Origin of the sequence: Thiohalocapsa marina (assembly GCF_008632335.1) — a bacterium.
In the GTDB taxonomy this organism is placed as follows: domain Bacteria; phylum Pseudomonadota; class Gammaproteobacteria; order Chromatiales; family Chromatiaceae; genus Thiohalocapsa; species Thiohalocapsa marina.
The window spans coordinates 1-55306 of the sequence record NZ_VWXX01000024.1 but is presented as its reverse complement, the minus strand read 5'-3'; the positions used below and the strand labels follow the sequence as shown (position 1 = coordinate 55306).

Below are 55306 nucleotides of genomic sequence, written 5' to 3'. Positions count from 1 at the left end.
AGAACCCCATCACACCGTCGACGTATAGACGGTAGGGTGGACAAGCGCAGCGCCGTCCACCACGCCACCCAAGAACCACATCACACCATCAAACCGTCAACGTATAGACGGTAGGGTGGACAAGCGCAGCGCCGTCCACCACGCCACCCAAGAACCCCATCAAACCGTGGATCTATAAACGGTAGGGTGGACAAGCGCAGCGCCGTCCACCACGCCACCCAAGAACCCCATCATGCCGTTGACATGTAAACGGTAGGGTGGACAAGCGAAGCGCCGTCCACCACGCCCACGCCCATGCCGGACCTGGAGGCCCCGCTACTCCGTGTGGTAGCGCTGGATGCGCTCTACCTCGTTGCGCGAGCCGAGGATGACGGGGACGCGCTGGTGCAGCGATTCTGGCTGCAGGTCCATGATGCGTTCCGCGCCGGTGATGGAGCCGCCGCCGGCCTGCTCGACGATGAAGGACATGGGGTTGGCCTCGTACAGCAGGCGCAGCTTGCCGCCCTGCCCCTTGTCCTTCATCTTGGAATCCAGCGGGTACAGGAACACGCCGCCGCGGGTGAGGATGCGATGCACCTCGGCCACCATGGAGGCGATCCAGCGCATGTTGAAGTCCTCGCCGCGCGGGCCTTCCTTGCCGGCCAGGCACTCGTCGACATAACGCTTAACGGGCGACTCCCAGAAGCGCATGTTGGAGGCGTTGATGGCGAACTCCCGGGTGTCTGCCGGGATGCTCATGGACGGATGGGTGATGATGAACTCGCCGATGTTCTGGTCCAGCGTGAAGCCGTTGACGCCGTTGCCGGTGGTCAGCACCAGCATGGTGGACGGGCCGTACAGGGCATAGCCGGCGGCCACTTGCTGTGTGCCCGCCTGCAGGAAGTCGCGCACGCCGGGCTGCTCGGCGCCACCCGGGCAGCGCAGGATGGAGAAGATGGTGCCCACGGACACGTTCACGTCGATGTTGGACGAGCCGTCCAGCGGGTCGAAGGTGATCAGGTATTTGCCCCGGGGATACTCCGACGGGATCTGGTACACGTCGTCCATCTCTTCCGAGGCCATGGCCGCCAGGTGGCCGGCCCACTCGTTGCACTGGATGAAGATCTCGTTCGACAGCACATCCAGCTTCTTTTGCGTCTCGCCTTGCACGTTCTCGCTGCCGGCGCTGCCCAGGGCGCCGACCAGGGCGCCATGGTTGACCTGGTTGGAGATCATCTTGCAGGCGGTGACGATGTCGTTGAGCAGGGCGGTGAATTCGCCGGTGGCGCCCGCAGACCGACGCTGCTCCTCGCTGATGAATTGCGTGATCGTGGTACCGTGTTCCATAGATGTGTCCTCTAGAGTTTTTTATTTCCCGCCAATGAACCGACCAGCGTTTCGAGCGGGTCAGGGCGCTGACGCCATGATACCAAAAGTGCACTCATATTCGGCGTTACCAGCGCGGCCACACATCGGCCAGGCGCTGGGCATCGACACCCAGGTGACCGGCCACGGCCAGCACCGGCCCCGGATCCGGGGTCAGGCCCAGGAGCACGTACACCAGCGCCATCAGGCTCAGGGACGCGGGCCACGCGCGCAGGCTCAAGGGCTTGAGCGCGGTGCCGAAGGAGCGTTTGACCCGCCGGCCGAACAGGTCGACGCTGGCCGCCTCGTCGAGCACCAGATGGGTGACATAGCCCAGCAGCGTGAAGCCGCCCGCCAGCCAGGCCAGTCGGGCATCGGCGCCCAGCAGCGTATCCGCCAGCACCACCGCCAGCAGGGCCAGCACCAGGGCCATCAGCAGCGTATGCCAGATGCCCCGGTGCACGGTCAGCCGGGCGAAGGCAAGGCGCAGGGGCCAGCGCGTCAGCGCCCAGACACTGAACCAGAGCAGCAGCAGGTCGATGACCTTGAGTCGGCCGGCAAAGGCAAAGGCGACCAGGAAGCCCAGCACGATGCCGCCCAGGTCGAACACCGCCCGGATCGGCTTCGAGTCGTCGGCGTCGATATCCGGCAACAGGCTGCTCGCCACCCCCAGGACGAACAGCCCCAGGGTCTCGCTACTGTCGGTGAGCCCCTGGTCGAAGCAGCCCAGGGACAGGGTGCTGGAGGCGATCGCACCGCCGATGAGGTGCGCCTGGAAATTCGCCATGCCGGATCGATGCGGGGCCGTGGTGAATGGACGTTCATTGTACACCGAAAGAGGTGACAGGCGGCCGCCAGCCGCCAGCTTACAGTCTCCAGTCAACAGCCATCACCGCCAACACGGAGAGCTTTGCCGATGCAAGCCACCCTCATCGATCTGATCCGCCATGGCGAGCCGGTCGGCGGCCAGATGATTCGCGGCAACGGCTGCGATCATGCCCTGAGCCCGCTGGGCTGGACGCAGATGCGCCAGGCCCTTGGCGACAACGGCCCCTGGGACCAGATCGTCTCCTCGCCCATGGCCCGGTGCCGGGAGTTCGCCCTTGCGCTGGCGCAGCGACATGGTCTGCCGCTGGCGGTGGAACCGGCCCTGCGCGAGATCGGCATGGGCGCCTGGGAAGGCCGACGGCGCAGCGAACTGGCGCGGCTGGATGCAGCCCGCTACCAGGCCTTCGTGCGCGACCCGCTGAAGCATCGTCCGCCGGGGGGCGAGGGCCTGCTGGCACTGCAGGCGCGGGTGGCGGCGGTGTATGAGCGTCATGCGGCGCTCTGGCCCGGCCGCCATCTGCTATTCGTCTGCCACGCCGGCGTGTCCCGCGCCCTCATCGGCCATGTGCTGCAGGCGCCCCCGAAGCGCTGGTACCGCATTCGCATCGACTACGCCGGCATCTCGCGCATCCGTCACGGCTACCCGACGCCGAACATCGAGTGCGTGAACGCCCCCCGGTTGCCGGCGCCGGACTGACACAACTGTTCCGAGACAGGGTGCGCATGTGCCGGCGCACTGGGGTACCATCGGGCGGTCGGCCCCTGCAGACCCGCCTTCCGGAGGACTCATCATGATGTTTGCCTTCATCATCGGCCTGTTGCTGTATGTGATCTTCAAGGTCTTTGTTCGCGCCTTCTACGTGGTCAAGCCCAACGAGCGAGCGGTGATCACATCGTTCGGCCGCGCCCAGCGCATCAGCGAGGATGCGGTACAGGACCCCAACCTCAACGCGGACGAACAGCAGCGCTACCGCTATCCGCTGCTGCGCACCATCGGCCCCGGCGGCCCCTACTTCAAATGGCCCTGGCAAGAGGTGCACAAGGTAGACATCGCCACCCAGTCCATCGACCTGACCTGGGACCCCACCAAGCACCAGAAGACCATCGAGGCGGTGACCAAGGACAACCTCACCACCGGCGTCGACGGCCAGATCCGCTACCGGGTGTCCGCCAGTCACCTGTATGCCTACTGCTTCGGCGTCGACAGCCCGCTGGAGCACGTCATGGGCTACTTCATCTCGGTGCTGCGCGAGCGGGTGGCGAACTTCGTCGACCCCAAGGGCCAGAGCCTGGTGGACGGCACCGAACTGGCGGAGCAAGGCGGCAGCGCCGCGGCTGAACTCTCCGAGGGGGTCTCCATCAATGACCTGCGCAAGAACCTGCCGCTGCTGAATGACTACATGGAGCAGCAATGCCGCTCCACCGGCGCCCGCTACGGCATCGAGCTGGACGCGGCCCTGATCACCCAGATCGATCCGCCGCCGGCGGTGGACCGGGCGCTGTCGGCCATCAACAGCACCCGCAACCAGGTGGCGGCAGACATCAGCACCGCCCGCGCCGATGCCGAGCAGCAGATCACCATGAGCAAGCGCGCCGTGGACATCGCCAGCAACAACGCCCAGGCGGAGGTGGCGCCGCTGCTGGAGCTGGCCGGAACCCTGGCAGAGATCAAGGCCAGCGGCGGCCCGCAGGCGCTGGCCGCCTATGTGCGCAACATGCGCATTCCGCTGCTGGGGCGCGCCCGGCGCATCGTGCAGAGCGCCGTCACCGGCACTCGCCCGGCCGCCGTTGCGGATCATTAAGGAGGGACACGCCATGCCATTCGATGCCATCGCACCCCTCGTCGCCTTCGTCTTCGGCCTGCTGTTCATCCCGCTGTTGCTCAACCTGGCCCGCACCTTCGGCCTGTATGCGGTCGTGCGCGAACGCGAGGCCCAGGTGTTCACGCTGTTCGGCAAGGTGGTGGGCACCCTGGACGAGCCGGGGCTGCGCTTTCCGCTGCTGCATTTCGGCCCGAAGGCGCTGCTGCTGCCGTTCTTCGGCAAGCGCCATATGGTCAGCACCATGCTGCGCCAGCGCTATCTGCGCGACCAGATGGTCAATTCCGAGGAGGGCACGCCCATGGGCGTGGGCATCTGGTACGAGATGCAGGTCAGCGACCCGGTGGCCTACCTGTTCAACAACGCCGATCCGGAGGGCTCGCTGCAGGCCAACGTGGCCAGCGCCACCATCTCCACCCTGAGCAACCTGGAGATGGACAAGCTGCTGGAAGACCGCCACCAGCTCAGCCATCGGGTCCGTGCCACGGTGTCGCCGCAATCGGAAAAGTGGGGCTACCAGCTGGGCTCGGTCTACATCCGCAAGGTCTCCTTCACCGACCGGCAGATGGTGGACAACATCACCGACAAGGTGGTGAAGCGGCTGGTGCAGGTGACCAGCGCCATGAAGCAGGACGGCGAGAACCGCGTCGGCCTGATCAAGAGCCAGACCGCCTACAAGGTATCGCAGCAGATGGCGGAGGCCGCCGCCACCCGCCCGTCGGTGGTGGGCGAGGCCCTGAACACCATCGCCGGCAAGGACCCGGAGGTGCTGAACGCCGTCATGGAGGTGATGGAGGCAGAGCAGCTGATCGCCTCCGGGGCCGAGGTGGACGTGCTGGCCAGCAACGCCCAGGTGCTGGTGTCGCTGGGCGGCGCCGAGCCGCCAGCCAGCGGCCGCGGCGCTGCCGACACGGGCCGGCTGTCGCTCGACCCTGGCGTGCTGTCCTAGCGGCCGCCACCGCTGCGCTCCGCGCCTGAAACGCCAGGCGTGGAGCGCGACGCATCGCGTACCACTGTTCCGCCATTCTCAGAACCAAGGCCTTGAACCCGCTCAGACGCCTCGCCTCGCAGACCGCCGTCTACGGTGTCAGCAGCATCGTCGGTCGCTTTCTGAACTATCTGCTCGTACCGCTGTACACCTATACCTTCGTACCGGCGGACTACGGCGTGGTGGCGGAGTTCTACGCCTACATGGGCTTCCTGGCGGTGCTGATGGTGTTCGGCCTGGAGACCGGCTACTTCCGCTTCCGCAACGACGACGACCGACCGGCCAACCTGGTCTTCGCCACGGCCCTGCGCTTCCTGCTGCTGATCAACGGCGGCATGCTGCTGGCAGCGGTGCTGCTGCAACAACCCATCGCCGACCTGCTGCGCCACGGCGACCACCCCCAGTACATCTGGTGGACCGTGGCCATCCTGGCGATGGACTCGGTGGGCGCCATCGCCTTCGCCCGGTTGCGGGCGGAGAACCGGGCGCTGCATTTCGCCGGTATCAAGCTGATCGAGATCGGCGCCAACATCGGCCTGAATCTGTTCTTCATCGTGCTCTGCCGCCAGGCCTGGGAGGCGGATCCAGACTCGGCCCTGGGCCGGCTGTGGAACCCGGCGATCGGCATCGGCTATGTGTTCCTGGCCAACCTGGCCGCCAGCGGGCTGAAGCTGGCGCTGCTGTCACCGCTGCTGCGCGACGGCCTGACGGGGCTGGGGGCGGTGTTCGACGGCGCGCTGTTCCGGCGCATGATCCGCTACTCGCTGCCGATGGTGCTGATCGGTCTGGCGGGCATCGTCAACGAGATGCTCGATCGCGCCGCGCTGAAGTTCCTGCTGCCCCATGACGACGCCACCAACATGGCCCAGCTGGGCATCTACAGCGCCAGCTACAAGCTGTCGATCCTGATGATGCTGTTCATCCAGGCCTTTCGCTATGCCGGCGAACCGTTCTTCTTTGCCTATGCCCGGGAGCGCGACGCCCGGCAGATCTATGCCCTGGTGCTGAACTGGTTCGTGATCTGCTGCGTGTTCATCTTCCTGCTGGTGACCCTGTATCTGGATCTGTTCCAGTACTTTGTCGGCGCGGCCTACCGCGAGGGCCTCGGCGTGGTGCCGATCCTGCTGCTGGCCAATCTGCTGCTGGGGGTCTATGTGAACCTGTCGGTCTGGTACAAGCTCACGGACCGCACATTGATGGGGGCCTGGGTGGCGCTGACCGGCGCCGCGGTGACCGTGGCCATGCTCTGGCTGCTGGTGCCGCGCTACGGCTATCAGGGTGCGGCCTGGGCGCACCTGGTCTGCTATTCGGTGATGGTGGTGCTGTCCTACCTGCTGGGACGGCGCTACTACCCGGTGCCCTACGATCTGCGGCGGGTGGCGGCCTACATCCTGCTCGGCCTCGGGCTCTACGCCGCCGGCCGCTGGCTCACGGATGCCGCCGACTGGAACGGACTGGCCGCCGGCACCCTGTTGCTGCTGCTGTACCTGGCCGTGGTCGCCCTCACCGACGGGCGACGGCTGATGCGGCAGACAGCGGGGGCCAGGCTCGAGACCTGAGGCTCGAACCTGGCCCATCGGTCACAGAGCCTCAGCCAGCGCTATGGGCATACCCCGCCGCGGACAGGGCCTGGCCGATCTCATCCAGGATGGCCGGATCATCGATGGTGGCCGGCATCCGGTACTCCTTGCCGTCGGCGATGGCCTTCATGGTGCCGCGCAGGATCTTGCCGGACCGGGTCTTGGGCAGCCGATCGACCACCAGCACCGTCTTGAATGCGGCCACCGGGCCGATCTCCTCGCGCACCAGCCGCACCAGATCAGCGCACAGCTCCGCCGTTGGCCGTGTCACGCCGGCCTTCAGCACCACCAGCCCCAGCGGCAGTTCGCCCTTGAGCTGGTCGGCAACACCGATGACGGCGCACTCGGCCACGTCCGGATGGCCTGCCAGCGCTGCCTCCATGCCGCCGGTAGACAGGCGGTGGCCGGCAACGTTGATGATATCGTCGATGCGGCTCATGACGAACAGGTAGCCGTCCTCGTCCAGGTAGCCGGCATCGCCGGTCAGGTAATAGCCCGGCTGGGTGGCCAGGTAGGACTGGACGAACCGCTGGTCGTTGCCCCACAGGGTGGTCATGCACCCCGGCGGCAGCGGCAGCTTGATCATGATGCGGCCGATGTCGCCGGCAGCCACCGGCTCGCCGGCGTCGTCGAGCACCTGCACGTCGTACCCAGGCACCGCTCGGGTGGGTGAGCCGGCCTTGATGGGCAGTTGTTCGATGCCGAGGCAGTTGGCGGCGATGGCCCAGCCGGTCTCGGTCTGCCACCAGTGGTCCACCACGGGCACACCAAGGATGTCGCCGGCCCATTGCAGGGTGTCCGGGTCGCAGCGCTCACCGGCCAGGAACAGCGCCCGCAGGCCACTGGTGTCATAGTGCTGCAGATGCTCCGCCCTGGGGTCGTCGCGCTTGATGGCACGGAACGCCGTCGGCGCCGTGAACAGCACCGAGACGCCGTGCTCCTGGATGACCCGCCAGAAGGCACCGGCGTCCGGCGTGCCCACCGGCTTGCCTTCGTAGATGATGGTGGTGCAGCCGTACAGCAGGGGCGCATAGACGATGTACGAGTGCCCCACCACCCAGCCCACGTCGGACGCGGCCCAGAACACCTCGCCCGGGCGCATGGCATAGATGTGCTTCATGCTCCAGGTCAGCGCCACCGCATGGCCGCCGTTGTCGCGCACCACGCCCTTGGGCTGCCCTGTGGTGCCGGAGGTGTACAGGATGTAGAGCGGATCGGTGGCCTCCAGCGGCACGCAGTCCGCCGGGGTGGCGGCCGCCTCGGCCTGGGCCCAGTCCAGGTCGCGCCCCGGGATCAGTTCTGCCAGGCCCTGCTCGCGCTGCAGGATGACGCAGCGCTCGGGCTTGTGGGCGGCGCTGTCGATGGCCGCGTCCAGCAGCGGCTTGTACAGCACGGTGCGGTTGGGCTCGATGCCGCAGGAGCCGGCGATCATCACCTTGGGCTTGGCGTCGTCGATGCGCGTGGCCAGCTCATGGGCGGAGAAACCGCCGAACACCACCGAGTGCACGGCGCCGATGCGCGCACAGGCCAGCATGGCAATCGCCGCCTCGGGCACCATGGGCATGTAGACGATGACGCGGTCGCCCCTGGCCACGCCCAGATCGCGCAACACACCGGCAAAGCGCGCCACGCGCTGCTTGAGCTCCGCATAGGTGAGAACGGTCTTGGTGCCTGTGACCGGGCTGTCGTGGATGATGGCGGGCTGATCGCCCCGGCCGGTTTCCACATGCCGGTCGACGGCGTTGTAACAGGTGTTGATGCGCCCGCCCTCGAACCAGCGGTAGAAGCTGCCGCCGTGGCGGCTCTCGGCCTCGCCGAGCACGCGCTCCCAGCGTTGCTCCCAGTGCAGGGCCTCGGCGGCCTCGGCCCAGAAACCGTCCGGATCCCGCATCGAACGCTCGTACATTGCCTGATAGCTGCCGCCTTGCTGTTGCTCGCCCATGCTGTCGCCTCTGCTCATGGTAGGCCCGGCGATCGGGGAAGGCGCCGCCGGTGATATCGTTGACTTATGTCGTTGTCTCGCGGCCGAACGTTAGCGCAACCGCAACGGACGGACAAATGCCCCGCCCCTATGCTCACCATTGGGTTGGTGGCGGTGGCGGCGGGGCCGGCGGATGCGCGCGGATCCCCATGGCGTCACGCACATAGTGCGGGAAGTCCGGGTTGACCCAGCCGTCTGCCGCCAGCTTTTCCGCCGGCGGACGCAGCCGCGCGGTGTAGTCGAGCACCGCGGACTGCTGTGCGGGCGTGAAGCCCTGGATCTGCTCCACCATCTCCGGATCGGAGTTCCTGCGCCGGCCGTCGCGGATGTCGTCGAACTGGCGCATGAGGTAGGCGTAGTGCTGACCGGCGATGGCGGGGATGTGCTTGTCGGTATCGCCCTCGCCGGCGGCACCGTGGCAGTCGACGCAGTTTTCCTCGTAGAGCCGGCGCCCCAGATCCAGGTCGGCGCCCGGGCCGATACCATTGTGCGGCGTCATGGGCAGCTGCGCCACATAGGCGGCGACGTCGGCCATCTCCTGCGGGCCGCCGAGGATGCCCGGCACCGAGAACGGATACATCAGCGGATTGGCCCGATTGCCGGCGCGGAAATCCGCCAGTTGCTTGATGATGACCGTGCGCAACTGCCCGGCGATCTGCGGGTAGGAGCCGTCCACGGAGCCCCAGCCCTCAGGCAGGTGGCACACGGCGCAGGTAAGATAGGCCCGGCGGCCATTTTCCAGGTTTGGCTGCCTGGACATCACCTCGTCGTACTCCGCCTGTGCTTGCTCCGCCGGTGTCGCAGCCGGTGTCGCAGCCGGCGCGGCAGAGGCGCCAACGGCGGCGGCCAGCGCCAGCAGCATGCTCGCGGAAGCGGTCTTGGTCTTCATGGGCGTCCTCCGGCCTCCATCGATTCAGCGTGTTGTCTGGTTGTTGCAGGCGCCCGACCGTGGCGGGCCACCGGTCCGAAGTATCGCAAACCCATCGCGCCCTGTCTCGCACGTCCGACACCATCCTGACACCGCCCTTCCACCCCTTGCCGAGGCTCGATCCCGATGCAGGCCGGCGCCATCGGTCCGCGTCCGTCGAGGCCGCGCGGGACGCGGGCCGGGCCCCTTCATGCACAAGTTATCAACAGGGTTCGCACCGACTTCGAACAGGCTTAACCACAACATCTAGTGGTTGACAGCCTCGCCACAGCGTATATATTGAGCCTCCCCAATCGTCGACCCGGATGTCCACGCAGCCTTGTGGACAGCTTCCTCGGGTATCGCACAACCAGACAATTCCAGAGGAGTGACTCATGGCCGCCGCCACATCGCCGGACTCTGCACGCGACCCCGAAACCACCGCATCGGAGCTCCGGGAACAGGTACCGGCCACCGCGGGCCTGCGTACAACGCCCCCGGCGGCCCCGCGCGAGGCGCCGGACGCGGACATCCACGCCCACACCCCCGGCACGGTCCAGGTCATTCGCCGCAACGGCAAGGTCACCCACTTCGACGCCAACAAGATCAAGGTGGCCATGACCAAGGCCTTCCTCGCCGTCGAGGGGGGCAATGCCGCCGCCTCCAGCCGCGTGCACCACACCGTGGAGCAGCTCACCGAGCAGGTGGTTGCGGCGCTGACGCGGCGGGTTCCAGGTGGCGGAACCGTACACATCGAAGACATCCAGGATCAGGTGGAACTGGTGCTGATGCGTGCCGGCGAGCACCGGGTCGCCCGCGACTATGTGCTCTACCGGGATGCCCGTGCCCGAGAGCGCGCCGAGAAGGCCGCGGCCGCCACCCCCGCCGAGGCCGAATCGCACGGCCTCCAGGTCACCCTGGCCGACGGCAGTCGCCGGCCGCTGGACCGCGAGCGCCTGGCCCGGCTGGTGGACGAGGCCGCCCGCGGACTCGAGGGCGTCGATGCCGAGGCCATCCTGAAGGACACCCTGCGCAACCTGTTCGACGGCGTGAAGGAGACCGACGTCAGCCAGGCGCTGGTGATGTCGGCCCGCGCCATGATCGAGCGCGAGCCCGCCTACGGCCGCGCCGCCGCCCGACTGCTGCTGGACATCCTGCGACGCGAGGCGCTGGGCTTCCTGGACATGGCCGTCGGCGTCGAGACCCAGGTGGACATGGGCGAGCGCTACGCCGACTACTTCAGCGCCTACATCCAGCGCGCCGCTGACCTGGAGCTGCTTGACCGGCAACTGGCCCGGTTCGACCTGGACCGCCTCGGCGCCGCGCTGCGACCGGAACGCGACCTGCAGTTCAACTACCTGGGCCTGCAGACCCTGTACGACCGCTATTTTGTGCATACCAGCGGCGGCATCCGCTTCGAGCTGCCGCAGGCGTTCTTCATGCGCGTGGCCATGGGCCTGGCGATCAACGAGATCGACCGCGAAGAGCGCGCCATCGAGTTCTACGAGCTGCTGTCCAGCTTCGACTTCATGAGCAGCACGCCGACGCTGTTCAACTCCGGCACCCTGCGGCCCCAGCTCAGCTCCTGCTACCTGACCACGGTGCCCGACGACCTGGACGGCATCTACGGTGCCATCAAGGACAACGCCCTGCTCAGCAAGTTTGCCGGCGGCCTGGGCAACGACTGGACCCGCGTGCGCGGCATGGGCGCCCACATCAAGGGCACCAACGGCAAGAGCCAGGGCGTGGTGCCCTTCCTCAAGGTGGCCAACGACACCGCCGTGGCCGTGAATCAGGGCGGGAAAAGAAAGGGGGCTGTCTGCGCCTACCTCGAGACCTGGCACATCGACATCGAGGAGTTCCTGGACCTGCGCAAGAACACCGGTGACGACCGCCGTCGCACCCACGACATGAACACCGCCAACTGGGTGCCGGACCTGTTCATGAAGCGGGTGGCCGAAGACCAGCACTGGACGCTGTTCTCGCCGGACGAGACGCCGGACCTGCACGACCTGACCGGCAGCGCCTTCGAGCAGGCCTATCTGGCCTACGAGGAACGCGCCGAACGCGGCGACCTGCGGGTGAGCAAACGGCTCAAGGCCGTGGACCTGTGGCGCAAGATGCTGGCCATGCTGTTCGAGACCGGGCATCCGTGGATCGCCTTCAAGGACCCCTGCAACCTGCGCTACACCAACCAGCACGTCGGCACCGTGCACAGCAGCAATCTGTGCACCGAGATCACCCTGCACACCAATGACCAGGAGATCGCGGTGTGCAACCTCGGCTCGGTGAACCTGGCCAACCACGTGGGCGAACAGGGGCTGGACACCGCCAAGCTGCAGCGCACCGTCGGCACCGCCATGCGCATGCTCGACAACGTCATCGACTACAACTTCTACAACGTGCCCCAGGCGCGCAAGTCCAATCTGCGCCATCGCCCGGTGGGCCTGGGCCTGATGGGCTTCCAGGACGCCCTGTACAAGCTGCGTATCCCCTACGCCAGCCCGCAGGCGGTGCAGTTTGCCGACCAGAGCATGGAACTGCTCAGCTACTACGCCATCGGCGCCAGCACCGACCTGGCGGAGGAGCGCGGCCGCTACCAGAGCTTCGACGGCAGCCTGTGGAGCCAGGGCATCCTGCCCATCGACAGCATCCAGCGGCTGGCCGAGGGCCGCGGCGGCTATCTGGAGATGGATACCGCCACCAGCCTGGACTGGGAGCGCCTGCGCAAGCGCGTGACCAGCGTCGGCATGCGCAATTCCAACTGCATGGCCATCGCCCCCACCGCCACCATCAGCAACATCGCCGGGGTCAGCCAGTCCATCGAGCCCACGTACCAGAACCTGTTCGTCAAGTCGAACCTGTCCGGCGAGTTCACCGTGGTCAACCCCTACCTGGTGCAAGACCTCAAGGCCCAGGGGCTGTGGGACAGCGTCATGGTCAATGACCTGAAGTACTACGACGGCAGCGTGCAGCAGATCGAGCGCGTGCCGGACGACCTGAAGCAGCTCTACGCCACCGCCTTCGAGATCGACCCCCGCTGGCTGGTGGAGGCCGGCAGCCGCCGGCAGAAGTGGCTGGACCAGGCCCAAAGCCTGAACCTGTACATGAGCGAGCCCTCGGGCAAGAAGCTGGACAACCTCTACAAGCTGGCCTGGGTGCGCGGCCTGAAGACCACCTATTACCTGCGCTCCATGGGCGCCACCCATGTAGAGAAGTCCACCATGGACGACGCCAGCAAGGCCAACCGGCTCAGCGCCGTCGGCGGCAACTATCTCAGCATGGACAAGGCCCGCTCCAACGGCAGCGGCAAGGCGCCGCAGGCCTGCTCCATCCTCGACCCGGAGTGCGAAAGCTGCCAATGACCCGGCACGGGCAGCGCAGGCCCCATCGCGCGGCGGCCGCTGCCCCTTCGCCCCATACGCCAACACAACCAGAAGAGATCGCATCATGCTGAACTGGGACGACCCGCTCGCCAACGCCACCCCGCACACCGCAAGCGGCAGCCGGCATCTGCCGCCCACCTCGCCGGACAGCGACCGCGACGACGCCGAGGTGCGCCCCACCGCTGACCCGACTCCAGGCCATCGAGCCGACCCGGCACCGAGCCAGGGTCTGCGGCTGCGCGCCCACGAGACCGTCGACCACGTCCGCCCGGGACAGGGCCTGGTCGGCAACGCGGCGCTGATGTCCACCGCCGGCGCGGCACCGGTGGTCAATCCCAATCCGGTGCCGGCGCAGCCGACCCTGCTCGACGATGGTGCACCGGTCCCCGCATCCGGGCACAACCACACCGAGCAACATACCGGCGGTGCCACCGGGCTGGAATCCCTCGAGGTGGGTGCCGGGCGCGTGCGCGTGGATGACAAGCGGATCATCAACTGCCATGCCGACCTGAACCAGCTGGTGCCATTCAAGTACGAATGGGCCTGGCAGAAATATCTCGACGGCTGCGCCAACCACTGGATGCCGCAAGAGATCAACATGAACGCGGATATCGCCCTGTGGAAGGATCCCAACGGCCTCACCGACGACGAGCGCACCATCATCAAGCGCAACCTGGGCTTCTTCTCCACCGCCGACTCGCTGGTGGCCAACAACCTGGTGCTGGCGGTCTACCGCCATATCACCAATCCGGAATGCCGCCAGTACCTGCTGCGCCAGGCCTTCGAAGAGGCCCTGCACACCCACGCCTACCAGTACGTGGTGGAGAGCCTGGGACTGGATGAGGGCGAGATCTTCAACATGTACCGCGAGGTGCCGTCGGTGGCGCGCAAGGCGGAATGGGCCCTGCCCTACACCCAGTACCTGGCTGATCCGCACTTCCACACCGGCACACCCGAGAACGACCGCAAGCTGCTGCGCGAGCTGGTGGCCTTCTACGTCATCTTCGAGGGCATCTTCTTCTATGTCGGCTTCGTGCAGGTGCTGAGCATGGGCCGGCGCAACAAGATGACTGGTACCGCGGAGCAGTTCCAGTACATCCTGCGCGATGAGTCCATGCACATGAACTTCGGCATCGACGTCATCAACCAGATCAAGATCGAGAACCCGCACCTGTGGAGTGAGGCGTTCAAGCAGGAGCTGATCGAGATGATCCGCGATGCCGTGGAGCTGGAGTCCCAGTACGCCCACGACACCATGCCGCGCGGCGTGCTCGGCCTCAACGCCCCCATGTTCGAGGACTATCTGCGCTTCATCGCCAACCGCCGCTGCGCCCAGATCGGCCTGCCGGAGCAGTACCCCGGCGCCACCAACCCCTTCCCCTGGATGTCCGAGGTGCTCGATCTCAAGAAGGAAAAGAACTTCTTCGAGACCCGCGTCACCGAATATCAGACCGGCGGCAGCCTGAGCTGGGACTGAGCCGGGACCGAGCCGCTGTCGAACCGAGCTTGAGCGGGTTGGCTGTCGGCAGTCTGGGGTCTCGATCGCAGGGATGCGATCGTGAAGCCCACAAGGATGTGTTTACAGCGACCCCAGAATGCCGATACCCAACCCGCGAAACCGGTAAGCCGGTGCGAGCGTTCAGCAGCACAGCAATTCCAAATTCAAACCGCAGAGGCGCGGAGAACGCAGAGGCCAACCAGCGTTTTCATAAGGCTTCTCTGCGTGCGCTTTGCGTTCTCTGCGACTCTGTGGTTAATCGATCCGCGGCAAAGCCGCAAATTTGAAATTGCTGGCAGCAGCACCTCAATCGAGTGCGTCCTGCGCTTTCAAGTAGTCTGCAACCACGAGCGCCTTGCTCCAGGCAAGCGTCCCGCCCATGCTGATGGCGACGGCGCAGGTCTCGAGGATCTCTTCCACAGACGCGCCAAGCTCCAGCGCCTTGGCGGTTTGGGAGATCATGCAATCCTTGCATCCCGCCTGCACGGCCACAGCCAGCGACATCAGCCGTTTGGTCTTGAGATCGATCGCACCATCTCGATAGACTGCTGCTTTGACCGACCCATAGTACGCGTCGGCAAGATCAGGCATGGCCTTCTTGGTGGCCTCGGTCAACTGCCACATCCGCTCTTCGTAACTCAGAATCGAATCAGTCATTTCATCCTCCACCTCAGCAGGAGGCTTCACCGCAAGTCTGATTCCTGATGATGGCACCGCGATCCTTCGACGATCAAGACCAAATTCATGTCGGGCACAAAAAAACCGCTCGAAAGCGGCTTGTGCGTCTTTGATCTTGGAAGACTGATGAATGGTGGCTACGGCTAGATTCGAACTAGCGACATCGGCATTATGAGAACGATCAAAGAGGTTTGCCCAGGTCGCTGATCTGACTAGCAATTTCCACCTAAACGACTGTTCTGGCTTGGATTTCCCGCTTCTTACCTGCTATCATTCAGTTGCAGGCAATCTCAAGAAGTTGCGCCCGGCCACGCTCGACGGCTACCAGCGGGCCATCAACCGCGATCTGGAGGCATGGAAGCACAAGCCGCTGAAGGACATCTCCGGCGCCATGGCCGTCACCCGTCATGCCGAGCTGTGCAAGAGCGCATCACCGACCGTTGCCATGCGGGCCATGCAGGTACTACGCGCAACGCACCGCTTCGCCACCGAGTTCTACGGCACCGACGACGCTGAATTGCCGTTCGGCAGATGCCCCGTGGACAAGATCAACAAGATTCAGCGCAAGTGGTCCCAAAGCAAGCCGCGCACCGGACGCCTAGCGGTCGATGAGCTGGCACCCTGGCTTACCGCTGTGCGCAACCTGCCCTCGCACCAGAAACGCTCAGACGGCGATTGGAAGCGCGTAGCGGCCTACCTGGAGCTAATCCTGCTGACCGGACTTCGGCGCCGAGAGGCTGGCTTCTTGCGCTGGGAGGACGTTGATCTGAGGCGCAGCACCTTCACCGTGCGCGCCACCAAGAACGGCGACGATCACACCCTGCCCATCAGCGCGCGCGTTCGCGAGCTGTTCGAGCTGCGCCGGGAAGCGGGCAAGGCATTGCAGGAGATCGCCCAGCGCCACCCGACCGAGCGCAACATCAAGGCGGCCTTGAACCACAAGACCACTGGCGACGTGACCGGCTTGCACTACGCCCAGGTGACGACCGAGGACTTGCTCTCGACACTTCCCAGGCCATCACGATCCGAAGGGTAAGGCCGCCAGCATAGCCGCGACAATCCGAAACCAAAGGCAAAAAGCGAAAGCCCTATAGCCACCGAGACGCCCAGACGAGGTTCCAGAATGACCGAGCTACACCCGCAATTCCTGACCGATCCGGACGGCGAGCGGCTATCTGTCGTGCTGCCGATCGCTGAATATGAATCCCTGATGGAGCGTCTTGAAGATTTGCAAGACCTGGAGGATGCCCGCGATGCGCTGGCCCAGATCGAGCGCGGCGAAGAGGACATCATCCCGTGGGAAGCCGTGAAGGCCGAACATGGCTTATAACGTCGTTTTCACCAAGGCGGCCAAGCGCCAATTCGACAGGCTATCCAGATCGGTGAAGCTCCAACTGAGCGATGCCATTGAGGCGCTTTCCGACGATCCGCGCCCCGCTGGTGTCGTCAAACTGCCTGGAGAGGATCGCCTATACCGCATCCGCAGCGGTGACTATCGTGCCATCTACCAGATTCAGGATCAGCGTCTACTGATTCTTGTGGTCAAGGTCGGCCATCGGAGCAAGGTCTACCGCAAGCGCTGACGCCAGAATCAGGAAGGCGCGACAGCGGCGCAAGCTGCAATCGCCCCAACCGATACCACACCAAGCCGCCGCACTGGCGGCTTTTTTTATGCCCGCGAAAAAGCGAATCAATGCGAATCTATTGATTCGCTAATTGCGTCGGTTTCATTCGCTCAGGAGTGTAGTGTCAACTAGCGCTATCGCATCAGGCATGCATTGCTAGCACCCGCTGGCACTGATGCGGAGGTATAGAAATATGACACCGACACCCAGGCCGACATCCGATAGTGTCGAGCATTTTTGTGCCCGTCACCGCATATCCGAGGCCACCTTCTATCGGCGCCGCGATCTGATGCCGCGTGCAATCAAGATCGCTGGGCAACTGCGGATCTTGGACACTGACGAGCAGGCATGGATCGAGCGCCAGCAGGCCCAGTCCGATGCGCGGCGGGCGGCCTAATGGACCCCGCAATTGACTGCGCCCTGACCGGGAGCGATCCGGGCAGGGCGCGGGGACAGGACATCGACGTGACCACTAGAGCGGGTGATCGACATGGATATTAACTCATCAGCACGCCCCGGCGCCACGGGGCACCACCGCACGACCTATACCACTGAGCGCGCATTTTTGGCGGGCATCTTTGCTGAGCCAGCGTGCATCGGCCAATACGCGGACGCGCTCGACCCGCATGACATTAGCGACCCTTACTTGTCGGAAACCTGGTCCGCGATGATTGCCTGCCATCGCGCCAGGGAGCTGCCCGAGTTCGCCGCCGTCATCGGGCGCCTCCGCGATCCGCAGCATGACCTGCTGGCAGAACTCGCCACCGAGGGCGCCACCGCAGCCAATTGCGGGCGATATGCCGAGGCGATCCGCGCAGCCGCCCGTGCGGCTCGTCTCCGCGCCCTGGGGCAGCGTCTGACCGAGGTGCTGGGCATCGGCAGCGAGCAGGCCGGAGGAGTCATCGTGGAGCTGCTGGGCACCGGCGCCCTGCTCAAGGCCCGACGTGGATCTGGCGTGGCGTACAGTCGCCCCCCGGAGGCGGCCCATGCCTGAGATCATCCTGCGCGACTATCAGGCCGGGATGCTCCACGAGGTCCGTCGCGCCTATGCCAAGGGCCACCGCGCGCCGCTGCTGGTGGCGCCCACCGGGTCCGGCAAGACCATCACTTTCTGCTTCATCGCTGCTAACGCCAGCGCCAAGGGCAACCGCACGCTGATCCTGGTCCACCGCCGTGAGCTGCTGAGCCAGACCAGCGCAACGCTGGACGCCTTTGGGGTGCCGCACGGGCGCATTGCCGCCGGGGAGCCAGAGACGGACGCCCTGGTGCAGGTGGCAAGCGTGCAGACCCTTGTGCGCCGCCTTGAGCGCATGAGCTGGGCGCCGGATCTGATCGTTGTGGACGAGGCGCATCATGCGGTTTCCACCACCGGGCACGGGCGGGTTCTCGCCGCCTTCCCGTCGGCCCGCGTGCTGGGTGTCACCGCCACACCGCAACGGCTGGACGGGCGGGGGCTGGGTGTCAACGCCGGCGGATTCTTTGACGCCATGATCCTCGGCCCCAGCGTGGCGGAACTGATCGAGCTTTGCTATTTGTCGCGCCCCACCACCTTCGCGCCAAGGATTGCGCTGGATCTGTCCGGCATCCGCACCGTTGGCGGGGACTACGCGAAAGTCAGCGTCGCCCATGCCGAGCACGTGGCCGAGACATTCCGCCGCGCCGGGTATCAGGCCGCCAGTATCGACGGCACGCTCGATCCCGAATCCCGCGCCGCACGCATTGCCGACCTGGGCGCCGGCAAGCTGAATGTGCTTACGAGCTGCGAGATCATCTCAGAAGGGACGGACATCCCCATCGTTGGCGCCGCGATCCTGCTCAGGCCGACGCAAAGCCTGGCCCTGTATCTCCAGCAGGGCGGGCGAGCACTGCGCCCATTTCCCGGCAAGGAGCGCACCATCATCCTGGATCACGTCGGCAACAGCGCCCGGCACGGATTGCTTGAGACTCCGCGCGATTGGGCGCTCGACGCACCGAAGCGCACCCGGCAGACCGAGGGGGAGCCTGCTGCGCCCGTTCGCCAGTGTGACCAGTGCGGTGCGGTGCATAGTCCAGCGCCGGAGTGCCCGGAGTGCGGATTCATCTACCCGGTGCAGCGCCGAGAAATCGAGGAGGTGGCGGGAAGGCGCCCGCATGGACGCCAAGCAGGTTCTCGCTGCCGCTGAACTGGAGCACACCGCTGCACGAGAGGCATATAGCCTCGCCCAGCGTCGGTGGGATGGTGAGAGCGCACGCACGGTGCAGGCCGGAATGCAGTCCGCGGCGAACATACTCGAACGCTCCCTGTCCGCCACCGCCGATGTCATGCACGCGCACGGCAGTCGCCGCTACGAGCCGCAAGACAGGGGCTTTGTCGAGCATCTGTTCGCCGTGCAATATGCGTCCCGCGCCGCTTAGAGGTAGACCGTCATGAAAAGCCGCCGTCCCGCCACCCAACCGAAGGCGCAGCCAGCCCAGCAGAACAAGCGCCCGAAGCTCCCGCCGACTCCGCGAATTGATACCGCAACCTTCCGCCCCGTGAAGCCGCCGCGCCGAGTCCTGTTGGGCTAACTGCCGCCACCCCACCCCGGTCGCAAGGCCGGGGGATATCCTTCACCTGAAAGTCCGTCATAAGGCCGTATGGTGACAAGAGAGGACGTGCTGCACATCGTGCGCACCCACTACCGCGATTCGGCTTTCGCCACCCACGACATAGCGCACATGCTCGCGGTGCCAGAGCGATGCGTTCGCCCAGCTATCGGCATTGCCGTCGCTGCTGGCGACCTGGAGCGAGCCGGCAAGGAGACGCGATCCGGCCCTGTGCACAGATACACTGCGTCCATCTACCGCTGGACAGGTCAAGCGGGACTTGAGCGCGTGCCGCAAGACCCCGCCGCCCGCGCGCGTGCCCTTCACCGACACCAGCAGGCCGCGCCTCAGTCGGCCTCAAGCTGGCTGGCGGTGAGGTGGTGAGGGCCGAATCCTAACGCCGGTCCCGGAAGTAGAACTCCGTGACGCGCTCGATGTCATCGCCCCGGACCTCGTAAAGGGCGCTGGTACGCAGGTCGCCCCCGGCCTGACCTGCCTCTGCTCCGTTACCCCGTAACGCACCATCGTAGTATTTCGGCTGGTCCCGGTGCGGCAGGGCATCGACCACTGCCCGCTCGGCTTCACCGATGATCCGCTCCAGCGCCGCCCGTTGCGTGATCCCCCAATAGACCGCCATCCGTTTGAGCCGCGCCTTGGTGGAGACATCCACCACGGCGTTCAGTTTCACCTGTGGCGTGTCGTCCGTGTCGATCTCGCGCATCCGTTCCCGATACCGGCGCTGCCGTTCAGCGTTGCTCAAGGCCATGGTGCCCGCCCTCATTCGTTACTGGGTAACGACAAGGATAGACCGTTATCCAGTAACGGGGAAGGTGGCGAGCCTGGCCCTGACCGAAAAATCTGCTGACCGTGAGCTGACCGCAAGAGCGCGACGCGCAAGCACGCCATTCAGGCATAAAAAAAGCCGCTGATAAGCGGCTGTTTTGTCTGCTTTTTTTGGTGGCTACGGCTAGATTCGAACTAGCGACATCGGCATTATGAGTGCCGCGCTCTAACCAACTGAGCTACGTAGCCAAACAAGATCGAGAATGGTACCCTCGCACCGCGGTGGCGTCAAGCACCAACGACACATCGGGAGTCTGCCAGTGGTCCTACGGGGCGCGGTTCGCGCGGAGGCAATGTTCATGAACGACCTGCCGGTTACAGGCCTGTGGCGGTTGCTCCGCCCGCTGCTGTTCCAGCTGGATGCAGAGACGGCCCATCGCCTGACCCTGGGGCTGGCCCGGCGTTGGTCAGCGGTGGCATCGGGGCGGCTCGGTGCGCAGGATATCGCCCGCGATTCCATCTACCGCAAGACCCTGAGGCCGATCGGACTCGAATTCCCCAACCCCATCGGGCTCGCGGCAGGGCTGGACAAGGACGCCGAGGCGGTACCCCTGTGGCAGCGCCTTGGCTTCGGCTTCGTTGAGATCGGCACGGTCACCGCGCTGCCGCAGCCGGGCAACCCCAGGCCACGCCTGTTCCGGCTGCCAGCAGACGCCGCGCTGATCAACCGCATGGGTTTCAACAACAGCGGCGCGGATGTGGTGGCACAGCGTCTGCAGCGGTTGCGCGAACGGGACGTGCTGCAGATCCCGCTTGGGGTCAACATCGGCAAGTCCAAGGTCACGCCCCCGGAACAGGCGGCGGATGACTATCGCCGCAGTTTCCAGCGGCTTGCGCCCTTCGCGGACTATGTGGTCGTCAACATCTCCAGCCCCAACACCCCCGGCCTGCGAGACCTGCAGACGGTAGAGCAGGTGAAGGCCCTGATGGACGCCGTGCAGGAACCCAACCAGCGGCTGCCCAGACCCAGGCCCGTGCTGCTGAAACTGGCACCGGATCTTAACGAATCGGATGCCGTGGAGTGCGCCCTGGCGGCGCTGGACGCCGGCGCCGATGGTCTGGTCCTGACCAATACCAGCACCTGTTTCGACGGTCTGCAAAGCGACACCACCGGCATGAGCGGCGGCCTGTCCGGCCAGCCGATATTCGAACGCAGCACAGAGATGTTGCGCCTGATTCGCAACGCCATCGGGCCCAGCCCGGTGCTGGTCGGCGTCGGCGGCGTCATGGACCCGGCGGGCGCCGTGGCGAAGCTCGAGTCTGGGGCCGATCTGGTGCAGGTCTACACCGGCCTGATCTACGGCGGCCCGGGCCTGGTAAGGCGGTTGTTGCGGGAGATCCCCCATGACCTGCTGCCGGCGACTCTGGAATAGCACATCCGCGTCATGCCCCTTGCAAACAGGGGGTTGGTTTTGGCGAATTTAAGCCGGCGCTGTTCTACTTACGATCCCCAGCTCAGCCAAAACAGGGCTAACACATATACCGTCCCCGTATGAGTCGGGCTAGTCATCCACGGGCTGGTCGACTACTCTTTTCATGGTGTCGACATGCAGTCGGGCCCGATGCGATCTAGAGGTTATCAAGGTAGAGGACATGACCGTGGCAAAGTTCAAGACACTGGCGTTGACCGTACTGATCACCATCGGCCTGGCGGGCTGCGTGACCACGGGCGACTCGAAGCAGGCCACCGGCACGGCGGTGGGGGCAACGGCCGGCGCTGCGCTGGGTGCGCTGATCGCGGACAACTCGGGACAGAATGCCTGGGTGGGGGCGCTGATTGGCGGCATGGCCGGCGGCCTGATCGGCAACGCCATCGGGGCCGCGCTGGATGAGCAGGAGCGCAAGGCCATGGCGGCCGCGACCAAGCGGGCGCTGGAGGCGGAGCCGAACAAGAAGGTTGCCTGGAAGGCGCCGGCAAAACCGGCCAAGACAACGACCTCGGGCAGCACAACCAAGGCCGAGCCCACCACCGGCTACGTGGTGGCCGGCGAGGTCTTCACCAACGCCTCCGGGCAGCAGTGTCGTAACGTGGATCAGGTCGCCAACAAGGACGGCCAGCGTTACCAGGGGCAGGTCACCGCGTGCAAAACGTCCTCCGGCTGGAGCGAGGCGGTCTGATCGCGGCGCGACGCCGGGCATAGACGCTCACTTGTTGTCGATTGAAACCGGCCGGGCATCCGCGACGCCCGGCCCAGGGAGCAGTGCAGATGCGGATGATGCTTACCGCGGCCAGCATCGGCCTGGCGGCCTTGATCATCGCGCCGGCCGGTAGCCGGTGGACAAGCGCAGCGCCGTCCACCAAACCCCGTGCTGGCGCTGGTGGACGGCGCTGCGCTTGTCCACCCTACGTGTTATATGCTCCGCTTCGGGAGGTGGCACGGAACGATGATCAAGACCGGCCTGGCCAGGCTAACGGTCGTTGGATGCGTCACGACGGACTCAAAACCGACGCACGACAAGGGGCTAAATGCTGAACAGATCAGCATTTCCCGTGCGGGGCAGGAAGCCCCGCCATTTTTAGCGGCGCAAGCCGCTGAAAATGAAGCGATTCGGAAACCGCGTTTTCGAATCGCGTGCTGATTTTGGTCAGGATGGCCAATAAATCAGCGCCTCCCTAGGAAACGTCGTCAGAAGTCGCTGATCTGCTGAAAGGCCTCGGATTGCGGCGCGCTGCCGCCGCGCAGCACGGCGACGGCCTGCGGGTTGATGGCCTGGAGCTTGTCGAGCGTGCTGTCGTCCCGGGCAATGTGGCGCAGGCGTTCGGGTGTCGCGGATGCCAGCGCGGCGGGCGGACCCTGGTTGAACTGCGCGATGAGGTCGGCGGGGTCGGCGGTGCTATGGAAGGAGACGCGCACCACGCCGCGCTCCACCGAATCCAGGCGAAATGCCTCATCGCCGAACTTGGCATTCAGCGGCTTGATGATGACGCTATTGACCAGCTGCGCAAAGTTGTTGTCATCGCCGGCAAAGTCCACCTCGTAGATCGAGATGCCGTTGGTGGTGTAGCTGCGGAAATCCACCTGCAGCACCGGCCGCAGGCCGATGAGTTCCTTCTTGAACAGCACGCCGATGTCGTAGCTGGGCAGACCGGCCACATGCAGCGCGTAGATCTTGCTGGGACGCATCAGGTGCTGCTCGAAAAAGTCCTTGGAGAATTCCGAGCCGATCAGCCGACCGATGTCCTGCAGCGCCTCGTCCTCGGTGGCCCAGCTGTTGCGGCGGGGCACCTTGTTGTTGAAGTAGATCTCCTCGCCGGTGTGGTTGTCGACGCACTTGACGGTCCAGGAGGTGATGACATGTTTCTTCACGGTGATGCCCGAGGCCCGCAGTGTGACGCTGCGCACATCGAACTTGACCCGCCCCTGGATGGAGAAATCCGACGACTTGAGGTGGGACACCGAGACCGTGGTCTCGACGCGATTGTCCAGGGTGGATGACTCCATCATCTCCGACTTGAGCGTCTCGGTGGTCTCTTCGGACCATACGCGGTAGCCGAAGTCGGAAATATGCTGCTTGAGGATGTTCTCGGCGATCTCGGAGCGACTCTCCCAGCTGCCGCGTTCCGCATCCTGCGCGAAGACCGCCACCGAGATCTTGGGATCGCCGTACTCCCGGATATAGCCGATGCGCGAGGAACGCGACATCTCCCGCAGGGCGTCCTCGACACCGGTGATGTACACCTCGGCACGCATCAGCATGTGCATGAAGCCGTCCTCGCCGAGCCAGGGGCTGCTCTCCTTGATCACGCGCTTGATCAGGCCGGAGGAGCGGCTGAAGACCCGGTCTTCGAGCAGGACATAGTTCTCCACCAGGGTGTCGCTCTCGACGAAGGCGCCCACCGCCTTTTCCAGCACCTGGCGCCGCGCATCCGCCCGCAGATCGTCGATCAGCAGGCCCTTGTCGCGCTGGTAGGTCTCGGCGTTGGGATCCGCCAGCCCCTCGGCGGTCACCGTCATGGTCTCGGCGGCGCCGGCGCTGAGGCTGCAGAGCCCCAGCGCCAGAACGACGCAGCGCAGCAGGCGGTTGGCGGCGGTTGTACCCATGGTCCTCACCCTCGAAACTGGATCTTCCAAGCCGGCGACGACGCGGTCATCCCTGACCGGTCGGGTCGGCATCGTTTTGATCAATGCAGGTCGGCGCCGCCACCTGGCGGGACTTCCGCCGGACGGACTCCCATCGGGGGCATGCCCACGGGCACATCGATGACACCCTCGCGGATGGCCGCGCGACCCTTGAACTCGCCGGCGCCGAAGCCTTCCACGGGTGCATTGAAGTCGTCGATCTGGGCGCCGACGCCCTCCACCTCGATGACCTCGTTGTCATACAGGATCCGCTGCTTGAGCACGTCCTGCACGGCGCCGAAGCGCAGACGCATGTTCACGTAAGCGTTACCGTCTTCGTCCCAGCGGTAGCCGACGAGTTCCGCGCCATAGATGGCCGCCATCATGCGCGCCCGGACGGAATCGGACTCCAGGATGTAATCACGCACCGAACTGCGGCTGTCCAGCTTGAAGCCGACGACGATCTTCGCCAGCTGCTTGTAGGCGTCCAGTTCCGCCGCCCGCAGTGCCTGCAGCGGCCCCGCCATGGCCGGCGTGGAGGTGGCGAAGCCGACCCGGCGGATGGTCTGGCCGCCGAAGTCGATGTTCCTGCCGACGATGTTGCTGACGCGCCCGAGCCTGATGGAGGCCTCCGCCTGGGCGATGTCCTTTTCCGGATCGTAGATGATGTCGGTGAACTCGATGCCCTTGATGGATGCGGCCGTCTTGGCATCCACCGACACCCCCTCGGCCACCAGATTGTCCACCTGCTCGCGGCTGCGGACCTTGATGCCGATGACGCTCTCGACGATGGCCCGCTCGGCCACCAGCTTGGCGGCATTGACGGTCATGAGTTTCTTGTTGCCAGCGACGGCGGTCTGGGAAGCAAGCAGCATGGCCAACGCGACCAGGCCTGCCAGACGGACGTATCGGTGATTCATGGTGTTCTCCTCTCGGTTGTTGCCTCTGCGTTGCCTCTGCATTGCCCCGGGCTACCAGAACAGCAGCGCCGCGCCACCGCCGGGGGCGATGGCACCGGCCTTGGGGATTTGCCGGATCTCCTCCGGGGTCAGTTCGATCAGTTGCAGGTCCGGGTGGGCATCGAACAGGACCTGCAGACGCCGCTGCTCGCCGACGCTGTCAGGAATGGGCAGGGCTGCGGCTCTCACGCCACGACCCGTGCCGTTGTGGAAGGCACCGCTGCTGTAGTCCGGGATCGGGCCATAACGGACGGTGGCACCGCCGGAAGGCGCCGACGATGAGACAGGGACAGCCGCAGAGGCTGGGTCTGGGTCCGGGTCCAGGACCGGAGCGGCTGGCGCGAGCGCTGGTGAGGAAGTCGGCACGGGCGTTGGCACAGGCGCTGGGGCAAGCGTTGGCGCAGGGATTGGCGAAAGGATTGGCTCGGCAGCAACGTCGCTGCGCTCCAGGCGCTCCACCCGGATCACCCGCTCGCCTTCACGCTCGACCACCCGGGCCAGCAGCCGATACTGCCCGTCCTGATCTCCCACCTGGAGTTGCTCCAGGACGGCCTCGTTGATTTCGATCAACGCCTGAGCATTGGCCTCCATCAGCGCCTTGTTGCCGCTCAGCACGGCGGCGGGTGTTGCCGCCAGCAGCGTGCCGAGCAGGAGCCCGAAGGGCAAGGTGCGCATGCCGCTCACCACTCGTCTGGGGTCAGCGCCCGTCCGCCGCCGGTGAATTCCGACGCCTTCTCATACTTGGGCTTCGGCTTGCTGCTGGCCCCGGAGCCGCCGCAGATCTCCCGTTGGGCCCGACGCAGGCCGTCCTTGGCATCCAGCAGGTTCGGATCCAGGGCCAGGGCCTTGCGGAACATCTTCACGCTGGGTTGGCACTTGCCCTGCATGCGGTAGATCTCGCCCAGGTAGTAGAACGGCAGCGGATCGGCCGGGGCATGGGTGGTGGCCCTCAGCAGATGGGTTTCCGCCGGCCCGTACTGGCGCTGTCTGAAGTAGATGATGCCGGCCCTGGCCTGAGCCTCGCCATGGCTGGGCTGAATACGGATGGCGCTCAGATAGGCACTGAGTGCCTGCCGATCTTGGTTGGTGGCCTCATAGGCCTGACCAAGCCCGAAATAGGCGTCGGCGAACCGTGGGTCCAGTCGCGTGGCCTGCTGGAACTCGGCGATGGCCTGGCTGTAGTTGCCGGCGGTGTAGGCGCTGCGGCCGCGTTCGTAGTAATCCGTCGCAGTGCCGCCGCCCGCGGGCATGGTCTGACAACCGGCCAACACCAGGCCGGCAAAGAGCGCGATCAGTAACAGTCGGATTCTCATTGTGTTTGCTCCTGTGTCGTGTGCACGGTTGGCCGATGCGATGGCAGGGCGGCATGGGTCATCGCAGCACGGCGATGGGGAAGTCCGAAACGGTCTGGGGCTTGGTGGTGGTGGGTGTCTGCTTGTTGCCGGTCAGCTCCTTGACCCGTTCGCTCAGGTAGAGGTCCAGCTGGTTGATGGTGATCTTGCCGTCATGAGTATAGTCCGCCTTGCCGTTGATGCCCTCCACCAGGGCCTTGGTAAAGGCGCCATTCCCCCACTCCGGGTTCTCTAGCGAATACTGATTGCCTGTGGAGCTGGCAAACACCACCACGCCGTTCTCCGCCGAGGCCAGGTCATTGATGATCGGCGTGATGTTGGCCACGCTGCGCCGGGCGCCCATGATGTTGCCGGAATGGCAGGTATCGATGAAGGCGAGCACCTTGCCCGGCAACGCGGACAGGGTCTGCTGGACATGGAAATAGGGGACGGCGGTCCGGCTCAGGCGCTCCGTGTCCGCCTCCTGCGTCAGGTAGTAGTAGTTGCCGTCCGGGTCGTTCACCCCGTGACCGGAGATGAACAGCACCGCCACGTCATGGCTGGTGACCTCGTCACGCAACCAGTCGAGGCCGTCCAGCAGGCCGTCGCTGTCCGGGTTCTCGAGCACGCGGACCACCACATCGCGGTACAGACCACCAGACTGGGCCTTCAAGGCGGTGGCGAAATCCTCGGCATCCTTGTAGGCGAACTGCAGATCCAGCGCGTCGTTGCGGTAATCGGAGACGCCGGCGACCAGGGCATAGAGCTTGGGCTGAATGACGAATCCCTCCGTCTGGCCCCCCTCCCAGCGCAGATTGACCGTGTCCGGCGGCGAGGCGCCGAAGCGATTTTCCGCCACCAATGTCAGGCTCAGGTCGCGCAGCGGCAGGTCGAGCTCCAGCACGCCCTCCTGCCCCAGCGCCAGGTCTGACGACGCCGTCTGCGACGCGCCTGTGTCCGCTCCGGCGGACGGTGTCGAGTCTGTCGGCTGAACGATCCGCTGCAGCCCGCGCTGGGTGCTCAGCGGCCGGCCGTCCACCAGGACCTGGATCTGCTGCACCGGCTCTCCGCCGGGGCTCTTCACGCGGTAGCGCACCCGCGTCTGCGCCTGGCTGAAGCGCTCCCCGTCGCCCGGGCTCAGGATGGTGATCAGCGGCGGCAGGGACTTGGCCACGGTCTGCTCCGCCTGGACCCGCTCGCCGCGCCGGGCGGCCTGGGCGATGGCCTGCCCCTCGTCCAGGGTATCGAGCATGCCGGTGACCACCTGCGGGCGGTAGAAGCGCTCGCGGAAGCTGTTCACGGGATAGAAATCCGAGGCATTGGCCCGCGCCAGGGCGGCGCCGACCACGGTGCCCAGCCTGGGCGGGCCGTTGGGATCGGGACGCTGCGGCAGGACATCCAGATACAGGTAGTCGTCGCCGCGGACGATGTTGAAGCGCAGCGACTGTCCGGCCGGCTTCTGCCGGATGGCGGCCACCAGGTCCGCCTTGCTGACGATGGCGACCCCGTCGATGGATTCGATCAGGTCGCCGGCGAGCAGGCCGGCCGCCTCGGCGGCGGAGCCGGGGACCACATGCTGCACCGCCAGGCCGTCTGCACGCTCGGCGCGGTTCAGGTGCCAGCCCACCAGCCGGTCGCCGCCCGGGCTGGCGTCGTAGTAGCCGTTGGGGGTCCAGAGCACCCATTCCAGGGTACCGGTGTGCACGAACAGCGACAGCAGTTCCACACCATCGGCATAGCGATACCAGCGCAGGGTGCCGTCGCCCAGCGCCGCCACCGCCAGCCGTCCGTCGGCGCTGATGTTCACCCCCCAGACGGTGTCCGGGGTGGGCACTTGCCAGAGCAGGTTGCCGGCCTGGTCGAAACGACGCAGATACCAGGCGGTGCCCAGCAACAGCCCCCTGTCGCCTGCGTGTCCATCGGGGCCGATGGCCAGCGCGCGCGCGGTCTCATAGGGGGCCAGCGGCAACGGCTTGCCGTTTAGCCGCGGATGCTGGCTGTTCTTCCATTGCGTCACGTTCAGGCCGGCGGCCCGGGTCAGCGGCGGCGCCAGCGGGGTGATGCCCAGACCCACCCTGGCTGCCGCATCCAGACCACCGGGGCCGAGGCCCTGCTGACGGCGCCAGTCGGACAGCGCCTGGCGGGTGTTCGGTCCCATCTGCCCGTCGATGGCGCCGGGGTCGAAGCCGGCCTCGTCCAGTTCCTGCTGCAGCAGCCAGGTCTCGTTGATGTCGCCCTCGAACAGGCGCCGACTGTCCAGGTCGAACAGGATGGAGCGCTCGCCGCCGTAGCCCAGCCCGACGACCACCCGCCGGCCATCGGCGGACAGCCGAAAGTGCTCACCCAGCTTGTCGCGCATGTCTGGCGCCACCGGGTGTCGCTGCCGGATCAACTGGCCCGTGGTGTCGAAGCGCAGCCAGGCGGGGTCGTCGGTGCCAGCGATCAGGCCGCCCTGCGGCAGGGCGCGCAGGTCCGTCAGGCTGTTGTCCGTGCCGGACCAGAAGTGCCGCTTGCCCTGCCCCGCCTGCTCCCAGACCACCACCGGGAAGGTCCCCCGGCGCTGGAAGCGTCCGCCGGCAAACAGCCGCCGGCCGTCTGCTGACCAGGCGACCTTGCTCAGATCGCCGTTGTCCAGACCACGGCTGTCCGGTTGTCCCAGGGGGTTCAGATTGGCGCCGGAATGCAGCGCCACCACGGCCTGGTCAGCCAGGCCAACGGCAATGGTCGCCGCATCCGGAGAGAAGGCGACGGCAAAGGGCAAGCTGCCCGTCGCCACCGGTTGCCGTGCGATCAGCTCAAATCGCTGGTCGTAAAGCCGCAGCTGGCCGTCGAGGGAACTGGCGACCAGCCGGCCGTCGCGGTCGAAGTCGCACCAGTGGCTGGCGTCGCCGTAGTCCCTGTCCGCCGCCACCTGCCGCCAGTCGTCGGTGGCGAAGACGCGGATGCCCTCGGCGCCGAGGCTGGCGGCCAGATGGCGTCCGTCAGCCGAGACACAGAGGTGATTGACCACGCTGGGCAGGCCGGCGACATGCCGGCGCAGTTCGCCGCTCGCGGCATCGAACACATAGATGTGATAGTTGCCCGGCCCCTCGGTCACGGCCTGGGTGGCGCCGCCGGTGGCGATCCAGCGACCGTCCGGTGACAGCGCGGCGGCGTACAGGCGCCCCTCGTTGCCCGGACCGATGGGAATGCGCAGGGTCCTGACCAGCCGACCGTCATCCACCGACCACAGCCGCAGGGTCTTGTCGTCCGACGCCGTCACCAGGCTTCGGCCCGTGGTGTCCAGCGCCATGCGTCGGATCTGGGCGGTGTGCATGCCCGTCTCGAGGCGCAGCATCGGCTCGGTGGGCAGGGCCTGGCCGTGCAGGGGCGCCAGGCAGACGAAGACGACAAGCAGGGTGCTGAGGGTCCGGCGGATGCCCGGGGCGCGACGCATCGAGTCTCTCCTGATGGCGGTAGCCCACGGATTCCCGGTGTTGCGCCGGTCGAATCTGCAGGATGCGAATGCAGCGCCCGAAGCACCAGCCTGACGTGTGCGACGCCGCGACGCTATTATTATAGGCAACGGCGGTGGTTTCGCCAGCGAGGTGGCCGGCGGCGCCGCACAACAAGGCCAATATCGACAGAAGGGAGTTCGACAATGTCCATCGCATCCTCGGGCCGGGGTCCGGCCCTGTGCCTGTTGCTCGTCTGTCTGCCCGTTGCGACGCCCAGCCAGGCCGACTGCGCCAGCCTGGCCCAGGGGGTTCAGACCGCCTCGAAGGCGGGGGATATCCAACGCCTGTCGGACTACGCGGCACAGATCCCGTCGGAGCCCACCTGCGCCGACGATTATCGGGTCAAGCTCGCGCGGGTGGCGGCCTACGGCTTTCTGCGCGAGGTGGAGCGCCGCCTGGCGGCCGGCGCGGACCTGGCCGATCAGGAGCCGCTGCTGCGCCAGTCCCTGAGCAGCGCGCGCACCTGGCAGGCGCTGGCCATGCTCGGCGACCTGGAGTCCGGGCGCAAGGACTACGCCGCGGCCACCCTTGCCTACCAGGAGGCGCTGGGGCTGATCAACGACCCCGTGGTGACCCCGCAGGCACCGCCGGAGCCGGTGATCGAGGGCATCTTTCGCAAGGCGTCGGAGAGCCGCATGCTGGCCGAGGCCTATGTGGCGGTGCCGGTGAACCATCGCTCGGGTTCCGCCGAGGGTCTGGCGCTGCCGTCGGTGCGGGGCTTCGTGGTGCAGCGGGTGCCGATCCCGGTGACCTTCGAGACCGGCTCCACCCGCTTCACTGCCAAGGGTGAGGCCGCGGCGAGCGATCTGGCGGCCTATCTACGAGGGCAGGGGGTCGCCGAGATCACGCTGATCGGGCACACCGACGAGCGCGGCTCCGACCGTGACAACCAGCGGCTGTCCAGGCGTCGGGCGGAAGCGCTGGCGCGCTTTCTGCAGCAGGCCGGCTACGCCGGATCCATCCACACCGAGGGCGCCGGCGAGTCGCAACCCATCCAGTTGTCGGACCCGGCGCTCTACTCTCAGGAGCAGATCTGGGCGCTGAACCGGCGGGTCGAACTGGTACGGCACTGATACAAACGGGGGCCGGCATATGGTCAACGACATCACTGACGGCCCGCTGCGACACCTGCTGCTGCCGGCGCTGCTGGCGGCCTGGCTGTTCGCTCCGGCCGCGGCCGCGGAGACCCGCGCGCTGGTGGTGGGCATCGACGCCTATCAGCATATCAGCCCGCTGCACGGGGCGGTTGCCGATGCGCAGGACATCGCCGCGGCGCTGCGCCGGGCGGGGGTGTCGGACCTGACGCTGCGGCTGGACGCCGACGCGACCCGTGAACGGCTGACGGCGGACTGGCAGGCGCTGATGGACCGGGCGCAGCCCGGCGACCGCCTGGTCTTCAGCTTTGCCGGTCACGGCACTCAGGAGCCGGAGCGGATCGCCGGCAACGAAGACGACGGCAAGGACGAGGTGCTGCTGCTGGGCGGGGTCAGCGAGAACGGTGCGGGCACCAGGGAGCGCATCCCGGACGACGAGCTGAACCAGTGGTTTCGCGATGCCGCGGCGCGCGGGCTCGATGTCCTGTTCGTGGCCGACTCGTGCCACTCTGGCACATTGACCCGCGACATCGACCCGCGCGCGGGCCAGGGGTCCGCCCGCTACACCGCCTACTCGGTGTCCGACGACCTGCTCGAACTGGACATGCCGCCTGCCCCCAGCGAGCGGGACGCTGGCGATCTGCCGGGACTGACCTTTCTCGCCGCCGGCCAGGAGCACGAACAGGTGCCGGAGGTGGACCTGTTCGACGTGGATGGCCGGCGCGCGCGGCGCGGCGCCCTGAGCTGGGCCTTTGCCCGCGCGCTGGAGGGGGCGGCGGACCGCGACAGCGACGGCCAGCTGACGCGGGAGGAACTCAACCGGTTCGTGCGGGCCAATGTCCGCGCCATTGCCGACTCCCGGCAGACACCGAACCTGTTGCCGGTGGCCGCGGACACGCGTGTGGTGGTGCCGCTGGCGGGTGCGTCGGCCCGCTCCGGTCCCGGCTCCACGGCGCTGCCCCAGGCGCGGCTTCGCATCGAGGGGACGGACGCGGCCTCCGCCGCCGCGCTGCTGCGCGACCTGAGCGGAACGGTGCCTGCCGCTGGCCCGGATGCGGTGGACCTGGTGTTTGACATCCGCCGGCGCGAGGCCGTGTCCGGCCGCGGCGACATCCTCGCCCGGGACCTGGATCCGACTCGGCCGGCGCTGCAGTCGGTGATCGATGCCTGGCGCGGGGTGGAGCGGCTGAAGCTGGAACGCCTGGGTGATCGCCTGTCCATGCGGGTATTCCCGGACGACGGCCTGCACCACCGGGGGCGGACCATTGCCTTCGAGATCGACGATATCCTGTTACCCTACCTGGTGTTCTTCAGTCTGTCGGGTGACGGGACCGTGCATTTCCACTACCCTTTCCCGGGTGATCCGCCCACCTTGCCGGCCGGCCGGCCGGTGCGGGTGGAGTTCCAGGTCACGCCGCCCTTCGGTGCCGATCACATCATTGCCGTGGCCAGTGATGCGTCACTGGATCAACTGGCCGCGGACCTCAAGGCCATCGACGGCCGGCGGGCGGCCAGGCAGGCGATAGAGGCCGTGCTTGCGATCACACGGCAGGGTCGCCGCCAACTCGGTCTGCAGGGGTTGTACACCGCGCCATGAAGCCTGTCTGCTGCCACACTCACAAGCACCCGCACGCCGCTGGTGCCCCATCGTCGCGCCGGGCCACCCATGGGCTCACCCCTTTGCTCATCGCCGTAGTATTGCCACTGCTGCCGCTGGTCAGCCAGGGTCAGCAGGCAGCCGGCGGCGCCGGTGGCGTCACCATCGAGGCCCTGACGGAATTCGATCGGGACGACGGCAGCTGGGAATCGGACCTGGACTCCGAGCGGGATGCCGGCTGGGATACCGGCGACGCGGCCGAGCCGGCCGCGCCGGAAAAACCCCGGATCGCGGTCTACGCATTCAAGATCCGCGGCAACCTGGGCATACCGGATGCCGGCGCCATCATCGCCGAGTGGATGATCAGCGCACTGGAGGCCACCAACCGCTTCACCTTGATGGAGCGGGTGCTGCTGCAGCAGGTGATCGAGGAACAGGAACTGCAAACCAGCTATCTCGCGGACGAATCCACCCTGGCGGCGGAGGCGGGCCGACTCTACGGCGTGGAGGCCGTGGTCAGCGGTACCGTGCTGCAGTGGGGCGAGACCATCTCCATCGTCGCCCGACTGGTGGACACCAGCACCGGCATCATTCGCGAGGCGGCAGAGGTCAAGACCCGCAACCGGCAAGACATCCCCGACGAGATCGCCCTGCTGGCGCGCAAGCTCGCCGGTCCGGCACCGGCGCCCGTTCCGGCGCCGGCATCGGCCACGCAGCCGGTCACCGTGGCGACGACGACAGCGGCGACGACAGCGGCAACGGCGGTGACCCGCCGGACCCCGATCGAGCAAAATCCCGCGCGACTGGCCATCACCGTCCTGCCCCACCCGCATCTACGCCTGGGTGAAGAGATGCGCATACGCATCACCAGCCAGGCGCCAGGCTATCTGACGGTCATCGACATCAACGCCCTCGGCGAGGTGGCACAGGTCTATCCCCTGGGGCCGGCCCCGCCGGCGGACGGCGCCTCGGGCCAGATTCGGGCCGGCGGGTCCATCGTCATACCAGACCCATACTCGGGTCTGCGCTTCACCGCTGCCGAGCCGTCGGGCCGAGGCCATCTTGTGGCCGTTCTGTCGACGCTCCCAGTCGACCCGGACACACTGACCGCGGCCCAGGTAGCCTGGCCGCACGCAGGTCCGTCAACAGGACCGGCCGCCGGGTCGGCGGCAGGCCCAGTGATCGGACAGGCTCAGGCCGATGCGGTGGATGTCGATCGGATCCTTGCCCGCCTGCAGCAGTCACTGGACGAGCAGCACGCCGCCCGGCCGTGGTCCATGTCCGTCGCGGACTATCTCATCGAGTACTGAACCCCGAGTACCGGGTGCGAGTCCTATCGTCCGCATGTCTACCGCCGCCGCCAAGGTCTTTCGACAGCAGATCCTGAAACCCGCCGACGGCGTGTTCCTGGTCCATGCCCGGGCCATCGAACGCCTGATCGAAGAACAGCTTGGCGCCAAGCTGCAGGGGGTTTCCGTCCCCGACCTGCCCTACTACCTGATGCCGCGGGCGGACTTCCTGTACGGCCTGGAGAGCGAGAACGCCGAGGCCCTGTCCGTCATCGAGGGGCTGCGGCTGCCGAACTACGTCGTCCTGCTGCCAAGCCCGCCGGCACAACGGATCGAGGAACACGGCCTGCGCCCGCTGCGCCATGACTACTGGGCGCGCACGTTCGAGGCCGAGGTGGCACGCGCCTGGCAGAATGCACGCGAGGACAACCACGACGTCGAGCAGTTCGGGGCCGAGGCGCTGCAGGCCCTGATCGGCAGCCATGCCTTTGCCGAGGTGCGCGACGTGCTGGACCGCGACGGCGTCATCCTGCCGGTGTGGGAAGACGACCTGATCTGCCGCAGCTTCGTCGCCATGGTGGTCCGCCTGAAGTACTTCGCGCCGGGATCCCGCGGGTTCTTCTTCCCCGCCACCCGCGCATGGGCCGAGGTGGACCAGTGGCTTGCGGCCAGCGGACTGGACCTGCCGGAGCCGCTGCAGAACAACCGGCTGCCGATGCTGCTGACAAAGAGCCGCCCCGGTGCCGGCTCGGACCTGCCTGCAACACCGCCATTGTTGCCGCTGGCGCTGCCTTACGCCGCATCCGACCCGGATCTGCCCCAGGTGCTGCGGGCGCTGGAGACATCCGGCGAACCCGATGCCGCATCATCCGACAGCCTGTCGGTCGTCACGCCATCCATCACCGCGCCTGACGCATCGGCCGACCAGGCCAATGCCGAGGCGCCCTCAGCGCCGGAGCAGTCCTGCCTGGACGCCATCCGGCGCGGCCTCATGCTGCGGCGACGCCGGGGCTGGCTGCGGCGCGCCGGCGGCTGGAGTCGCGATGTCGGCGAGCACGCCCTGCTTCGGGTGCTGCTGCTGCCCGGCCTCCGGCACCTGGCTTTTGGCCCGCTGACGACGGCAGACCCGACGCCGTCGGACCCGGCCCAGGGCACACGGGGCCGGCTGAGTCTGCACCTGCTGGAGCGGGCCATGGCGTGCGCCCAGCGGGCGGAACTCGACGGGCGTCTCGCCCGGGCGTTGCGCTGGCTCGCCGAGGCCAGGCGGCTGTGCCGGCGGCTGACGCGCAGGCCGCCGTCAGCGCTGCCGGCGGTGGAGCGGATCCTTGCCGAGCGCGAATCCTGCGCCGAGGAACAGCTGGCCAACCTGCTCGCCGCCAAGTGGAAGTTGCCGCCGGCCACCGCCCGGGAGATCCATGCCCTGGTGGCACGCCTGGCGACGGATGATCGGCGCGGGCCCGGCAGCCCGTCGGCGCGGGCCCTGCTGTCGCAGCTGGACCAGGTCCTGTACGAGGGGCGCTACGACTACTATCGGCTGCGGCTGCGGCTGCTGCCCTGGCTGCGGCATCCGGGGCGTGGTCGGGTGCGACAGGTGCTGCCGTTCCAGCCGTTGCTGAAGGCCCTGCGCGCACTGGAGACCGGTCGCCAGCGGCTGGAAGACCTGCCCTGGCCCATCGCCGATCTGGAGCGCTTCAGCGAGGCGCTGGAGGAGCTGAACAGCCGCATCACGCGCCGGCTGGATGTGCAGATCATGCCGCGCCTGGAGCAGGCCATGCGCGAGGCGGATTTCGTGCCGCGTGGGCATCGCGAGGTGGTGGCGGCGCAGAAGATGCGCCTGGAACTGCTGGACGTGATCAAGCACCGCCGGCATCTGAAGTTCACCGATGCGCGCGATATCGTCGCACGCAACATCCTGCGCCTGCCCGATCCCACCCTGGGCGAGTTCTTCCGCGGCGACCGGCTGCGCCGCTTCGACCGCACCGCCGCCCGCGCCCTGCCCGGCGTCTATCGCCCCGGCGAATTCTACATCAAGGGACTGCAGCAACTGGGGGCGCCGCTGTTCGGCACCGGCCCCGGACGCAGCATCCTGCGACACCTGCTGCTGCCCTTCGGCGGCGCCTACCTGGTGCTGAAGAGCCTGGACCTGCTGCTGGCGTTGCTGCCGACCCATGACGCCGCATTCGCCTTCACCACGCCGGCGGCGATCATCCTGATCGGGCTGCTGACCAACATCGGTCTGTACAGCGGCATCGGCCGTCACCTGGCCCGGACCCTGTGGCATGCCCTCACCGCCACCCTGCGCTTCGTGCTGTATGACGGCGTGCGCCAGTTGCTGCGCTGGCCGCCGGTGGCGGGATTCCTGAAGACGGGCCTGGCGCGCGCCCTCGGGCGCAATCTGGTGGCCCCCATGCTGATCGGCGTGGTGCCGCTGACGCCCATCATCGCGCTGGCGGTGCTGGTGGAGGAGGTCCCCATCGAGCCGGGCCTGTGGCTGGCCGGACTGGCCTTTGCCCTGGGTACCCTGGCACGCAACACCCCCGCGGGCCGGCGCTTCCTGGATGATCTGTCCACCAACCTCGGCCTCTATCTGCGCCGCATCAACCAGACGCTGTTCATCGGTCTGATCCAGCAGCTGATCTACTTCTTCAAGGAGGTCTCCCGGCGCTTCTCGCAGCTGCTGCACCGGGTGGACGAGGCCCTGACGCACCACCTGGGCGAGACCCCGCCGAGCCTGCTACTGAAGGCCGCACTGGCACCGATCTGGCGCCTGGCGGAGGCACTGATCGAGTTCTATGTGACGGTGCTGGTGGAGCCGCAGATCAACCCAGTGAAGCATTTCCCCATCGTCAGCATCGGGCACAAGCTGCTGCTGCCTTTCCTGCCGGCCATCACCGCGACCTTCATCGACATCAGCGAATCCGTGCTGCCCAAGGTCATCGCCTATCCGCTAGTGACCCTGACCATCCTGCTGCTGCCGGGGCTGTTCGGCTTCCTGGTCTGGGAGCTGAAGGAGAACTGGAAGCTGTATCAGGCCAATCACCGGGGCGGGCTGCGGGGCAGGGACATCGACAGCGACGACGCGCAGGACGAGGTGGCGCTGGCGGTGGAGCCGGCCACCGTGGGCAGTCATGGCGAAGATGTGCGCGCGCTGCTGACCCGGGGCTTTCACAGCGGCGCCCTGCCCAAGGGATTCGACCGGCTGCGTCGGCTGCTGCAGCGCCAGATCCGGGAGCAGGCGGATCACCCCAAGCGGCTGCGCCGGTTACAGCGGCAGCTGGAAGACCTGCAATACGCCTTTTGCGTGTTCTTCGAGCGCGAGTTCACCTTCGCCCTGCGGGAGCGCTGCCGCGACCCCGATTGCGGCCTGCAGCGGGTGGCCACCGGCCGGCCGCGCATCGCGAGCAATCTGGTGGAACTGCAGGTGGAACTGCACCCGGCCCCGCTCACGACCGGGCCGGATGCACCCTTGCAACTGCGGGTGCGCCTGTTCCGGCGCCAGCGTCACATCTGTCTGGAGAGTGAACTCTCAGGCCCGCCGGAACGCCTCGGCCCCACCTGCTGGGGGCATATCCGCGACGACCTGCGGCTGTTCGCCGGCCGCTCCGGGGTCGATCTGCAGCGGCCGGAATCGGCGCTGTTCGCGCTGCCCGACGGGCCCGATCAGTCCGCAGACCGCCACAGGGCGTGAAAGTGATGGGTCGGGCCATGACCCGAACCCACCTGGAGCGCGTCGGCATGGGCAATGGCCCCCGCCACATAGCGCTTGGCCCGCTGCGCCGCCGCCAGCGGATCGGCAGTGCGAGCCAGGTGCGTCGCCAGGGCCGAGGACAGGGTGCAGCCGGTGCCGTGGGTGTTGCGGGTGGGCAGGCGCGGCCCGTCCAGCCAGTGGCCGCCGGAGGCGGTATGCAGGTAGTCCGGACTATCTTCCGCCGGCAGATGACCGCCCTTGAGCAGCAGGTTACGCGGCCCCAGGGCGCACAGCCGTTCGGCCAGCTCCGGCATGGCGTCGCGGTGCTGCGGCTCGGCAATGCCGAGCAGGGCCGCGGCCTCGGGCAGATTGGGCGTCAGCACATCGGCCAGGGGCAGCAGACGCGCGATCAGGGCCTCGGTGGCCTCCGCTGCCAGCAGGCGATCGCCACCCTTGGCGACCATCACCGGATCCAGTACCACGTTGCGAGCGGCATGGCGCTGCAAGGCCTCTGCCACCGCCTCGGCAATGGCGGCCGTGCCGATCATGCCGATCTTGACCGCATCCACGCGGATATCGTCGAACACCGCATCGATCTGCGCCGCCACCAGATCCGGCTCCAGCAGCCGTACTGCCACCACGCCGCGGGTGTTCTGCGCCGTCAGTGCGGTGATCACCGCCATGGCATAGGCGCCGTTGGCGGAGATCGCCTTGATGTCCGCCTGGATGCCGGCACCGCCGGACGGGTCCGACCCGGCAATGCTGAGGATGTTCACGGTCATGGCAATGCCCTCACACTTCCAGGGACAGTATATTTAACCAACAATAAGGTGACAGTGTACATGATACTGCAATGCCATCGTGCGGATAACATCGCTCTCATTCCGTGACAGTTCATGAAATACCGCAATGCAGTCGGCGTGCTGACAGCATGCGCAATGCGTTCTGATCGAGTGTGGGCGCTGGTAGCGATCACCTGCGAGACATCAGGCGACACCCAGCCCGCTCAGTCAGCCATGCTGAATGGCGGTGCGGGCCGCCCTGCCGAACCGGCGCTCCGGGCGGCCTCGACCAAGGCACGGGCGGCGGCCTCGGGATCAGGCGCGCCGCAGATGGCGGAGACCACTGCCAGGCCCTGGGCACCGGCCTGGAACACCGACTGGCAGTGCGGCATGCCGAGTCCGCCGATGGCCACCACGGGCACCGGGCTGAGGGCGCACATGCGGGCGAGGCCGTCGAACCCCAGCGGCCGGGAATGGTCGGGCTTGGTGCCGGTGGCGAAGACCGGCCCGATGCCGACATAGTCGACGCTGTCGCGCTCCACTGCCGCGGCATGCTCCGGCGTCTGGATGGAGCGACCGATGATGGCCTGGTCGCCGAGGCGCTCGCGGGCCGCCTGGGCGTCGCCGTCGTCCTGGCCGATGTGCAGGCCGTCGGCACCGACGGCCGCGGCCACCTCCAGGCGGTCGTTGATGATGAGCAGGGCGCCCGAGCCGGTCAGGGCCTGCTTGAGCGCACGGCCCTGCCGGATCAGCTCGACATCGCTGGCCTGCTTGTCGCGCAATTGCACGACGCGGACGCCACCGCGCACGGCGGCGACGGCCGTGTCGATGACACCCCGCGCGGCGCAGAGCACAGGATCGGTCACCAGATAGACGGACAGGTCGAGCGTCGGTTTCACGGCGGCTTCGTTTGGAGGAGACATTGAATACCTGATGACCGGATGATGAGCATCAACGCCCATCACTGTCGCGGCTGATACCCTTTTGCTGCAGCAATGCCGGCGCTATCCTTGCGCCTGCTGCGGTTGTTGCGTTGCACCCCGCGCCCTATTATACCCGTTTGCGTTCGGCGATCGGTTTCCCCAACCGAACGCTGATGGTCGTTGGCTCTGGGAATCGATGACAGAATACGCCCTCATCCTGGTCGGCACGGTGCTGGTCAACAATTTCGTGCTGGTCAAGTTTCTTGGCCTGTGCCCGTTCATGGGCGTCTCCAAGAAGCTGGAAACCGCCATCGGCATGGGCCTGGCGACCACGTTCGTGCTGACGCTGTCGTCCGTCACCTCCTGGCTGGTCAACGAGTTCATGCTGGTGCCGCTGGGTATCGAGTACCTGCGCACCATCGCCTTCATCCTGGTGATCGCCGTAGTGGTGCAGTTCACGGAGACCGTGATGCACAAGACCAGCCCGGTACTGTATCAGGTGCTGGGCATCTTCCTGCCGCTGATCACCACCAACTGCGCCGTGCTGGGGGTGGCCCTGCTGAACCTGCAGGAACAGCGCGGGTTTCTGGAGTCGGCCCTGTACGGCTTCGGCGCGGCGCTGGGCTTCTCGCTGGTGCTGGTGCTGTTCGCCGCCATGCGCGAGCGGGTCGCGGTGGCGGACGTGCCCGAGCCATTCCAGGGAGGGGCGATCGCGTTGATCTCCGCCGGCCTGATGTCGCTGGCCTTCATGGGGTTCGCCGGACTGGTGGTGATCTGACATGACGCGGCGACACATCTCCCGACCGGTCAGGACTTTGCCATGCTGATCCCCATTGCCGCCATCGCTGCCCTGGCGTCGTTGTTCGGGCTGCTGCTGGGCTATTCGGCCATCCGCTTCCGGGTGGAAGGCGACCCCATCGCGGACCAGATCGACGCGCTGCTGCCCCAGAGCCAGTGCGGCCAGTGCGGCTATCCGGGCTGCCGCCCCTATGCCGAGGCCGTGGCCGCCGGTGAGGCAGAGATCAACGGCTGCGCCCCCGGCGGCGAAGCCACCATGCTGGCCCTGGCGGACTTGCTGGGTCGCGAGCCGGTGGAGGTCGACGCCCAGGCGGCGCCGCCGGCCATGGTGGCCATCGTCGACGAACAGGCCTGCATCGGCTGCACCAAGTGCCTCCAGGCCTGCCCGGTGGACGCCATCGTCGGGGCCGCCAAGCAGCTGCACGGCATCATCGCCAGCGAATGCACCGGCTGCGGGCTCTGCATCGACCCCTGCCCGGTGGACTGCATCCACCTGGAGCCGGTCCCGGAGACCACCGCGACCTGGAAGTGGCCCTATCCCGTGCCGCGGCCGACGCGCCAGCCTGTGAACCAGTCAGCGAACCCATCAGGGCAGTGGCAGCCGCAAGCCGCCGTGCCGGATGTGGGCCCGCCAGACGACGCCCATCGGCCCGCCGCGTGATCCGGGCGAACGGCTGCGAGCAGACCCCGTTATGAACTTCATCCCTTTCCATGCCGGCTCCCGCCAGCGCAAGCTGTGGCAGTTTCACGGCGGCCTGCACCTGCCAGACGAAAAGACCCTGTCCAACACGGAGCCCGCGGCACCTCTGCCGCTGCCGAGCCAGCTGGTGATCCCGTTGCAGCAGCACATCGGCACCCCGGCCCGGGCCTGTGTCGCGGTGGGCGATCGGGTCCGTACGGGGCAGGTGATCGGCGAGCCCCAGGGTCCTGTCAGCGCCCCGGTGCATGCGTCCACCTCGGGCGTGGTCACGGCCATCGAGCCGCGGGCGGTGCCGCATCCGTCCGGGCTGCAGGCGCCCTGCGTGATCATCGACGCCGACGGACTGGACCAGTGGGCCGAATTGCCGCCGCCGATTCCTGCGTTCAAGCAGACCGCCGCGGACGACCTGCGCCAGCGGATCCGCCAGAGCGGGATCGTCGGCATGGGCGGCGCGTCCTTTCCGGCCGACGTCAAGCTCGCCCCGGGGGGAGAGCACCCGGTGGAGACGCTGATCATCAACGGCGCCGAGTGCGAGCCCTACATCACCTGCGACGACCGGCTGATGCGCGAGCACGCCGCGGACATCATCGATGGCGTGCACATCATGCTGCACATCCTCGACGCCCGGCGCTGCCTGGTGGGCATCGAGGACAACAAGCCCGAGGCCATCGCGGCCATGCGCCAGGCGGTGTCGGCGGCAGGCCTGGAGCGGCTGATCGAGGTGGTGTGCATCCCCACCCTGTACCCCAGCGGCGGGGAAAAACAACTCATCCGGATACTGACCGGCAAGGAAGTGCCCAGCCACGACATCCCGGCCCGGATCGGCCTGCTGGTGCAGAACGTCGGCACGGCCATGGCGGTGGCCGATGCGGTCCTGCGCGGACGGCCGCTGATCGAGCGGTTGGTCACCGTCAGCGGGCGCGGCGTGGCGCATCCGCGCAACTTCCGGGTGCGTATCGGCACCCCAGCGGCGGCCTTGGTGGCGGCCAGCGGCGGCTATCGGCCGGACCAGGCCCGACTGGTCATCGGCGGGCCGATGATGGGCTACGCGGTCGAGTCCGACGCCATCCCCGTCACCAAGTCGCTGAACTGCGTCCTCGCCCTGACTTCGGCGGAAAGTCCGGATCCGGGTCCGGCGCAGCCCTGCATCCGCTGCGGGCGCTGCGCCGAGGTGTGCCCCGCCAGGCTGCTGCCGCAGCAACTCTACTGGCATGCGCGGGCGAAGGACCTGGACAAGGTGCAGGACTACAACCTGTTCGACTGCATCGAATGCGGCTGCTGCGCCCTGGTCTGCCCGTCGCACATCCCGCTGGTGCAGTACTACCGCTACGCCAAGACCGAGAGCTGGGCGCGGGAACGCGAAAAGCAGGCTGCCGAGCACGCCCGCCAGCGCCACGCCGCCCGTGAGGCCCGCCTGCAGCGCCTGGAGCGCGAACGCCAGGCCCGACTGCGGCAGAAGAAGGCTGCGGCGCCCGCCAAGGCCACCGCCGCCGGTGCGAAGGCCGGCGCCCGAACTGGCGCCAAGACCGGCGCTGTGGCGGGCACCAAAACGGCGAGCCAGCACGCAGACCGGCAGGCCGCCATCGAGGCCGCTCGCAAACGCGCCGCCGAGCGTCGCCAGGCCAAGGCCGCAACCGCCGACCCCGCAGCAAGCCCGCCGCCAACGGCCAACGCGGGCCAGGAAACCAACGCCGGAGAGACACGCTGATGTCCGCGGGCCCGACCATCACCTCGTCGCCCCACGGCGCCCGCAACAACCGCGTGGACTGGATCATGCTGCAGGTCTGCCTGGCGCTGGTGCCGGGGACCGCGGCCCTGGTCTGGTTCTTCGGCTGGGGCGTGCTGATCAACATGGCGCTGGCGGTTGTGTTCGCGGTCCTGGCCGAGGCGACAGTGATGAAGCTACGCGGGCGCCCCGCCCTGCCGGCGATCCGCGACTACAGCGCCGTGGTGACGGCACTGCTGTTCGCGCTGACGGTGCCGCCGACACTGCCCTGGTGGCTGACCCTGCTCGGCATCCTGTTTGCGATCGTCATCGTCAAGCAGCTCTACGGCGGCATGGGCTACAACCCCTTCAACCCGGCCATGGCGGGCTATGTCTTCCTGCTGATCTCCTATCCGGTGGCCACCACCAGCTGGCTGCCACCGGATGTGCCGGCCCTGCTGGAGGCGCGCGGCGTGGTGGGACTGTCGTTCATGGAGTCGGCACGGCTCATCTTCACCGGCGCCCTGCCCGCCGGACTGGACTGGGACGCCATCAGCACCGCAACGCCGCTGGACGAGATGCGCACGCTACTCGATCAGGGCTCGACCATCGACGTCATCCGCCAGAGTCCGCTCTGGGGCGACTTCGGCGGTCGCGGCTGGGAGTGGGTGGGCAACTGGTTCCTGCTGGGCGGCCTGTACCTGCTGTGGCGGCGGGTGATCACCTGGCACATCCCGGCGGCATTCCTGGCCGGCCTGCTGGTGATGGCGGGCCTGTTCTGGCTGCTGGACCCCCAGACCCACCCATCGCCGGCGTTCCACCTGTTCTCCGGGGCGGCGATCTTTGGCGCCTTCTTCATCGCCACCGATCCGGTCAGCGCCTGCACCACCCGGCGCGGCCAGTTGATCTACGGCGCGGCCATCGGCGCACTGGTATTCATCATCCGCACCTGGGGCGGCTATCCGGACGCCGTCGCCTTCGCGGTCTTGCTGCTGAACATCGCCGCCCCGACCATCGATCACTATACCCAGCCGCGGGTGTTCGGGCACAAGCTCGGCCAGAAACGGACCTGATCGCCGGCGCGGCCTGATCAACAGACAACCCGCGAAAGCCGAAACCGCGTTTTCGAATCGCGTGCTGATTTTTGGCCAGGAGGCCCATCAATCAGCGTCTTCTTCAGAATGAGTAGAGATGCAATGAAAAAGGTCCCTGTACTTGTGGCGGCGCTGATCCTGGGCGGCTTTGCCGTGGGCGGCGTCGGCCTGGTGGCGGTCACCCACGCCATGACGGATGCCCGCATCGCGGAGAACCAGCGCGAGGCGATGCTGGCCAAGCTCCGCTCCATCGTGCCGGCGGGACGGGTGCAGAACGATCCCCTCGCCGACAGCATCACGGTCAGCGATCCGGCCCTGCTCGGGGCCGCCGCCACCGAGGTCTACCGCGTGCGCGACGGCGAACAGCCGGTGGCGGTGATCCTGAAGCCCGTGGTGCCGGACGGCTATGCCGGACCGATCCGCCTGCTGGTCTCGGTGCTGGCGGACGGCACCCTGGGCGGGGTGCGGGTGCTGGAGCACCACGAAACGCCAGGCCTCGGCGACAAGATCGACGAGCGCAAGGACGACTGGATCATCGAGCAGTTCACCAACAAGTCCCTCAACGATCCAACGCCGGACAAGTGGCACGTGAAGCGCGACGGCGGCGAGTTCGACCAGTTCACCGGTGCCACCATCACGCCACGCTCGGTGGTCCACGCGGTCCGCAACACCCTGCTGTTCGTGCAGCAGCAGGGTGACCGGCTCTACAGCATGCCGGCCGCCAACCCGGACGCTGATCCGGTCGTTGATCCGACTGGCAGCCCGATCGGCGGTCCAACTGCCGACGCCGCCCCCTACGCCGACGATCACGCCGGCGCCCACGCCGGCGCCCACGCCAGCCTGGCGATGCAGCCGGAGACCTCGTGATGGCAGGGCGGGGCTATGGACCGATCATCGGCGACGGGCTCTGGAGCAACAACCAGGCCCTGGTCGCGATGCTCGGACTCTGTCCGCTGCTGGCGGTCACCACCACGGCGACCAACGGGCTGGGCATGGGCCTGGCCACGACCACCGTGCTGGTGCTGTCCAATGCCACCATCTCGCTGATCCGCAATCTGGTTCGCCCGGAGGTCCGCCTGCCGGTGTTCGTGCTTGTGATCGCGTCCTTCGTCACCGCTGTCGAGCTCAGCATGCAGGCGCTGCTGTATGAGCTGTACCTGGTGCTCGGACTGTTCATCCCGCTGATCGTGACCAACTGCGCCATCATCGGCCGGGCCGAGGCCTTTGCGTCCAAGACCAGCCTGGACCGCGCCGTGGTGGACGGCCTGGCCATGGGTATCGGCTTCACGCTGGTCCTGGTGGGACTGGGCGCGCTGCGGGAACTGCTGGGCCAGGGGACCCTGTTCTACCAGGCCCATCTGTTGCTCGGGGACGCGGCCCGGGGGTTCAGCCTGACCCTGGGCGACGACTTCCAGGGGGCCCTGCTGGCCATCCTGCCGCCGGGAGCCTTCATCGGCCTTGGCATGCTGATCGCGCTGAAGAACATCATCGACAAGCGCGTGCAGCGGGCGCGCAAGGCACGCGCCGGACAGCGCCAGCCGGTGTCCGATCCGGCACCCGAGCCGGCGCCCGAGACCGCCCCCCGCCCCGTCGCCTCCTGATCCGGAGCGAAACCCCGATCCGCGGGGTCGACCGCCGCAGGGTGGCTCGTGGTATATTAGTCAGTTCGAATGTTCGAATCACTGCGTCGATACGCCAAGTGAGCGGTGTGTTCAGCCAACGCGCAACACGCCCGGCGCAGTCCCGCTGCCGCGGGTGTGTCTCATAGAGCAAACAGACGGGGAGTCAATCATGTCAAAGAAACATCCGGTTGTTGCGGTCACCGGGTCGTCCGGCGCCGGTACCACCACGGTCAAACGCGCCTTCGAGCACATCTTCTACCGCGACGGCATCAAGGCCGCGGTGATCGAGGGTGACAGCTTCCATCGTTACGACCGGGCGGCGATGAAGGAAGAGATGGCCAAGGCGGCCAAGGAGCACCGCAACCTGAGCCACTTCGGCCCGGACGCCAACCGCTTCGATCTGCTCGAAGAGCTGTTCGCGTCCTATGGTGACACCGGCGGCGGCAAGAAGCGGTACTACATCCACAGCGCCGACGAGGCGGAGCAGCACAACGCCCGTCTCGGCACCAGCCTGACCCCCGGCCAGTTCACCCCCTGGGAAGACGTGCCCGAGGGCACCGACCTGCTGTTCTACGAAGGGCTGCACGGCCTGGTGGTGAGCAACGAGGCCAACGTGGCCCAGCATGTGGATCTGGGTGTCGGCGTGGTGCCCATCGTCAACCTGGAGTGGATCCAGAAGATTCACCGCGACAACCTGGAGCGCGGCTACTCCGCCGAGGCCATCGTCGACACCATCATGCGCCGGATGCCGGACTACATCCGCCACATCACACCGCAGTTCTCCCTGACCGACATAAATTTCCAACGCGTGCCCACGGTGGACACGTCCAACCCGTTCATCGCCCGCGACATCCCGACGCCGGACGAGAGTTTCGTCATCATCCGTTTCAAGGATCCCGAGGCGCTGCAGGTGGACTTCCCCTACCTGCTGAGCATGATCCATGACTCCTTCATGTCGCGGCGCAATACCATGGTGGTGCCCGGCGGCAAGATGGGCTTTGCCATGGAGGTGGTGCTGCAGCCGATCATCGAGCGCATGATGGAAGCGCGTCACGTCTGACCGCCGCCCTTCGGCCCCGGCCGGCCCCCAGGACCTGGTGCCGGGGCCGGGGCCGCTCAGACAGAGGACTGATCCGGCGCCCGGCCCTGCAATGGCGGGCTCGGGCGCACGGTCAGCAGATGCACCCGGCGGCTGTCTGCCCGCATGATGGTGAAGCGAAAGCCGTCGAGTTCCACCCGTTCTCCGCGGGCGGGGAGCCGGCCGAAGGCGTTCACCACCAGGCCGCCGATGGTGTCGAAATCGCCCCCTTCCAGCGCGCTGTGGAAGTATTCGTTGAAATCCTCCACGGTGGTGCGGGCCTTCACCGTATATTCGCCCTTGCCACGCTTGAAGATGAAGGCCCCTTCGTCGTGGTCGTGCTCGTCCTCGATGTCGCCGACGATCTGCTCCAGCACATCCTCGATGGTGACCAGCCCGGATGCGGCGCCGTACTCGTCCACCACGATCGCCATGTGATTGCGGCTGGAGCGGAACTCCTTCAACAGCACATTCAGGCGCTTGCTCTCGGGCACGAAGACGGCGCTGCGCACATGGTCGCGGATGTTGAACGTCTGCCGTCGACCGCCCTCGGTGCAAAAGGCCAGCAAGTCCTTGGCCAGCAGGATGCCCAGCACCTCGCCCTTGTCGTCGCCAGTCACCGGGAAGCGCGAATGGGCGGATTCCACCGCCGTCTCCAGGATGCGCTCCAGCGGGTCGTCGCGTCGCACCGAGACCATCTCGGCACGGGGGATCATGATGTCGCCAACGCGCAGATCCGACACCTGCAGCACGCCCTCGAGCATGCCCAGGGCATCGTGATCGAGTAATGCGCGGCGTTCCGCGTCCTGCAGAACCTCCACCAGGTGTTCTTTGGTTTGCGGCTCGCTGCCAAGGAGCTGGCAAATACGTTTCTTCCAGCCCTTAGGCCTCGAGCCGTTGCTAGATCGATCGCTCGTCATCGGGGGGTATTCATGCCTCGTATGGTGCGGAAAAACCAAGACGACGGAGGATGTCGGTCTCCAGCGCCTCCATGCGCGCCGCCTCCGCCGCCTGTATGTGATCGTAGCCAAGCAGATGCAGGGTTCCGTGCACCACCATGTGCGCCCAGTGGGCCGCCAGGGGCTTGCCCTGCTGCAGCGCCTCGCGCTGCACCACGGGGGCACAGATGACCAGATCGCCAAGCAGGTCCGGCAGATCGGCGGCGCCCGCGGCGTCCAGACCCGGGGGCAGCTCGAACGGGAACGACAGCACGTTGGTGGCGCCGCTACGACCGCGGTAGGCGGCATTGAGCTCGGCGCCTTCCGCCTCGTCGACGATGCGAATGGTCATCTCCGGCTGCGCCGGCGAGGGGGCACCAGAGTGATCCAGCGCCGCCTCGGCCCAGGCGCGCAGTTGCTCGGCGGACGGCAGCTCCGGCGCATCGCTGGCCCATTGCAGGTCGAGTGTCAGCGCCACCGACGCCGTGCCGTCAGTGATGTTCGGTGCCATGCTGTCGATCGTGCGCGTCGTAGGCATTGACGATGCGCTGCACCAGGGCATGCCTGACCACATCACGGGCGCTGAAGAAGCTGAAGCTGATGCCATCCACGCCGCGCAGGATCTCCAGCGCCTGGCGCAGGCCCGAGGGCTGTCCCCGGGGCAGGTCGACCTGGGTCACGTCGCCGGTGATGACCGCGCAGGAGCCGAAGCCGACGCGGGTCAGGAACATCTTCATCTGTTCCGGCGTGGTGTTCTGCGCCTCGTCGAGGATGACGAAGGCCTCGTTCAGCGTGCGTCCGCGCATGTAGGCCAGGGGCGCGACCTCGATCACATTGCGCTCGATGAGCTTGTTCACCTTTTCGAAGCCCAGCATCTCGAACAGGGCGTCGTACAGCGGGCGCAGGTAGGGGTCGATCTTCTGCGCCAGATCCCCCGGCAGGAAGCCGAGCCGTTCGCCGGCCTCCACCGCCGGGCGCACCAGCAGCACCCGGCGCACGCGCTCACTTTCCAGCGCCTCCACCGCACAGGCCACCGCCAGATAGGTCTTGCCGGTGCCGGCGGGACCGACGCCAAAATTGATGTCATGCGTGAGCATGGCGTGCAGATAGCTCTGCTGCATCGCACCCCGCGCCTTGATCAGGCCGCGCCGGGTCTTGATCACCACCTCCGGCAGATCCGCGCTGACCTGCCCCTGCAGGGCATCGACGCCGGCCTCCTGCAACTGCAGATGGACCTGCTCAGCGGTCAGTGCCTCGTGCTCGGTGGCGGCGTAGAGGGCGCGCAGCACCTGTTCGCCGGCGCCGATGGCCGCGGCATCGCCAATCAGGCGGAAGCTGACGCCACGATTGCCGATCTCGATGCCAAGGCGCCGCTCGATCAGCCGCAGGTGCTGATCGAACGGGCCGCACAGGCTGTTCAGCCGCACGTTGTCGGCCGGGGCGAGCTCGAGGTCGAGGCTTTCGGGTTGAGTGGACAAGCGGGTCTAGACAGCGTTGGCCAGGGTTGCTGGCGCTGATGCAGGCACCGACGCCGTCGCCGATGCCGGGGCGGTCAGCTCACCGCGCAGCGAGTTGGGCAGCGCCTCGGTGATACGCAGCTCAACCAGGCCGCCGATCAGCGTCGCCGGGCCGGTGAAGTTCACCACCCGGTTGTTCTCGGTGCGCCCGGACAGCTGGGCCGGATCCTTGCGCGACGGTCCCTCCACCAGCACCCGATGGACCTCGCCGACCATGCGCCGGCTGATGAGCTGAGCCTGGTGGCTGATACGCTGCTGCAGCCGCTCCAGGCGCCGCTGCTTGACGGCGTGGGGCACGTCGTCGACATAGTCGGCCGCCGGCGTGCCCGGCCGGGCGCTATAGATGAAGCTGAAGGACTGATCGAAGCCGACCTCCTCCACCAGGCGCAGCGTGGCCTCGAAATCGGCCTCGGTCTCGCCCGGAAAGCCGACGATGAAGTCCGACGAGATGCTGATGTCCGGCCGGGCCCGACGCAGTCGACGGATCTTGTCCTTGTACTCGATGGCCGTATGGCCGCGCTTCATCAGCGACAGGATGCGGTCCGAGCCGCTCTGCACCGGCAGATGCAGGAAGCTCACCAGCTCCGGCACCTCGGCATAGGCCTCGATCAGCGTGTCGGAGAATTCGATCGGATGCGAGGTGGTGAAGCGGATGCGCTCGATGCCATCGATGGCGGCCACCCAGCGGATCAGCAGGGCCAGGTCGGCGGTCTCGCCGTCGTGCATCATGCCCCGATAGGCATTGACGTTCTGCCCGAGCAGATTGACCTCGCGCACGCCCTGCTCCGCCAGGCCGGCGACCTCCGCGATCACGTCATCGAAGGGGCGACTGATCTCCTCGCCACGGGTGTAGGGCACGACACAGTAGGTGCAGTACTTGGAGCAGCCCTCCATGACCGAGACGAAGGCCTTCGGGCCCTCGGCGCGGGGCTGCGGCAGGCAGTCGAACTTCTCGATCTCGGGGAAGGAGACATCGATCTGCGCCCGCCGGTCCTGCTGCAGCGCATCGAGCATCTGCGGCAGCCGGTGCAGGGTCTGCGGACCGAAGACGATGTCGACGTAGGGCGCGCGCTCGCGAATGGCCTCGCCCTCCTGGCTCGCGACACAGCCACCGACGCCGATCACCAGCTCCGGTCGGCGCGCCTTCCAGGGCCGCCAGCGACCGAGCTGGGAGAACACCTTCTCCTGCGCCTTCTCGCGGATGGAGCAGGTGTTCAGCAGCAGGATGTCCGCCTCCTCGGGGCGCTCGGCAAGCTCGATGCCATGGGAGACCCGCAGCACGTCGGCCATGCGCGCCGAATCGTACTCGTTCATCTGGCAGCCGTAGGTCTGAATGTAGAGTTTGCGGGACATCTCGTGAGAATGCAGCTTGCGAACGGTGATATTAACCAACCTGAGATGGGGCCGCCAGCCTCAGGCTTCCAGCGGCATTGCTGTCTTGCCTCTGTTACAGCGCCAGCGGGCCGGGAGCTGCCGTCTCACCGATGCGCGGCCACATCGTTTTTCAGCACCGCGTCCAGCGGGGTGTGCCAGCCTTTGCCGCCGTAGCCCTGCCTCAGCCTCGCCCCACAAACAGCAGGCAGCCGGGATCGGTCGGGTGTGGTTCAGGTTTGTGCGCAGGGCGTGGCCTCAAAGGTCCAGCGTCAGATCCCCGTCGTCGCGTAGCCTGTCCACCGTCTGGCCCCCAGCTTGGCCCCCAGTCTGGTTTCCGGCCTGGCCCGAGTCCGCCGAGGCGGATCTGCGGTCCCGCTCGCGCCAGAGCACGGGGGCGGCGAAGCCCTGCCAGCCCCAGCGCAGCCAGCTCAGGACGCGCAAGGCCAGCCAGAGCGACCAGGCCAGCATCAGCGCCCGGTAGACCCAGATGGACACCGACACCAGGGTGACTTCGGCCGTCTGGGGCGCGCTGCGATCCAGATACCAGCGCAGTTCCGTCGCCGTGGACCCATTGCCGGCCACCTGCATCTGCGGACTGCCGAGCAGCCCCTGCTGCACCGCCAGCAGCAGCGACCAGAGCGCGGCCAGGGTCAGGACCGCCAGCGCGACCTGAACCAGGTTGAAGCGCCAGGCCGCAACCTCCGACTGTTGGCGCCGGCGCAGCCCCAGCGCGATGAGCCAGAGCGCCACAAGCACGCCGACCCAGGCCCCGGCCTGGCTGAGCCCGACGCCGAGCAGGAACCAGTCGGCGAAGCCCAGCGGCGTGAGCCCGGAACGCGCCAGGATCAGCGCGACCAGCGCCAGCACCGCCAGCAGGCCCCAGAACAAGACCGCTGGCCCCATCAGTGGGCCGGCCGTCCAGAGCACCCAGCGGTCAGCGCCGAGGCGGATGCGGGTCTCGGCGTTGACCCCCGGCATGCCGAGATCCAGCGACGACGGCTGGTACAGACGGCCCAGGCCCGCCGGCTCCCGCCAGCCGAGCACGACCTGCTGGGTGCCGGGCACCAGCGGCAGATCGATGGCATCGGTCACCAGCGGCAGGGGCTGGTCGCGGCCGTCGATGCGAAAGCGCGTCAGCTCGGCCCCGGGCGGCAGCTTTACCATGTGCCGGCCGCCCTGGCTGCTGCGCAGGGTCAGTTCGAGCGCGGCCTCGACACCGCGCCGGCTCGGCGTCAGGTGATAACGGCTGCGGTCCAGCGTCAGCGTCGGGCCCGGCACGCCGAGGGGCCGGCTGAGTTGGAGCTCGAGCCGCTCGCCCGGCCAGGGGCGCCAGGTCGGCAGCCAGCGCTCCGCCGGACCGAGTTGCTGCACTGGCGCGAAGCCGCTGGTCTGCAGATGCCAGAGCGGACTCAACTCCAGCCGCCAGATCTCGGTCAGCCGCGGATCGTCGCTCGCCACCAGCCGCAGACGCCCGACCGGCTCGAGCGTGCTGCTCCAGGCGTCGGTGACCCGGCCCGGCGGCAGGGAGACCAGCATGTGGCCGTCGCTGACCTGGCGGTTCGGGCTGGTCACGGCCTCGCCCGGTAGCAACGGCAGGCGCAGCGTGACCGGATAGACCGCAGGCGACAGCCGTTCCACCCGCGTCTCGACCGTCCAGTCCAGCCCGAATCGCAGCGTTCGCCTGACCTCCAGCAGCGGCGGCAGCTGGGCACCGGCATCGGCATCGCCCCCTGGCGCCGCCGCCTCGACCCGCGACAGGCGCAGTTGATCGGCCGGGCGGCCGTCGGCGTCCAGTCCCTCCAGCAGCCAGGCCGGATCAACCCGGGCGACGACCCGGTGCGGTCGCCGGGGCAATGGCAGATCCACCTGCTCCGCCGCGGGCAGGGCGCCCAGCAGCACCAGTTGGTGGCGTCCGGCGGGCAGCGGCACCTGCAGACGACCCTCAGGGTCCAGGCGCAGCCCGTCCAGGGGCTCCCCGTCGAGCAACAGCTCGCGCGGCCGCCAGGCCTCGCTGCCGCCGGGAATCGGCAAGGCCACCGCGGCCGCGGCATCGACGCTGAGCTCCAGACGCAACACATCGCCGGAGACCGTCAGCGACAGCTCGGCGATGTCCACGCAGTTGGGCAGACAGTCCGGGGGCGCCAGCAAGCGCTGTTTCAGGGTGTCCAGCAGCTGCGGCGGCGGAAAGGCGCCGATCGCGGACGCCGGGAACAGGGCTTGCGCCCGCTCCGGACCTTGCGCCTGGCGCTGGTGCTCGATCCGGGCCTGGGCCGGATCCTGAACCGGATCCTGGGCCAAAGCCTGGACCGGCACCTGGGCCTGAACCTGGCCGGGCGCACCAAGCAACCCGCCGCCAAGCAACAGGGTGCCGAAGACCAGCAGAGAGGCGCTCGTGGCTGGCTGTCGACCCGCCCCCCAGCCAGACCAGCCCAACCAGCCGGCCAGTCGCAGGCCGAGCGTCACCAGCAGCAGGACCCGCAGCAGCGCCAGGCCAAGGGCGGCCGCAGGCGGCAGCAGCCAGAGCCGGACCTCATGGCCGGCGGATACCGGGCCATTCCAGTCCAGCTGCACGCTCCGCCAGCGCCAGTCCGGCACGCCGGCGCCGGTCTGCACCCGCGCATCCGGATCCATGGTCGGCAGGGACGGGGCCTGCTTGAGCGCGTCAGGCCGGTCCTCTTGCCAGACCTGTTGCTTGGCCGGGCGCTCGTTGGCCATCCGGACCTGCGGCGCGGCCAGGTCGGCGTCGACAGATCCCGGCGCTGGCACGCGCGCGCCCAGGAGGCCGCCGCCGAGTCCGGACAGGGTCAATGCCCCCGGACGGTCGAGCTGCGGGAACAGGCCATCGCGCAGCTCGACCACCGAAAAGGGCAGCAAGATCAGCACCAGCGCCAGCAGCGCGAGCCGCTGATAGAGCTGCACGACGGCGCGCAGGCGCGCCAGCGCCGGGCGCCCGGCCTGGGGCCGCAGCGCCCGCAGCAGCGCGATGGCCGCGAGCAGATGCAACCAGACCCAGCGCGGCGCGCCGGGCTCCTGCCAGGTCAGCACGAGCCCGAGCAACGCCAGCAGCCCCCAGGGCCAGCGATACAGCCGCGCCACCGCCAGGGAAATGACCAGCACCAGAAAGATGTCCAGCAGCGACCAGCGCGCGAGCCAGCTGTCTGGCAGATTGTCGACGCCGTCAACCGCCAGCAGCTCCCAGCCGGCGGGCAGGTGCAGCCGTGCGCTGATGTCGTCGAACGGCAGGGCCCAGCCCGAGGCCGGCAAAGCCATGGCCAGCCCAGGACGCGTGTCGGCCCCGATCGCCTCGACACGGCCCTCCGCGATCAGGTCCAGCTGACCCTGCCGCACCTCGACGCCCTCGCGTCCCGCTGACTCGGGCGGTGTCGCGTCGGACCCGGCCGCCATCGGCAGCCGCGTGATGAACTGCGGCCGACTGTCGACCTGCACCTGGCCGAGCCGGAGCGCGGGCTCGGCCTCCAGACGCCAGCGCGTCCGCAGCTGCCCCTGGAGATGATCGCGCAGACTGAGACCGCCACCGTCGAGGTCCAGCCAGAGCTCGCGCGTCAGCCTGAGCCGGTCGGTGGTCAGCGCGCCGCGGCTCGACTGCACCAGGCGCAGGGTCATGCCGGGCTGCATCAGGTAGGCCGGCAGGCGCTGCCAGTCCGACGGCAACCGGGTCTGCCGCGGATCCACCGCCTGGGCGCCCTCGATCTCGACGCGGCGCAGATCGGGCCGCGCCGCGAAGGCCCAGACCTCCTGCGCTGGCCAGGGGGCAGGCAGCGCCTCCAACCGCAGCGCCGAGACCATGCCCGGATGGTGCGCATCAAGCGTCAGCACCCAGCGCCCCGGCCGCACCTGCAGCCGCAGCCGGCCCTGCTCGTCCAGCCGCGCCGGCAGCGGGCTGTCCAGCGCCAGCGGAATGCCGCCCGGGAGCATCAGTGGCCCCAGGCTGAGCTCGCGCGCCGGCCCCGAGACATCCAGGGCGACTCGGGTGGCAACCCGCAGCGGGATGCTGTCCTCGACGCGGCGCATCACCTCGAGCCGCAGCGTCGCGGGCTCCGCGGACGCCGGGCCACCATCGGCCCCCGCATCGGCCGGACCGAGCCAGAGCCGGCCATCGGCATCGATCCGCGGCGACGCAATCGCCTGGCCATCGAGCCGGAGCGTGACCAGCCCTATCTCAGGCGGGATCGGCAACGCATCCGGCCGCCGGCTCCAGCTCAATCGGCCCGTCAGCTGGTGCTCACCCGGCGCCAGACGCACAGCGGGCCGCCCAGCGCGTTCCACCACGGGCAAAGGCCGCTCGCCGTCTGCCATGTCCAGCGGCCAGTGCGCGGCATCGCCCGGCAGCGGCACCCAGGAATCCCGGTAGACCCGCCAGCGCTGGCTGAGCCGCGCGCCCTTGTCGTCAACCTCCAGCGACAGCCGCCCGGGCCAGGCACAGATGCGCCCCGCGGCAGCGGCACCGATACTGGCACTGGCACCCAGCGGACAGTCGCGCTCATCGGCCTCGTGCAACACCCAGGGCACCCAGGGCCGCAAGGCCTCGGGGATCGCGATGTCCGGATCCTGTCGCGCCATCGCGCTGTCCGCAACGGCCGGCCCAAGCGGTACCAGCAGAAAAACGACCAAACCGACCAAGGCCAGCAGCTCAGCAAAACGTCCGGATCCTGGAGCAGATAAGGCCATCGAACTCACCCTCCACGCGCCAGTCACGCTGTCATCCTGCGGCTGCCCGGCAGGTCGCACGCCGGATCAGGCGGGATTAGCCTCATTCTAGACCCTTGCAGCAGCCGCGCCATCAGCGCATCCTGCGCTGGCGACTGCCGCACCACCCCTAAGGTGTTGGTCCCGACACCATGGCACCTTGCGCTCGCGCCGCCCGGCGCCGCTGCCAGCCCCCAGCGCGACCCGATCAAGCGCTTGGCCGATTTTTTCACGGATCGGGCGATCAGCTGTTGGGCAAAAGGCAACCGACCGGAAATCGGCTGTGAAACAAGGCTTTCAGCTGGCGGCTGGTGGCTGGCGGCTGGCGGCTCTTTACAGGATTAAAGGGCAGACGAGCGACGGCCGGGAATAGGGTTCGAGGAACAGTCGAAAAGGGATGAATAACAGATGCAGCTGGGCGTCGGGATGCGGCCTTAAGGAACGCGCCCAAAACAAGGTGAACACTGTAGGGCGGATAAGCGAAGCGCATCCGCCGTTGTGGCCTGTGG

General features: G+C 67.4%; 44 protein-coding genes and 2 tRNA genes. 26 read left to right on the top strand and 20 right to left on the bottom strand.

Features of this window, described 5'->3' with window-relative positions; genetic code table 11:
- Positions 1-315 precede the first annotated feature (315 nt).
- Both F2Q65_RS13685 and F2Q65_RS13680 read right to left on the bottom strand, forming a co-directional pair.
- On the bottom strand, positions 316-1326 hold the full coding sequence (locus tag F2Q65_RS13685; RefSeq protein WP_150093971.1) for a class 1 fructose-bisphosphatase: 1011 nt from the start codon (positions 1324-1326) through the stop codon (positions 316-318).
- Between the two features lie 106 nt (positions 1327-1432).
- Entirely contained in the window at positions 1433-2131 is a 699-nt protein-coding gene (locus tag F2Q65_RS13680; protein ID WP_150093970.1) for a metal-dependent hydrolase, read from the bottom strand.
- Between the two features lie 129 nt (positions 2132-2260).
- On the opposite strand from F2Q65_RS13680, the gene F2Q65_RS13675 reads away from it, so the two are divergent.
- From F2Q65_RS13675 to F2Q65_RS13660, 4 genes are all read left to right on the top strand, one after another.
- Positions 2261-2869 carry a histidine phosphatase family protein gene (locus F2Q65_RS13675; RefSeq protein ID WP_150093969.1) on the top strand — a complete coding sequence of 203 codons (609 nt, stop codon included), beginning with the start codon at positions 2261-2263 and terminating at the stop codon, positions 2867-2869.
- 94 nt (positions 2870-2963) lie between these two features.
- On the top strand, positions 2964-3974 hold the full coding sequence (locus F2Q65_RS13670; RefSeq protein WP_386116186.1) for an SPFH domain-containing protein: 1011 nt from the start codon (positions 2964-2966) through the stop codon (positions 3972-3974).
- A 13-nt stretch (positions 3975-3987) separates the two neighbouring features.
- Positions 3988-4941, top strand: coding sequence for an SPFH domain-containing protein (locus F2Q65_RS13665; protein WP_150093968.1), 954 nt, complete (start codon positions 3988-3990; stop codon positions 4939-4941).
- A gap of 92 nt (positions 4942-5033) precedes the next feature.
- On the top strand, positions 5034-6539 hold the full coding sequence (locus F2Q65_RS13660; protein WP_150093967.1) for a lipopolysaccharide biosynthesis protein: 1506 nt from the start codon (positions 5034-5036) through the stop codon (positions 6537-6539).
- Between the two features lie 31 nt (positions 6540-6570).
- On the opposite strand, the gene F2Q65_RS13655 is transcribed toward F2Q65_RS13660, so the two are convergent.
- Both F2Q65_RS13655 and F2Q65_RS13650 read right to left on the bottom strand, forming a co-directional pair.
- The gene (locus F2Q65_RS13655) at positions 6571-8520 is read right to left on the bottom strand and encodes a propionyl-CoA synthetase (protein WP_246156217.1); all 1950 of its coding nucleotides are present in this window, start codon (positions 8518-8520) and stop codon (positions 6571-6573) included.
- A 115-nt stretch (positions 8521-8635) separates the two neighbouring features.
- Positions 8636-9430, bottom strand: a complete 795-nt coding sequence (locus tag F2Q65_RS13650; protein ID WP_150093966.1) for a c-type cytochrome — start codon at positions 9428-9430, stop codon at positions 8636-8638.
- Positions 9431-9843: 413 nt separating this feature from the next.
- Between F2Q65_RS13650 and F2Q65_RS13645 the strand changes: the two genes are divergently transcribed.
- Both F2Q65_RS13645 and F2Q65_RS13640 read left to right on the top strand, forming a co-directional pair.
- Positions 9844-12813, top strand: coding sequence for a ribonucleoside-diphosphate reductase subunit alpha (locus F2Q65_RS13645; protein ID WP_150093965.1), 2970 nt, complete (start codon positions 9844-9846; stop codon positions 12811-12813).
- 85 nt (positions 12814-12898) lie between these two features.
- Entirely contained in the window at positions 12899-14311 is a 1413-nt protein-coding gene (locus F2Q65_RS13640) for a ribonucleotide-diphosphate reductase subunit beta (RefSeq protein WP_211354039.1), read from the top strand.
- Between the two features lie 327 nt (positions 14312-14638).
- Here F2Q65_RS13640 and F2Q65_RS13635 read toward each other — a convergent pair whose 3' ends face one another.
- Both F2Q65_RS13635 and F2Q65_RS13630 read right to left on the bottom strand, forming a co-directional pair.
- Positions 14639-14989, bottom strand: coding sequence for a carboxymuconolactone decarboxylase family protein (locus F2Q65_RS13635; protein ID WP_150093964.1), 351 nt, complete (start codon positions 14987-14989; stop codon positions 14639-14641).
- A gap of 152 nt (positions 14990-15141) precedes the next feature.
- Positions 15142-15220, bottom strand: a tRNA-OTHER gene (locus tag F2Q65_RS13630).
- 34 nt (positions 15221-15254) lie between these two features.
- Between F2Q65_RS13630 and F2Q65_RS13625 the strand changes: the two genes are divergently transcribed.
- The 6 genes from F2Q65_RS13625 to F2Q65_RS13595 all read left to right on the top strand — a co-directional run bounded on the left by F2Q65_RS13625 (position 15255) and on the right by F2Q65_RS13595 (position 19029).
- Positions 15255-16046 (top strand): tyrosine-type recombinase/integrase, encoded by a 792-nt coding sequence (locus tag F2Q65_RS13625; RefSeq protein ID WP_150093963.1) that lies wholly within the window; start codon positions 15255-15257, stop codon positions 16044-16046.
- 87 nt (positions 16047-16133) lie between these two features.
- A complete protein-coding gene (locus F2Q65_RS13620; RefSeq protein ID WP_150093962.1) occupies positions 16134-16340 on the top strand; it encodes a hypothetical protein in 207 nt (68 codons plus the stop codon).
- Positions 16330-16593 carry a type II toxin-antitoxin system RelE family toxin gene (locus F2Q65_RS13615; RefSeq protein ID WP_150093961.1) on the top strand — a complete coding sequence of 88 codons (264 nt, stop codon included), beginning with the start codon at positions 16330-16332 and terminating at the stop codon, positions 16591-16593. The genes F2Q65_RS13620 and F2Q65_RS13615 overlap by 11 nt, the downstream gene beginning before the upstream one ends.
- A 532-nt stretch (positions 16594-17125) precedes the next feature.
- Entirely contained in the window at positions 17126-17629 is a 504-nt protein-coding gene (locus F2Q65_RS13605) for a DnaB-like helicase N-terminal domain-containing protein (RefSeq protein WP_246156219.1), read from the top strand.
- On the top strand, positions 17622-18797 hold the full coding sequence (locus F2Q65_RS13600) for a DEAD/DEAH box helicase (RefSeq protein ID WP_150093958.1): 1176 nt from the start codon (positions 17622-17624) through the stop codon (positions 18795-18797). Before F2Q65_RS13605 ends, F2Q65_RS13600 begins: the two co-directional genes overlap by 8 nt.
- Positions 18766-19029, top strand: a complete 264-nt coding sequence (locus F2Q65_RS13595; RefSeq protein WP_150093957.1) for a hypothetical protein — start codon at positions 18766-18768, stop codon at positions 19027-19029. Before F2Q65_RS13600 ends, F2Q65_RS13595 begins: the two co-directional genes overlap by 32 nt.
- Before the next feature lie 565 nt (positions 19030-19594).
- On the opposite strand, the gene F2Q65_RS13590 is transcribed toward F2Q65_RS13595, so the two are convergent.
- Positions 19595-19966 (bottom strand): hypothetical protein, encoded by a 372-nt coding sequence (locus tag F2Q65_RS13590; protein ID WP_150093956.1) that lies wholly within the window; start codon positions 19964-19966, stop codon positions 19595-19597.
- A gap of 189 nt (positions 19967-20155) precedes the next feature.
- Positions 20156-20232 (bottom strand) — tRNA-Met (locus F2Q65_RS13585).
- A gap of 110 nt (positions 20233-20342) precedes the next feature.
- Between F2Q65_RS13585 and F2Q65_RS13580 the strand changes: the two genes are divergently transcribed.
- From F2Q65_RS13580 to F2Q65_RS13570, 3 genes are all read left to right on the top strand, one after another.
- A complete protein-coding gene (locus tag F2Q65_RS13580; RefSeq protein ID WP_425473417.1) occupies positions 20343-21416 on the top strand; it encodes a quinone-dependent dihydroorotate dehydrogenase in 1074 nt (357 codons plus the stop codon).
- 226 nt (positions 21417-21642) lie between these two features.
- A complete protein-coding gene (locus F2Q65_RS13575) occupies positions 21643-22161 on the top strand; it encodes a glycine zipper domain-containing protein (protein WP_211354038.1) in 519 nt (172 codons plus the stop codon).
- A gap of 267 nt (positions 22162-22428) precedes the next feature.
- Positions 22429-22623 carry a hypothetical protein gene (locus tag F2Q65_RS13570; protein ID WP_150093953.1) on the top strand — a complete coding sequence of 65 codons (195 nt, stop codon included), beginning with the start codon at positions 22429-22431 and terminating at the stop codon, positions 22621-22623.
- 47 nt (positions 22624-22670) lie between these two features.
- Here F2Q65_RS13570 and F2Q65_RS13565 read toward each other — a convergent pair whose 3' ends face one another.
- From F2Q65_RS13565 to F2Q65_RS13545, 5 genes are all read right to left on the bottom strand, one after another.
- On the bottom strand, positions 22671-24086 hold the full coding sequence (locus F2Q65_RS13565; protein ID WP_150093952.1) for a hypothetical protein: 1416 nt from the start codon (positions 24084-24086) through the stop codon (positions 22671-22673).
- An 80-nt stretch (positions 24087-24166) separates the two neighbouring features.
- Positions 24167-25024: a hypothetical protein gene (locus F2Q65_RS13560; RefSeq protein ID WP_150093951.1), complete on the bottom strand. Its 858-nt coding sequence runs from the start codon at positions 25022-25024 to the stop codon at positions 24167-24169.
- A gap of 51 nt (positions 25025-25075) precedes the next feature.
- Positions 25076-25738, bottom strand: coding sequence for a hypothetical protein (locus tag F2Q65_RS13555; RefSeq protein WP_150093950.1), 663 nt, complete (start codon positions 25736-25738; stop codon positions 25076-25078).
- 5 nt (positions 25739-25743) lie between these two features.
- Positions 25744-26376, bottom strand: a complete 633-nt coding sequence (locus F2Q65_RS13550) for a tetratricopeptide repeat protein (protein ID WP_150093949.1) — start codon at positions 26374-26376, stop codon at positions 25744-25746.
- Between the two features lie 58 nt (positions 26377-26434).
- Complete coding sequence (locus tag F2Q65_RS13545; RefSeq protein WP_150093948.1) at positions 26435-29830, bottom strand: caspase family protein; 3396 nt, start codon at positions 29828-29830, stop codon at positions 26435-26437.
- A 204-nt stretch (positions 29831-30034) separates the two neighbouring features.
- Here F2Q65_RS13545 and F2Q65_RS13540 point away from each other — a divergent pair, with 204 nt between their 5' ends.
- Genes F2Q65_RS13540 through F2Q65_RS13525 form a run of 4 tightly spaced genes read left to right on the top strand, consistent with a single transcriptional unit; the run spans position 30035 to position 37559 of the window.
- The gene (locus F2Q65_RS13540; protein WP_150093947.1) at positions 30035-30964 is read left to right on the top strand and encodes an OmpA family protein; all 930 of its coding nucleotides are present in this window, start codon (positions 30035-30037) and stop codon (positions 30962-30964) included.
- A 19-nt stretch (positions 30965-30983) separates the two neighbouring features.
- On the top strand, positions 30984-32582 hold the full coding sequence (locus tag F2Q65_RS13535) for a caspase family protein (RefSeq protein ID WP_150093946.1): 1599 nt from the start codon (positions 30984-30986) through the stop codon (positions 32580-32582).
- Entirely contained in the window at positions 32579-33892 is a 1314-nt protein-coding gene (locus F2Q65_RS13530; protein ID WP_150093945.1) for a DUF4384 domain-containing protein, read from the top strand. Before F2Q65_RS13535 ends, F2Q65_RS13530 begins: the two co-directional genes overlap by 4 nt.
- A 34-nt stretch (positions 33893-33926) precedes the next feature.
- Positions 33927-37559 carry a sulfite exporter TauE/SafE family protein gene (locus F2Q65_RS13525; protein WP_211354037.1) on the top strand — a complete coding sequence of 1211 codons (3633 nt, stop codon included), beginning with the start codon at positions 33927-33929 and terminating at the stop codon, positions 37557-37559.
- Here F2Q65_RS13525 and thiD read toward each other — a convergent pair.
- Both thiD and thiE read right to left on the bottom strand, forming a co-directional pair.
- Complete coding sequence (gene thiD / locus F2Q65_RS13520; protein ID WP_150093944.1) at positions 37532-38341, bottom strand: bifunctional hydroxymethylpyrimidine kinase/phosphomethylpyrimidine kinase; 810 nt, start codon at positions 38339-38341, stop codon at positions 37532-37534. The genes F2Q65_RS13525 and thiD overlap by 28 nt on opposite strands.
- A 224-nt stretch (positions 38342-38565) precedes the next feature.
- On the bottom strand, positions 38566-39240 hold the full coding sequence (gene thiE / locus F2Q65_RS13515) for a thiamine phosphate synthase (protein WP_211354036.1): 675 nt from the start codon (positions 39238-39240) through the stop codon (positions 38566-38568).
- 220 nt (positions 39241-39460) lie between these two features.
- Between thiE and rsxA the strand changes: the two genes are divergently transcribed.
- From rsxA to F2Q65_RS13480, 7 genes are all read left to right on the top strand, one after another.
- The gene (rsxA, locus tag F2Q65_RS13510) at positions 39461-40042 is read left to right on the top strand and encodes an electron transport complex subunit RsxA (protein ID WP_150093942.1); all 582 of its coding nucleotides are present in this window, start codon (positions 39461-39463) and stop codon (positions 40040-40042) included.
- Between the two features lie 42 nt (positions 40043-40084).
- A complete protein-coding gene (gene rsxB / locus F2Q65_RS13505) occupies positions 40085-40723 on the top strand; it encodes an electron transport complex subunit RsxB (RefSeq protein WP_150093941.1) in 639 nt (212 codons plus the stop codon).
- A 31-nt stretch (positions 40724-40754) separates the two neighbouring features.
- Complete coding sequence (gene rsxC, locus F2Q65_RS13500; protein ID WP_150093940.1) at positions 40755-42470, top strand: electron transport complex subunit RsxC; 1716 nt, start codon at positions 40755-40757, stop codon at positions 42468-42470.
- Positions 42470-43540: an electron transport complex subunit RsxD gene (gene rsxD, locus F2Q65_RS13495; protein ID WP_150093939.1), complete on the top strand. Its 1071-nt coding sequence runs from the start codon at positions 42470-42472 to the stop codon at positions 43538-43540. Before rsxC ends, rsxD begins: the two co-directional genes overlap by 1 nt.
- A 123-nt stretch (positions 43541-43663) precedes the next feature.
- Positions 43664-44428, top strand: coding sequence for an electron transport complex subunit RsxG (rsxG, locus tag F2Q65_RS13490; RefSeq protein ID WP_211354035.1), 765 nt, complete (start codon positions 43664-43666; stop codon positions 44426-44428).
- Entirely contained in the window at positions 44428-45162 is a 735-nt protein-coding gene (locus F2Q65_RS13485; RefSeq protein ID WP_150093938.1) for an electron transport complex subunit E, read from the top strand. The genes rsxG and F2Q65_RS13485 overlap by 1 nt, the downstream gene beginning before the upstream one ends.
- A gap of 190 nt (positions 45163-45352) precedes the next feature.
- The gene (locus F2Q65_RS13480; protein ID WP_150093937.1) at positions 45353-46243 is read left to right on the top strand and encodes a phosphoribulokinase; all 891 of its coding nucleotides are present in this window, start codon (positions 45353-45355) and stop codon (positions 46241-46243) included.
- Between the two features lie 56 nt (positions 46244-46299).
- On the opposite strand, the gene F2Q65_RS13475 is transcribed toward F2Q65_RS13480, so the two are convergent.
- The 5 genes from F2Q65_RS13475 to F2Q65_RS13455 form a co-directional block, all read right to left on the bottom strand.
- On the bottom strand, positions 46300-47181 hold the full coding sequence (locus tag F2Q65_RS13475) for a CorC family transporter (RefSeq protein ID WP_150093936.1): 882 nt from the start codon (positions 47179-47181) through the stop codon (positions 46300-46302).
- 10 nt (positions 47182-47191) lie between these two features.
- Complete coding sequence (ybeY, locus tag F2Q65_RS13470; RefSeq protein WP_150093935.1) at positions 47192-47710, bottom strand: rRNA maturation RNase YbeY; 519 nt, start codon at positions 47708-47710, stop codon at positions 47192-47194.
- Positions 47691-48677, bottom strand: a complete 987-nt coding sequence (locus tag F2Q65_RS13465) for a PhoH family protein (RefSeq protein ID WP_150093934.1) — start codon at positions 48675-48677, stop codon at positions 47691-47693. Before F2Q65_RS13465 ends, ybeY begins: the two co-directional genes overlap by 20 nt.
- A 6-nt stretch (positions 48678-48683) precedes the next feature.
- Entirely contained in the window at positions 48684-50069 is a 1386-nt protein-coding gene (gene miaB / locus F2Q65_RS13460) for a tRNA (N6-isopentenyl adenosine(37)-C2)-methylthiotransferase MiaB (RefSeq protein WP_150093933.1), read from the bottom strand.
- 276 nt (positions 50070-50345) lie between these two features.
- Positions 50346-54671, bottom strand: coding sequence for an acyl-CoA synthetase family protein (locus F2Q65_RS13455; RefSeq protein WP_150093932.1), 4326 nt, complete (start codon positions 54669-54671; stop codon positions 50346-50348).
- Positions 54672-55306 lie beyond the last annotated feature (635 nt).

Coding starts and splice junctions, on each gene's coding strand:
- rsxB (WP_150093941.1), top strand. CDS start 40,085: ATGCTGATCCCCATTGCCGCCATCGCTGCCCTGGCGTCGTTGTTCGGG.
- F2Q65_RS13565 (WP_150093952.1), bottom strand. CDS start 24,086: ATGGGTACAACCGCCGCCAACCGCCTGCTGCGCTGCGTCGTTCTGGCG.
- F2Q65_RS13545 (WP_150093948.1), bottom strand. CDS start 29,830: ATGCGTCGCGCCCCGGGCATCCGCCGGACCCTCAGCACCCTGCTTGTC.
- F2Q65_RS13670 (WP_386116186.1), top strand. CDS start 2,964: ATGATGTTTGCCTTCATCATCGGCCTGTTGCTGTATGTGATCTTCAAG.
- F2Q65_RS13595 (WP_150093957.1), top strand. CDS start 18,766: ATGGACGCCAAGCAGGTTCTCGCTGCCGCTGAACTGGAGCACACCGCT.
- F2Q65_RS13580 (WP_425473417.1), top strand. CDS start 20,343: ATGAACGACCTGCCGGTTACAGGCCTGTGGCGGTTGCTCCGCCCGCTG.
- rsxC (WP_150093940.1), top strand. CDS start 40,755: ATGAACTTCATCCCTTTCCATGCCGGCTCCCGCCAGCGCAAGCTGTGG.
- F2Q65_RS13560 (WP_150093951.1), bottom strand. CDS start 25,024: ATGAATCACCGATACGTCCGTCTGGCAGGCCTGGTCGCGTTGGCCATG.
- F2Q65_RS13485 (WP_150093938.1), top strand. CDS start 44,428: ATGGCAGGGCGGGGCTATGGACCGATCATCGGCGACGGGCTCTGGAGC.
- F2Q65_RS13675 (WP_150093969.1), top strand. CDS start 2,261: ATGCAAGCCACCCTCATCGATCTGATCCGCCATGGCGAGCCGGTCGGC.
- F2Q65_RS13680 (WP_150093970.1), bottom strand. CDS start 2,131: ATGGCGAATTTCCAGGCGCACCTCATCGGCGGTGCGATCGCCTCCAGC.
- F2Q65_RS13480 (WP_150093937.1), top strand. CDS start 45,353: ATGTCAAAGAAACATCCGGTTGTTGCGGTCACCGGGTCGTCCGGCGCC.
- F2Q65_RS13555 (WP_150093950.1), bottom strand. CDS start 25,738: ATGCGCACCTTGCCCTTCGGGCTCCTGCTCGGCACGCTGCTGGCGGCA.
- thiD (WP_150093944.1), bottom strand. CDS start 38,341: ATGACCGTGAACATCCTCAGCATTGCCGGGTCGGACCCGTCCGGCGGT.
- F2Q65_RS13570 (WP_150093953.1), top strand. CDS start 22,429: ATGATCAAGACCGGCCTGGCCAGGCTAACGGTCGTTGGATGCGTCACG.
- F2Q65_RS13530 (WP_150093945.1), top strand. CDS start 32,579: ATGAAGCCTGTCTGCTGCCACACTCACAAGCACCCGCACGCCGCTGGT.
- F2Q65_RS13685 (WP_150093971.1), bottom strand. CDS start 1,326: ATGGAACACGGTACCACGATCACGCAATTCATCAGCGAGGAGCAGCGT.
- rsxA (WP_150093942.1), top strand. CDS start 39,461: ATGACAGAATACGCCCTCATCCTGGTCGGCACGGTGCTGGTCAACAAT.
- F2Q65_RS13640 (WP_211354039.1), top strand. CDS start 12,899: ATGCTGAACTGGGACGACCCGCTCGCCAACGCCACCCCGCACACCGCA.
- F2Q65_RS13590 (WP_150093956.1), bottom strand. CDS start 19,966: ATGGCCTTGAGCAACGCTGAACGGCAGCGCCGGTATCGGGAACGGATG.
- F2Q65_RS13655 (WP_246156217.1), bottom strand. CDS start 8,520: ATGAGCAGAGGCGACAGCATGGGCGAGCAACAGCAAGGCGGCAGCTAT.
- ybeY (WP_150093935.1), bottom strand. CDS start 47,710: ATGGCACCGAACATCACTGACGGCACGGCGTCGGTGGCGCTGACACTC.
- F2Q65_RS13665 (WP_150093968.1), top strand. CDS start 3,988: ATGCCATTCGATGCCATCGCACCCCTCGTCGCCTTCGTCTTCGGCCTG.
- F2Q65_RS13635 (WP_150093964.1), bottom strand. CDS start 14,989: ATGACTGATTCGATTCTGAGTTACGAAGAGCGGATGTGGCAGTTGACC.
- F2Q65_RS13645 (WP_150093965.1), top strand. CDS start 9,844: ATGGCCGCCGCCACATCGCCGGACTCTGCACGCGACCCCGAAACCACC.
- F2Q65_RS13455 (WP_150093932.1), bottom strand. CDS start 54,671: ATGGCGCGACAGGATCCGGACATCGCGATCCCCGAGGCCTTGCGGCCC.
- F2Q65_RS13550 (WP_150093949.1), bottom strand. CDS start 26,376: ATGAGAATCCGACTGTTACTGATCGCGCTCTTTGCCGGCCTGGTGTTG.
- rsxD (WP_150093939.1), top strand. CDS start 42,470: ATGTCCGCGGGCCCGACCATCACCTCGTCGCCCCACGGCGCCCGCAAC.
- F2Q65_RS13535 (WP_150093946.1), top strand. CDS start 30,984: ATGGTCAACGACATCACTGACGGCCCGCTGCGACACCTGCTGCTGCCG.
- F2Q65_RS13620 (WP_150093962.1), top strand. CDS start 16,134: ATGACCGAGCTACACCCGCAATTCCTGACCGATCCGGACGGCGAGCGG.
- F2Q65_RS13650 (WP_150093966.1), bottom strand. CDS start 9,430: ATGAAGACCAAGACCGCTTCCGCGAGCATGCTGCTGGCGCTGGCCGCC.
- F2Q65_RS13615 (WP_150093961.1), top strand. CDS start 16,330: ATGGCTTATAACGTCGTTTTCACCAAGGCGGCCAAGCGCCAATTCGAC.
- F2Q65_RS13540 (WP_150093947.1), top strand. CDS start 30,035: ATGTCCATCGCATCCTCGGGCCGGGGTCCGGCCCTGTGCCTGTTGCTC.
- F2Q65_RS13605 (WP_246156219.1), top strand. CDS start 17,126: ATGGATATTAACTCATCAGCACGCCCCGGCGCCACGGGGCACCACCGC.
- miaB (WP_150093933.1), bottom strand. CDS start 50,069: ATGTCCCGCAAACTCTACATTCAGACCTACGGCTGCCAGATGAACGAG.
- rsxG (WP_211354035.1), top strand. CDS start 43,664: ATGAAAAAGGTCCCTGTACTTGTGGCGGCGCTGATCCTGGGCGGCTTT.
- F2Q65_RS13600 (WP_150093958.1), top strand. CDS start 17,622: ATGCCTGAGATCATCCTGCGCGACTATCAGGCCGGGATGCTCCACGAG.
- F2Q65_RS13475 (WP_150093936.1), bottom strand. CDS start 47,181: ATGACGAGCGATCGATCTAGCAACGGCTCGAGGCCTAAGGGCTGGAAG.
- F2Q65_RS13525 (WP_211354037.1), top strand. CDS start 33,927: ATGTCTACCGCCGCCGCCAAGGTCTTTCGACAGCAGATCCTGAAACCC.